The sequence below is a fragment of the Phocaeicola faecalis genome (genome assembly GCF_021730445.1).
Taxonomy (GTDB): Bacteria; Bacteroidota; Bacteroidia; order Bacteroidales; family Bacteroidaceae; genus Phocaeicola; species Phocaeicola faecalis.
This window is the reverse complement of record NZ_JADNRM010000009.1, coordinates 57672-115342: the sequence shown is the minus strand read 5'-3', so window position 1 is coordinate 115342 and position 57671 is coordinate 57672. Positions and strand designations below refer to the sequence as shown.

General features: G+C 42.7%; 47 protein-coding genes and 2 pseudogenes (2 of these 49 cut by a window edge). 22 read left to right on the top strand and 27 right to left on the bottom strand.

Features of this window, described 5'->3' with window-relative positions:
• On the bottom strand, positions 1 to 94 hold the 5' end (the start) of the coding sequence (gene rnr, locus IR173_RS10730; RefSeq protein ID WP_237039596.1) for a ribonuclease R. 2054 nt of this gene lie to the left of the window's left edge; 94 of the gene's 2148 nt are visible here — the first part of the coding sequence; the start codon lies at positions 92 to 94; the stop codon falls past the left edge of the window.
• A gap of 130 nt (positions 95 to 224) precedes the next feature.
• Here rnr and IR173_RS10725 point away from each other — a divergent pair, with 130 nt between their 5' ends.
• The 4 genes from IR173_RS10725 to IR173_RS10710 all read left to right on the top strand — a co-directional run bounded on the left by IR173_RS10725 (position 225) and on the right by IR173_RS10710 (position 4365).
• Positions 225 to 1127, top strand: coding sequence for a cation diffusion facilitator family transporter (locus IR173_RS10725; RefSeq protein ID WP_237039595.1), 903 nt, complete (start codon positions 225 to 227; stop codon positions 1125 to 1127).
• A gap of 16 nt (positions 1128 to 1143) precedes the next feature.
• Complete coding sequence (locus IR173_RS10720) at positions 1144 to 2154, top strand: NAD-dependent epimerase/dehydratase family protein (protein ID WP_237039594.1); 1011 nt, start codon at positions 1144 to 1146, stop codon at positions 2152 to 2154.
• Positions 2145 to 3122: a phosphatase PAP2 family protein gene (locus tag IR173_RS10715; RefSeq protein WP_237039593.1), complete on the top strand. Its 978-nt coding sequence runs from the start codon at positions 2145 to 2147 to the stop codon at positions 3120 to 3122. Before IR173_RS10720 ends, IR173_RS10715 begins: the two co-directional genes overlap by 10 nt.
• A 301-nt stretch (positions 3123 to 3423) precedes the next feature.
• Entirely contained in the window at positions 3424 to 4365 is a 942-nt protein-coding gene (locus IR173_RS10710) for a GIN domain-containing protein (protein ID WP_237039592.1), read from the top strand.
• Here the strand turns inward: IR173_RS10710 and dusB are convergent.
• Positions 4362 to 5345 carry a tRNA dihydrouridine synthase DusB gene (gene dusB, locus IR173_RS10705; RefSeq protein ID WP_237039591.1) on the bottom strand — a complete coding sequence of 328 codons (984 nt, stop codon included), beginning with the start codon at positions 5343 to 5345 and terminating at the stop codon, positions 4362 to 4364. The genes IR173_RS10710 and dusB overlap by 4 nt on opposite strands.
• Before the next feature lie 71 nt (positions 5346 to 5416).
• Here dusB and IR173_RS10700 point away from each other — a divergent pair, with 71 nt between their 5' ends.
• Complete coding sequence (locus IR173_RS10700; RefSeq protein WP_237039590.1) at positions 5417 to 6679, top strand: peptidase U32 family protein; 1263 nt, start codon at positions 5417 to 5419, stop codon at positions 6677 to 6679.
• A 212-nt stretch (positions 6680 to 6891) separates the two neighbouring features.
• On the opposite strand, the gene IR173_RS10695 is transcribed toward IR173_RS10700, so the two are convergent.
• Together IR173_RS10695 and IR173_RS10690 are read right to left on the bottom strand one after the other, a co-directional pair.
• Entirely contained in the window at positions 6892 to 8442 is a 1551-nt protein-coding gene (locus IR173_RS10695; protein ID WP_237039589.1) for a RagB/SusD family nutrient uptake outer membrane protein, read from the bottom strand.
• A gap of 14 nt (positions 8443 to 8456) precedes the next feature.
• Positions 8457 to 11543 (bottom strand): SusC/RagA family TonB-linked outer membrane protein, encoded by a 3087-nt coding sequence (locus tag IR173_RS10690; RefSeq protein ID WP_237039588.1) that lies wholly within the window; start codon positions 11541 to 11543, stop codon positions 8457 to 8459.
• Between the two features lie 625 nt (positions 11544 to 12168).
• Here IR173_RS10690 and argS point away from each other — a divergent pair.
• The 3 genes from argS to IR173_RS10675 are packed head-to-tail and all read left to right on the top strand — an operon-like array spanning position 12169 to position 16502.
• On the top strand, positions 12169 to 13989 hold the full coding sequence (gene argS / locus IR173_RS10685) for an arginine--tRNA ligase (protein ID WP_237039587.1): 1821 nt from the start codon (positions 12169 to 12171) through the stop codon (positions 13987 to 13989).
• Between the two features lie 38 nt (positions 13990 to 14027).
• A complete protein-coding gene (locus IR173_RS10680) occupies positions 14028 to 14654 on the top strand; it encodes a ribonuclease H1 domain-containing protein (protein ID WP_237039586.1) in 627 nt (208 codons plus the stop codon).
• 24 nt (positions 14655 to 14678) lie between these two features.
• Positions 14679 to 16502 (top strand): LTA synthase family protein, encoded by a 1824-nt coding sequence (locus IR173_RS10675; RefSeq protein WP_237039585.1) that lies wholly within the window; start codon positions 14679 to 14681, stop codon positions 16500 to 16502.
• 76 nt (positions 16503 to 16578) lie between these two features.
• On the opposite strand, the gene IR173_RS10670 is transcribed toward IR173_RS10675, so the two are convergent.
• Entirely contained in the window at positions 16579 to 17406 is an 828-nt protein-coding gene (locus tag IR173_RS10670; RefSeq protein ID WP_237039584.1) for a glycosyltransferase family 2 protein, read from the bottom strand.
• Between the two features lie 300 nt (positions 17407 to 17706).
• Here IR173_RS10670 and IR173_RS10665 point away from each other — a divergent pair, with 300 nt between their 5' ends.
• Together IR173_RS10665 and IR173_RS10660 are read left to right on the top strand one after the other, a co-directional pair.
• Complete coding sequence (locus IR173_RS10665; RefSeq protein ID WP_217788731.1) at positions 17707 to 18933, top strand: site-specific integrase; 1227 nt, start codon at positions 17707 to 17709, stop codon at positions 18931 to 18933.
• A gap of 2 nt (positions 18934 to 18935) precedes the next feature.
• Complete coding sequence (locus IR173_RS10660; RefSeq protein WP_237039583.1) at positions 18936 to 19319, top strand: hypothetical protein; 384 nt, start codon at positions 18936 to 18938, stop codon at positions 19317 to 19319.
• Between the two features lie 138 nt (positions 19320 to 19457).
• Here the strand turns inward: IR173_RS10660 and IR173_RS10655 are convergent, their stop codons facing one another.
• From IR173_RS10655 to IR173_RS10610, 10 genes are all read right to left on the bottom strand, one after another.
• Positions 19458 to 21947, bottom strand: coding sequence for a DUF6562 domain-containing protein (locus IR173_RS10655; protein ID WP_237039582.1), 2490 nt, complete (start codon positions 21945 to 21947; stop codon positions 19458 to 19460).
• A gap of 263 nt (positions 21948 to 22210) precedes the next feature.
• Positions 22211 to 23071, bottom strand: a complete 861-nt coding sequence (locus IR173_RS10650; protein WP_237039581.1) for a DUF6562 domain-containing protein — start codon at positions 23069 to 23071, stop codon at positions 22211 to 22213.
• Between the two features lie 12 nt (positions 23072 to 23083).
• Positions 23084 to 24145 (bottom strand): DUF6562 domain-containing protein, encoded by a 1062-nt coding sequence (locus IR173_RS10645; RefSeq protein WP_237039580.1) that lies wholly within the window; start codon positions 24143 to 24145, stop codon positions 23084 to 23086.
• On the bottom strand, positions 24142 to 25410 hold the full coding sequence (locus IR173_RS10640) for a DUF3575 domain-containing protein (RefSeq protein WP_237039579.1): 1269 nt from the start codon (positions 25408 to 25410) through the stop codon (positions 24142 to 24144). The genes IR173_RS10645 and IR173_RS10640 overlap by 4 nt, the downstream gene beginning before the upstream one ends.
• Positions 25411 to 25742: 332 nt before the next feature.
• Positions 25743 to 27296, bottom strand: a complete 1554-nt coding sequence (locus tag IR173_RS10635; RefSeq protein WP_237039578.1) for a hypothetical protein — start codon at positions 27294 to 27296, stop codon at positions 25743 to 25745.
• Positions 27297 to 27621: 325 nt separating this feature from the next.
• Complete coding sequence (locus IR173_RS10630) at positions 27622 to 28830, bottom strand: site-specific integrase (protein ID WP_237039577.1); 1209 nt, start codon at positions 28828 to 28830, stop codon at positions 27622 to 27624.
• Positions 28831 to 28837: 7 nt separating this feature from the next.
• Entirely contained in the window at positions 28838 to 29572 is a 735-nt protein-coding gene (locus IR173_RS10625) for a hypothetical protein (RefSeq protein ID WP_237039576.1), read from the bottom strand.
• Between the two features lie 28 nt (positions 29573 to 29600).
• Positions 29601 to 30533, bottom strand: a complete 933-nt coding sequence (locus IR173_RS10620; RefSeq protein WP_237039575.1) for a relaxase/mobilization nuclease domain-containing protein — start codon at positions 30531 to 30533, stop codon at positions 29601 to 29603.
• Complete coding sequence (locus IR173_RS10615; protein ID WP_394800663.1) at positions 30530 to 30883, bottom strand: plasmid mobilization protein; 354 nt, start codon at positions 30881 to 30883, stop codon at positions 30530 to 30532. Before IR173_RS10615 ends, IR173_RS10620 begins: the two co-directional genes overlap by 4 nt.
• Positions 30884 to 31104: 221 nt before the next feature.
• Positions 31105 to 31527 (bottom strand): DUF3408 domain-containing protein, encoded by a 423-nt coding sequence (locus tag IR173_RS10610; RefSeq protein ID WP_237039574.1) that lies wholly within the window; start codon positions 31525 to 31527, stop codon positions 31105 to 31107.
• 1047 nt (positions 31528 to 32574) lie between these two features.
• Here IR173_RS10610 and IR173_RS10605 point away from each other — a divergent pair.
• The 8 genes from IR173_RS10605 (at position 32575) to IR173_RS10570 (ending at position 40291) form a co-directional block, all read left to right on the top strand.
• Complete coding sequence (locus IR173_RS10605) at positions 32575 to 32889, top strand: helix-turn-helix domain-containing protein (RefSeq protein ID WP_118307836.1); 315 nt, start codon at positions 32575 to 32577, stop codon at positions 32887 to 32889.
• 30 nt (positions 32890 to 32919) lie between these two features.
• On the top strand, positions 32920 to 33231 hold the full coding sequence (locus tag IR173_RS10600; RefSeq protein ID WP_237039573.1) for a helix-turn-helix domain-containing protein: 312 nt from the start codon (positions 32920 to 32922) through the stop codon (positions 33229 to 33231).
• Between the two features lie 696 nt (positions 33232 to 33927).
• Positions 33928 to 35061, top strand: coding sequence for a dTDP-4-amino-4,6-dideoxygalactose transaminase (gene rffA, locus IR173_RS10595; protein ID WP_237039572.1), 1134 nt, complete (start codon positions 33928 to 33930; stop codon positions 35059 to 35061).
• The gene (locus IR173_RS10590; protein ID WP_237039571.1) at positions 35058 to 36167 is read left to right on the top strand and encodes a TDP-N-acetylfucosamine:lipid II N-acetylfucosaminyltransferase; all 1110 of its coding nucleotides are present in this window, start codon (positions 35058 to 35060) and stop codon (positions 36165 to 36167) included. Before rffA ends, IR173_RS10590 begins: the two co-directional genes overlap by 4 nt.
• A gap of 96 nt (positions 36168 to 36263) precedes the next feature.
• The gene (locus IR173_RS10585) at positions 36264 to 37904 is read left to right on the top strand and encodes an ArnT family glycosyltransferase (protein ID WP_237039570.1); all 1641 of its coding nucleotides are present in this window, start codon (positions 36264 to 36266) and stop codon (positions 37902 to 37904) included.
• On the top strand, positions 37901 to 38632 hold the full coding sequence (locus IR173_RS10580) for a glycosyltransferase family 2 protein (protein WP_237039569.1): 732 nt from the start codon (positions 37901 to 37903) through the stop codon (positions 38630 to 38632). The genes IR173_RS10585 and IR173_RS10580 overlap by 4 nt, the downstream gene beginning before the upstream one ends.
• A complete protein-coding gene (locus IR173_RS10575; protein WP_237039568.1) occupies positions 38629 to 39258 on the top strand; it encodes a lipid-A-disaccharide synthase N-terminal domain-containing protein in 630 nt (209 codons plus the stop codon). Before IR173_RS10580 ends, IR173_RS10575 begins: the two co-directional genes overlap by 4 nt.
• A gap of 4 nt (positions 39259 to 39262) precedes the next feature.
• The gene (locus IR173_RS10570; RefSeq protein ID WP_237039567.1) at positions 39263 to 40291 is read left to right on the top strand and encodes an NAD-dependent epimerase/dehydratase family protein; all 1029 of its coding nucleotides are present in this window, start codon (positions 39263 to 39265) and stop codon (positions 40289 to 40291) included.
• Here IR173_RS10570 and IR173_RS10565 read toward each other — a convergent pair.
• The 9 genes and pseudogenes from IR173_RS10565 to IR173_RS10525 all read right to left on the bottom strand — a co-directional run.
• Positions 40282 to 41415 (bottom strand): annotated as a pseudogene (locus IR173_RS10565) (ATP-binding protein); the annotation flags it as partial. The gene IR173_RS10570 and the pseudogene IR173_RS10565 sit on opposite strands and share 10 nt — an antisense overlap.
• Positions 41416 to 41748: 333 nt before the next feature.
• Positions 41749 to 42672 (bottom strand): glycosyltransferase family 8 protein, encoded by a 924-nt coding sequence (locus IR173_RS10560; RefSeq protein WP_237039566.1) that lies wholly within the window; start codon positions 42670 to 42672, stop codon positions 41749 to 41751.
• 8 nt (positions 42673 to 42680) lie between these two features.
• The gene (locus tag IR173_RS10555; RefSeq protein WP_237039565.1) at positions 42681 to 43379 is read right to left on the bottom strand and encodes a glycosyltransferase family 32 protein; all 699 of its coding nucleotides are present in this window, start codon (positions 43377 to 43379) and stop codon (positions 42681 to 42683) included.
• A 41-nt stretch (positions 43380 to 43420) separates the two neighbouring features.
• Positions 43421 to 44443: a galactofuranosyltransferase gene (locus tag IR173_RS10550; RefSeq protein WP_237039564.1), complete on the bottom strand. Its 1023-nt coding sequence runs from the start codon at positions 44441 to 44443 to the stop codon at positions 43421 to 43423.
• Positions 44444 to 44624: 181 nt separating this feature from the next.
• Positions 44625 to 45734 (bottom strand): UDP-galactopyranose mutase, encoded by a 1110-nt coding sequence (gene glf / locus IR173_RS10545; RefSeq protein ID WP_237039626.1) that lies wholly within the window; start codon positions 45732 to 45734, stop codon positions 44625 to 44627.
• A 2-nt stretch (positions 45735 to 45736) separates the two neighbouring features.
• Positions 45737 to 46651 carry a lysophospholipid acyltransferase family protein gene (locus IR173_RS10540; protein ID WP_237039563.1) on the bottom strand — a complete coding sequence of 305 codons (915 nt, stop codon included), beginning with the start codon at positions 46649 to 46651 and terminating at the stop codon, positions 45737 to 45739.
• A gap of 6 nt (positions 46652 to 46657) precedes the next feature.
• Positions 46658 to 47407, bottom strand: a complete 750-nt coding sequence (locus IR173_RS10535) for a lipopolysaccharide kinase InaA family protein (RefSeq protein ID WP_237039562.1) — start codon at positions 47405 to 47407, stop codon at positions 46658 to 46660.
• Between the two features lie 22 nt (positions 47408 to 47429).
• Positions 47430 to 48461 carry a glycosyltransferase family 9 protein gene (locus IR173_RS10530; protein ID WP_237039561.1) on the bottom strand — a complete coding sequence of 344 codons (1032 nt, stop codon included), beginning with the start codon at positions 48459 to 48461 and terminating at the stop codon, positions 47430 to 47432.
• Positions 48462 to 48472: 11 nt separating this feature from the next.
• Positions 48473 to 49078 carry a DUF4254 domain-containing protein gene (locus IR173_RS10525; RefSeq protein ID WP_237039560.1) on the bottom strand — a complete coding sequence of 202 codons (606 nt, stop codon included), beginning with the start codon at positions 49076 to 49078 and terminating at the stop codon, positions 48473 to 48475.
• A gap of 114 nt (positions 49079 to 49192) precedes the next feature.
• Between IR173_RS10525 and pdxB the strand changes: the two genes are divergently transcribed.
• On the top strand, positions 49193 to 50209 hold the full coding sequence (pdxB, locus tag IR173_RS10520) for a 4-phosphoerythronate dehydrogenase PdxB (protein ID WP_237039559.1): 1017 nt from the start codon (positions 49193 to 49195) through the stop codon (positions 50207 to 50209).
• 66 nt (positions 50210 to 50275) lie between these two features.
• Entirely contained in the window at positions 50276 to 51829 is a 1554-nt protein-coding gene (locus tag IR173_RS10515; RefSeq protein WP_237039558.1) for an ATP-binding protein, read from the top strand.
• Positions 51830 to 51948: 119 nt separating this feature from the next.
• On the opposite strand, the gene IR173_RS10510 is transcribed toward IR173_RS10515, so the two are convergent.
• Positions 51949 to 54639 carry a cell surface protein gene (locus tag IR173_RS10510; protein WP_237039557.1) on the bottom strand — a complete coding sequence of 897 codons (2691 nt, stop codon included), beginning with the start codon at positions 54637 to 54639 and terminating at the stop codon, positions 51949 to 51951.
• A 42-nt stretch (positions 54640 to 54681) separates the two neighbouring features.
• Positions 54682 to 55179: a helix-turn-helix domain-containing protein gene (locus IR173_RS10505; RefSeq protein WP_237039556.1), complete on the bottom strand. Its 498-nt coding sequence runs from the start codon at positions 55177 to 55179 to the stop codon at positions 54682 to 54684.
• Between the two features lie 548 nt (positions 55180 to 55727).
• Here IR173_RS10505 and IR173_RS10500 point away from each other — a divergent pair.
• Positions 55728 to 56090, top strand: a complete 363-nt coding sequence (locus IR173_RS10500) for a hypothetical protein (RefSeq protein ID WP_237039555.1) — start codon at positions 55728 to 55730, stop codon at positions 56088 to 56090.
• 876 nt (positions 56091 to 56966) lie between these two features.
• A pseudogene (locus tag IR173_RS10495) lies at positions 56967 to 57329 on the top strand (PD-(D/E)XK nuclease domain-containing protein); the annotation flags it as partial.
• A 37-nt stretch (positions 57330 to 57366) separates the two neighbouring features.
• On the opposite strand, the gene IR173_RS10490 reads toward IR173_RS10495, so the two are convergent.
• A protein-coding gene (locus tag IR173_RS10490) for an RNA polymerase sigma-70 factor (RefSeq protein ID WP_237039554.1) crosses the window boundary here: on the bottom strand, positions 57367 to 57671 show its 3' portion. Its footprint extends 277 nt past the window's final position; only the last 305 of its 582 coding nucleotides appear in the window; the start codon falls outside the window, past its right edge; the stop codon is at positions 57367 to 57369.

The window sequence follows — 57671 nt, the reverse complement described above, 5'->3', positions numbered from 1 at the left end:
CATTCGGCTTGGCATGGAAGTAGCTTATGAGGCGTTCTGCCAGTTCACTCTTTTTCATGCGTTTCCCTGCTTTTTTTTCTTTCTTTTTAGCCATAGATGGGTATTTTAATGTATTATGTGTCACAAAGTAAACAAAATAATTGGAATGGTGGTTCAATAGATGCATTAAATTTGGTTGAATATGGGCGAAACGTGCTATCTTTGTCCGTTCAAAAATAACGATTATGACTGAACTTGAGAAAAGAGCCAGAGAAAAAGGAATCTATAAGGTCACTTTATGGGGCAGTTTTGTTAATTTCTTGCTGGTTATTTTTAAATTTCTGGCCGGGATAGCAGGGCATAGTGCTGCTATGATGGCGGATGCCGTCCATTCTCTTTCCGACTTCATAACGGATGTGGTGGTCATCCTATTTGTGCGTATTTCCAATAAGCCTCAGGATAAGGGGCATGACTACGGACACGGCAAGTATGAGACTTTGGCTACCGCTTTGATTGGAATGGCACTTTTGGGAGTAGGTTGCGGTATCTTGTGGAATGGCGCCGGCGAAATTCTGGCCTTTATGAGCGGAGAACAGTTGCGTGCGCCCGGAATGCTTGCACTGATTGCGGCTCTTGTCTCTATCCTGCTGAAGGAGATATTGTATCAATACACGGTCCGTATGGGCAGAAAGTACAACTCTCAAGCGGTGATAGCCAATGCATGGCATCATCGGAGCGATGCATTGTCTTCTATCGGCACGGCTGCAGGTATTGGCGGAGCTATCCTGCTCGGACCCCATTGGGTGGTGCTCGACCCTATTGCCGCTGTGATAGTTAGTTTCTTTATAATGAAAGTGTCTGTCAAGCTCCTGATACCTTGTATTGATGAACTGCTGGAAAAATCATTGCCCGAAAGTGTGGAGCACGAGATAGAGCAGACAGTCTTGTCTTTCGACGGAGTAACAGAGCCTCATCATTTGCGCACACGGCGTATCGGGAATAATTATGCCATAGAGATTCATGTCCGTATGAATGGTGATATATCATTATACAAAGCACATGAGACGGCCACGGCAATCGAACGGAAATTGAAAGAAAAATATGGGGAAGATACTCATGTGGGTATCCATGTGGAACCGGTGAAATAAAATGTGATAAGGAATAATGGAAAAAAGAATATTGGTAACCGGAGCAAGCGGGTTTATCGGCAGTTTTCTGGTGGAAGGCGGTTTGGAAAGAGGTATGCAGGTATGGGCGGGCATGCGCAAAAGCAGCAGCCGCAAGTACTTGAAAGATTCTCGTATCCGGTTTGCCGAACTGGACTTTGCCCGTCCCGGAAGATTGGTAGAGCAATTGGCGGTTCATAAACAAGCACATGGGGGGTGGGACTACATCATTCATTGTGCCGGTGTGACTAAATGTCGTCACAAAGAAGAGTTTGACAAAGGGAATTATGTTTATACCCGCAATTTCGTAGAGGCGCTGCAAACATTGGATATGGTTCCCGAACAATTTATCTATATCAGTTCGCTTAGTATCTTCGGGCCTATACGTGAAGAGAATTATACCCCCATCAATGAACATGATGCGGCGATGCCCAATACGGCTTATGGAGTCAGTAAACTGAAGTCGGAACATTATCTGCAATCATTGGGTGATTTCCCGGTCGTGATTTTCCGGCCGACCGGTGTCTACGGGCCTCGCGAGAAAGATTATTTCCTGATGGCCAAATCAATCAAGCAGCACGTAGACTTTGCCGCCGGCTTCAAACGTCAGGATCTTACCTTTATCTATGTGAAGGACTTGGTGCAGGCAGTCTATCTGGCTATAGAGCATAAAGTGAAGCACCGTGCCTATTTTGTAAGTGACGGAAATGTATATTCCAGCCGTGCTTTCTCCGATTTAATACAAAAAGAGCTTGGTAATCCGTGGGTTATACACTTTAAATGTCCGCTATTTATTTTAAAAGTTGTATCTTTGCTCGCTGAATTTTCAGCGCGTTGCCTGGGGAAGGTAAGTACGCTGAATCGTGATAAATATAAAATAATGAAACAACGCAACTGGCAATGCGACATCACTCCATTGACGGATGAATTGGGATATCGTCCCGAGTATCCGTTAGAAAGGGGAGTAAAAGAGATTATTGCCTGGTATAAGAAAGAAGGATGGCTTTAAATTTATTCAAACGTGTAGACAGTGTAAAAGGATTGTTTGCCGTAGAGAGTATCAGTTTGATATATAATGCTCTCACTACGATTATGGTTTTGATATTGTGGCCGCGCATGGATCACCCCGGCACAATGCTTCTGGAACGTGCAGGTATTGTGGTTATTACTTTTGCATTGATATATCTATATCACAAATATCCTTGCAAGTTATCCGCATTTACGCGTATGGCTGTGCAAATGGCATTTTTGGCTTATTGGTATCCCGATACCTTTGAGTTCAACCGTTTATTCCCGAATCTGGATAATTTCTTTGCTTCTGCAGAACAATTCCTGTTCCGTTGCCAGCCGTCGGTGGAGTTCAGTGAGCTTTGTCCGTCCATGTGGTTCAGTGAGCCCTTTAATTTGGGCTATTTCGCTTATTACCCGATGATTGCGATAGTGACAATCTATTATTTCCTTTTCCGTTTTGAATGGTTTGAGAAGGCGTCTTTTGTATTGGTTACCTCATTTTTCATTTATTATCTTATTTATATATTGGTTCCTGTGGCCGGTCCGCAGTTTTACTTTCCTGCTATCGGCATGGATAATGTGATGGCGCAACATTTTCCGGCGATTGGAGATTATTTCAATCACAATGATATTTTGTTGCCCGGTCCCGGTTTCGACCATGGTTTCTTTTATAATCTTGTAGAGGCTTCTCAGGAAGTGGGTGAACGTCCTACCGCAGCTTTCCCCAGTTCGCATGTCGGCATTTCCACTATTATCATGATTATGGCCTATCGGGTAAATAAGAAGTTATGCTATTTCCTGGCACCCTTTTATGTGCTTCTTTGCTGTGCCACGGTTTATATTCAGGCGCATTATTTGATAGATGTGATTGCCGGTTGGGTTTCTGCTGTTTGTATTTATATTGCGGCCACGTGGATGTATAAACGATGGTTTGCCTCGGTGGTGTTCCAATTGGTGGCCAGATAGAACCGGATGGATAGAAGAGTAAGCGGTTTCTTGCTGTCGGCTAAGGCTTTTTAAGCGGAAGATTATTACGGACTTCGGCAACGGACTGTACAGTCCACCGTAGCAGACTGTACGGTCCATTGTAGTAGACTGTACAGTCCACTGCCGAAGACTGTAGTAGCCCGACTGATAGAAAGGCTTAACCTAAAGGGCGAAAATGCTTACTCGGACTAATGCCCGGAGCTAATTAATTGAAAAAAAATGGGCAAAGGCTGCAACGTTTGCCCAACTAGATACGTCTTATATATAAAACGATAATATTATGAAAAAATTAGTATCTATTTTTATGCTATTTGCCTTGGCGTTAGTATCTACAACAGTATGGGCAGAATCTTTAGGTGAAAGAATAAGAGCAAGTAAGAACAATGTGACAAAGGAAGTGCGTGTGGGGCGTTTTGATGCGGTCTGTCTGAATGGAAGCAGCGAGATTGTTTATACCCAAACTTCCGGCAAGCAGAAATTGGAACTCTCTGTTCCGGATAACTTGCAGGACATTGTGCAAGTGTATGTAAAAGACCATACGCTGTTTCTTGAGTTAAAGAAGGGATATTCCGTTTCATTTGAGAATGGTACCAGACTGGAACTTCGTGTAGCTGCCCCTATGGTGAAAAATGTTGTGGTCAACGGTTCGGGTGATATTATTTTCAAGAATGGGGTTGACGTGAATGATGCCATTAACTGGACAGTGAATGGCAGTGGTGACATTGACGCCGACAAGGTGAAATGTCGTAAGATGAATGTCGCTGTCAACGGTTCGGGTGATGTTACTTTAGGTTATGTTTCGGGAGAGGAAATGAGCATGGCTGTCAATGGTTCGGGTGATATTGCCGTGAAGGGCATTTCGGTCGATAGAGTGAGTAGTGCTGTCAACGGTTCGGGTGATGTAACTGTAAAAGGCATTTCGGCTGATGAAGTGAATGGTACGGTCAACGGTTCGGGCGATGTTACGTTATCGGGCAAGTGTACGAAAGCTAATTATTCGTTAAGCGGTTCCGGTGACATTACAGGTTCTGCATTGAAAGCGAAACAAGTTACTGCTTATACGTCTCCGCGTAGTACCGGTGACATTTCGTGCTATGCTTCCGAAAAGATAATCATTAATAAGGAAGGCAAGAACAGCGATGTGTCTTACAGCGGAAACCCCCGTACTGTGGAAAAGAACAGCACGAAGGGCAAGCGTCATCGTCGTTCCAATGATGATTAAAGGGTATAGTTGCCTTTTATATAGTCAAGGATACTGAAAAGCTCCTTGACTGTTTCGGCGCGAAGCATGGCGATACGCGTTTCCTTAAAGTTAGGAATTCCTTTAAACATGGGTGATGCAGCCAAATGGCGGCGTACATGCAATATACCGCGGCGTTCGTCCAACAGATTGACGCTGTCCAGCACTTCCTGGCGGAGGACATCCATTTTCCAGTCGAAAGACAGAGGTGGAAGTTCTTCGCCGGTTTCTATATAATGCTTCACTTCTTTGAATATCCAGGGGCGTCCGAAACTGGCACGTCCAATCATGATGGCATCTACTCCATAAAGGTCAAAACACTCTTTGGCACGTTGCGGTGTGGTCACGTCTCCATTGCCGATGATAGGAATATGTATACGCGGGTTCTTCTTTACTTCGCCTATCAACGTCCAATCGGCTTCACCGGTATACATCTGTGCGCGTGTACGTCCGTGGATGGTTAATGCTTCGATGCCGCAATCTTGCAGTTGCTCGGCCAGGCTGACAATGATTTTATGGTCGTTGTCCCATCCCAAGCGTGTCTTTACGGTGACGGGAATCTTTACCGCATCCACAACGGCGCGGGTAATTTCCAGCATCAGAGGGATGTTCTGCAACATTCCGGCGCCTGCTCCTTTGCCTGCGACGCGCTTGACGGGACAGCCAAAGTTAATGTCCAGAATGTCAGGGTGTGCTTCTTCCACTATTTTGGCCGCCTCTACCATTGTCTCGGTATCTTTTCCATAAATCTGAATGGCTACGGGGCGTTCTTCGTCATTGATGTTCAGCTTCTGCATGGTTTTTCCTACCGAGCGTATCAGGGCATCGCTTGATACGAACTCGGTATATACCATGTCGGCACCAAACTTTTTGCACATCAAGCGGAAGGCAGGGTCGGTCACATCCTCCATCGGAGCTAATAAAACAGGGTGTTCCCCCAAGTCTATATGGCGTATTTTCATATTCTAACAGTTATTTGGCTGCAAAAATACGGAAAAAAGCCTACCTTTGCACACACATAATCAAAAGAATAATGAAACCTTCTATAAAAGACTTTGAAATAATGGCTCCTGTCGGCTCGCGTGAGTCGTTGGCTGCCGCTATACAGGCAGGTGCGGACTCCATTTATTTTGGCATTGAAAGCCTGAATATGCGTGCCCGGTCTGCCAATACATTTACTATTAATGACTTGCGCGAGATTGCGCAAATCTGTGATGAGCATGCCATCAAGAGTTATCTGACCATCAATACTATTATTTATGATGAGGATATTGCCTTGATGCGTACAATTGTGGAGGCTGCAAAAGAAGCCGGAATCAGTGCTGTGATTGCTGCCGATGTTGCGGTGATGGCTTATTGTAATGAGATTGGGCAGGAGGTGCATCTCTCCACTCAGTTGAATATCAGCAATGCAGAGGCTCTGAAATTCTATGCCCGCTTTGCCGATGTGGTGGTGCTGGCACGTGAATTGAATCTGAAACAGGTGAAAGTGATTTATGATACTATCCAGAACGAACAGATAAAAGGGCCGAAAGGCGAGCTGGTCCGGATAGAAATGTTCTGCCACGGAGCGTTATGCATGGCTGTGTCGGGCAAGTGCTATCTCAGTCTGCATGAGATGAATGCGTCTGCCAATCGTGGTGCTTGCATGCAGATTTGCCGTCGTGCATACGAAGTGAAGGATAAAGAAAGTGATATAGAGTTGGAAGTGGACAATAAATATATCATGTCTCCCAAAGATTTGAAGACCATTCATTTCATGGATGAAATGATTGAGGCCGGTGTGCGTGTGTTCAAGATTGAAGGGCGTGCCCGCGGGCCTGAGTATGTACGCACGGTAGTGGAATGTTATAAAGATGCTATCCGTTCGTATTTGGAAAGTACGTTTACGGAAGAAAAGAAATTGGGGTGGGATGAACGTTTGAAAACTGTCTTTAACCGCGGATTCTGGAACGGTTATTATCTGGGACAGCGATTGGGCGAGTGGAGCAGGAATTATGGTTCCGAAGCAACTGAACGTAAAGTGTATGTGGGAAAAGGCATTAAATACTTCTCTAATATCGGTGTGGCTGAGTTTCTGGTGGAGGCGGCCGAAATGAAGGTAGGTGACAAGCTGTTGATAACAGGGCCTACCACGGGTGCCGTGTTCTTCACACCGGATGAGGCGCGGGTTGATTTGAAGCCGGTAGATGTGGTGCGGAAAGGCCAGCATGTTTCATTTAAAGTTCCCGAAAAGATACGCCCCAGCGACAAACTTTATAAGTTGGTATCTCCTCAGGAGCTAAAAAACAAATAAGATAAACGATTCTTGGTTTATCGGTGAATGAAAAAAGGGGTTGTGTCAAAACGTGGATAATGCTGTCGTTTCGTTCGTAGGGGCGAGGTTCGCTCGCCCGAAAACAGTTTGTTTTGTGTCTTCGGGCAGGCAAACCCTGCCCCTACAGCTGACGATGGGATAGGTCGGTTTAGTTTTGACACACTCCCTTTACTTTTTGTTAGAGTTCGCTGTTATTCCATATAAATGGAAAGTTTGGGATAAACACTATACAGTTTGGTGTTAGTCAACTCTTCGGAGTCGGTAATACGATACAGATAGTATTTGCTGTTCGGACAGAAGTTGCTCTTGTCAGGGAAGTTAAAGTAACGGTGTCCTTGCGGAGTCTTTTTTACGGTATGTTCTTTACCTTCTGAATCCGTATAGGTATAATCTATTTTATCGTCGGGATATTCTTTGCGAACTACACTTTTCTGGTTACGGATAATGTCTATCAAGCTGAAACCTTCACCCCATAGTTCTTTGCGGCGTTCCAACCAAATAGCTTCCAGTAAATCTTCTCCTGTCAGGCTTGTTGAAATGGCTTGTGCTCCTCTGGCTGCTTTCAGTTCATTCAGTTTGTTGACAGCGTCCGGATCGTTCAGACGAGCCTTTGCTTCTGCATTGATTAGATAAATTTCGGCAACACGCATCAATACGATATCGGCAACAGTGTTCTGAATGTCGCGGAATTTAAATTTCGCATTACGCATCCATACATAAGCAGCCGATTCTACATCTGCTCCCGGGTCGGTTGCCCAATATATCATTTCTTTACGATAGTCTCCATCTTCAAATAAGTCACGGAAATAAGGATCTACATTAAAACTGTAATAATAGGATCCCGGAGTAGTGGTGTCTAGATAATAAAACTGATAACTGGCATTGTTCTGGTCATTGGTTTGAGGATGTCCCCAAATCCATTCCTTGTTTTCGGCATTACTAAAACCTTCTTTATATTCGCTTTCGCTCATTAAATAGTTGTTTTTTGCCAAAAGTTGGTCGGAATAATTCTTGGCTTTCTCCCATTGGCGTGCGTAAAGGCAAGCACGTGAAAGCAGTCCCAATACAACTTGATTGTCAATCTTATGCTTGGAATTACGTATGTATGTCTCGGGGATAAGGTCTAATGCCTTTTCCAAGTCACTGATAGATTGTGCATACACTTCGCTTACGCTGGATGCCGGCATTCCTTCAGCAGCAGAAACCTCATCGGTTGATTTTGTATAGATAGGGGCGCATACAGCATTGGGATCTTTGTCGATGGCAAAAGAATAGCATGATGCAAGATGCAGATAAAGGAATCCGCGTAATGCAAGTGCTTGTCCTTTAATGCGATCTCTGTCGTTTTGTGTTCCTTCGGCATTATCGATATTGTCCAATACTCCGTTGCAATCATTAATGACACGATAGCAAAGTAGCCAACTCAATGTGTTGGTACCGCCTTTTCCGTATATAGCATTAAATTGATTGTGCGATCTAAAGCCGTATTTGTCATTCAATACCACGTCCGATCCCATTGCGTCATTGGCACGCAGCATTGCTCCATATCCTGGGTTAGCGTAGGAATTGAAGGTTTCCATTAAGTAATTCCAACCGCCGTTAAGTACCTTTTCGGCATCTCCTGTTTTACCGAATACCGAACCGGCATCTACAGAAGTTGTAGGGATTGTATCCAAATCGCAGGAAGTCAGTATGCTGGCTCCTAATGCAACTGAAAGTATATATTTAAAAATTGTCTTCATATTCTTTTCCTGTATTAAAGTTTCACATTGATACCGAATGAAATGGTTTTCATTGTCGGATAGCGATAATAGGTCGAGCCACTATATGTCTGTTCGGGGTCTAAACCTTGCTGTTTAGTTAATGTCAGCATATTTTCTGCTTGGAAGAAGATGCTGGCATCTTTCAATGTCAGTGTGTTGAGCAATGACTTTGGCAGATTATAAGAGAATGTGATGTTCTTCAAACGCAGGTATGAGCGGTCTACCAAAAAGCGGTTTGAAGAATTTGTCCATGAACTCTTCGGTGAAGTTGTTAAACGGGGAACATCTGCATTCGGGTTTTCCGGTGTCCAGCGGTCCAGCATATCTACACTCCATCCTGTTCCTGAAGGACCTTGGCTCAGCAAGGATACCTTATCGCTGTTGTAAATCTTGCCTCCTAATGAATAAGAGAAGAGAAGCGATAATGTGAAATCTTTATATGAGAGTTCGGACTGTAAACCACCTGTCCAATCGGGTAATGAATTACCGCATTTTACTCTGTCGTTTGTGGTGGTTGACGAGTAGTCTTCCGTTGTTATTTTGTCACCTTCGGTATTATAACGATACCACATCGGATTACCGTTTTCAGAATTAATGCCGGCCCATTCTATCAGGTAGAAATCATATAAAGAACCGCCTTTCACCCATTTCTTGTTACCACTCCACATTACTTCAGATGGCAGTGAGGTGATTTTGTTTTTATAAGTTGTGGCATTGAAAGAAAGTTTCCATTTCCAGTCTTGTGTCATGATAGGATAGCCTGATAATTGAAATTCCCAACCATAGTTTTTGATGGAGCCAATGTTTTCATCCATACTTGAGAAGCCTGAAGACTGGACAAGGTCTTTGGAGAATAGCAAATCTTTGGAGCGGCGCTCAAAGAACTCGACAGTACCGGTCAAGCGGTTGTCCCATAAGCCGAAGTCCAAACCGATGTTGGTATTCAGGTTGGTTTCCCATGTTAAATTCGGAGTAGCCAAGCGTGAAGCATGTAAACCGGATTCACCGAGATTATTACGGATTGAATAGAGTGCCTGATAAGCATAATAACCGATGTTATCGTTACCTTGCGCACCATAGCTGGCACGTAATGTCAAGTTAGAAAGCCATGAAGATGTTTTCTCCATAAAACTTTCTTGCATCACTTTCCAAGAACCTCCTACAGACCAGAAAGTACCCCAACGGTGGTCGGGATGGAAGCGTGAAGAGCCGTCTGAACGAACCGATGCTGATAAGAAATATTTTTGATCGTATGAGTACTCCGCACTACCGAAAAAGCTCAATAATTTGTATTGGTCGCTGTTACCGCCGAAATCACCTAAAGAAGAGGCTGCATCCGGTTCGTAGAAACCATCCATAATAATTTGACTGCGGTAACCGCCAAAGTTAGAGGTATTATATTCATAATATTCCTGTCCGGCCATTACGCGCACATTATGTACGTCTTTAAAGGTATGCTGGTAGTTAATGACATTATTGAAGGTCATACCGGTTGTGCGGTAGTTGTATTTACTTACTTCACCGCCTGTAATAGAGCTGGGGCCGTAAGTGGGATTAGCATAGTCATGGTTGAATTTGCTATTGTAGTCAATGTTTAGTGACATTTTATAAGAAAGACCTTCAATAGGGGTGATTTGAATGAAACCACGGAGCGAAGCGGCATCACGTTTAATTTCACTTTTATCGTGAGGCATAGAGGCTAATAAGTTGTATTTAGCGTATGAGTTCGGGCGATATTCACCATAGTCAAATTGACGGTCACCGTTTTCATCCAATAAATATGCACCGGTTGCTAAATCACGTTGGTATACCGGATAAAATGGGCGGACTGAACGGGCAAATAATACCACGTTGCTGATCGTTGAATCGTCTTGTTTCGGATAATCCTGAATGGAGTGGGTTCCTGATACATTTAATCCGACCTGTAACCATTTCCGGATGTCAGAAGTTATATTTGCACGAAGAGTATAGCGTTTGAATCCTGAACAGATATATGCACCCTGATCATCCATATAACCTGCTGAAACGAAATATTTGGATGTCTTGCTACCGCCACTGACGCGCACGTTCAAGTCTGTGTAGTGTGCATTTTGTGAAAGGGCGTCGTCCCAGCTGTCGTTCCATAACGGAGTAGCTCCTGATACCAGTTTCCCATTGTGACCGATAGGTTCGGGAATTCCGGTTCCGTAAGGATTGATACCCAAACGGCCAACTACGTTGCTTGATGCCCACGCAGCAGCATCTTCAGCAGAGTAACCGTTATCCATACGATAATTACGTAATGCCTCCCAGTATAATTCGAAATATTGGTTTGTATTTAACTGGTCGTAGTCGGCGCGTGCACGGCTGGAGAAACCATATTTGGCAGACAGTTCGATAACAGGTGCACTGTCTTTAGCCCCTTGTTTGGTTGTAATCATGATTACACCATTAGCAGCACGAGAACCGTAAAGAGCAGCAGATGCAGCGTCTTTCAATACGGTGATTGATGCAATATCCGATGATGCAATAGAAGACAGATTTCCATCATAAGGCACACCATCTACCACATAAAGCGGAGTGTTTGAAGCATTGACAGAGCCTACACCACGAATCAGGATTGTTGCATCCGACCCCGGTTGTCCACTTGATGAAAATGATTGTAGTCCGGCTACTGTTCCTTGTAATGCTTTTGATACATTACTTACTTGTGATTTTTCAATCGTTCCTGCGGCAATATAACTAGCCGAACCCGTAAAAGTGGACTTTTTGGCAGTACCGTAAGGCACAGTAATGACCACTTCATCTACCATTAGACTGCTCTCTTTCAGTTCTACATTGATAACTTTACGGTTATTCACCGGAATAGTGACTGTTTCATAACCGATAAAAGAAAAGATGAGGCTTTCATTACCTCTCACCTGAAGTTGGTAATTACCATTGGCACTGGTAATAGTACCGCGAGGTTGTCCTTTTACAGCTATGGTAACACCCGGCATTTCCTCTCCTCCGGCTGTTACTTTACCAGTTACTGTAATTTCCTGCGCATATGTAGTAATACAAAATAGTAAACTACATAAAAATAAAGAAATTTTGCTCATATAAACTTGGCTTTTAATTTTGGATTTTACTAATAGCCACTTTCTGTGACCTTTATGTTGATGAATTCTTTATCTCATTTTTTATTATATCAGTGCTTGTCTTGTTTCCCCTTTATTATTTTCTTTCATAAATTATGCTCTGCTTGCTTTTGAGTAATAGTTTAAATTATAATATAATGGGCGCAAATATATGTATTTTAATTTGAATAGAATAAAGTTTTTTAATGTATTTTTATTGCTAAGGCAAGCGATGACGAGATTTATTCACTAATGTTAAACGAGCGGGTGCTTGAAGTCTGTTAAGATTTTGCATGTTTGTTACAACGTTGCTTCTGTTTATGGCAACAAGTTCTTCAAAGCAGTATGTGTGTTTTTCTTTCTATAAGAAGAATCGGATGGCAACTATTGATTATCAAGCATTTTTCTAGAAAAAAAGTTTGTGTATATACTTTATAATCATCAGGAGCAAGTGTTTATTTAAGAGTAGCATAGACTGGAGTAAAATGAAAAACGGAAAATTATAGAGGAATTGGATATGTACTAGAGTAAATTGGAGCAAGATAGAAAAGATTTCATCTAAAATGTTTATCTTTGCAACTCAATAACAAATAAGTACTTACACGCTATGAATATAGAAGAAAAACTTACCGCGTCCATTATCAGCGCTATCAAAATGCTGTACGGACAGGAAGTACCAGTAAAAATGGTACAGCTCCAGAAGACAAAGAAAGAGTTTGAAGGACACCTCACATTGGTTGTTTTCCCTTTCTTGAAAATGTCTAAGAAAGGCCCTGAACAGACTGCACAGGAAATCGGCGGATATTTGCACCAGAATGCTCCTGAGCTGATATCTGCTTATAATGCGGTAAAAGGATTCTTGAACTTGACTATTGCTTCGGATTGTTGGATTGAACTGTTGAATTCTATTCAGGCTCAACCGGAATATGGTATAGAGAAAGCTACTGAAAACTCTCCGTTGGTGATGATTGAGTATTCTTCGCCGAATACGAACAAGCCTTTACACTTGGGACACGTCCGTAATAACCTGCTGGGTAATGCATTGGCAAATGTGATGGCGGCAAATGGCAATAAGGTGGTGAAAACCAATATTGTAAACGACCGCGGAATCCATATCTGCAAGTCTATGCTGGCTTGGTTGAAATATGGTAATGGTGAGACTCCCGAATCGTCAGGCAAGAAGGGTGACCACCTGATTGGCGATTATTATGTAGCTTTTGATAAGCACTACAAGGCGGAAGTAAAAGAGCTGATGGCCCAATATCAGGCAGAAGGAATGAATGAGGAAGAAGCTAAAGCAAAGGCTGAGGCTAACTCGCCTTTGATGCAGGAAGCTCGCGAAATGCTGCGTAAGTGGGAGGCTAACGACCCCGAAATCCGTGCGCTTTGGAAAAAGATGAACGATTGGGTGTATGCCGGTTTTGATGAAACCTATAAGATGATGGGAGTTGGTTTTGATAAGATTTACTATGAATCGAATACCTATCTGGAAGGGAAGGATAAAGTGATGGAAGGGCTTGAAAAGGGATTCTTCTATCGTAAGGAGGATAATTCGGTATGGGCCGACCTTACCGCGGAAGGATTGGACCATAAACTGTTGCTTCGTGGAGACGGTACTTCGGTTTATATGACTCAGGATATAGGTACTGCCAAACTCCGTTTTCAGGACTATCCCATCGATAAGATGATATATGTAGTAGGAAATGAGCAGAATTATCATTTTCAGGTATTGTCCATCTTGCTTGATAGGTTGGGTTTTGAATGGGGTAAAGGATTGGTTCACTTCTCATACGGTATGGTAGAGTTGCCGGAAGGTAAGATGAAGAGTCGTGAAGGAACTGTGGTGGATGCCGACGACTTGATGGAAGGCATGATTGAGACAGCAAAAGAAACTTCAGCCGAATTGGGTAAATTGGACGGATTGTCTAAAGAAGAAGCCGATGATATTGCCCGCATTGTAGGTTTGGGTGCTTTGAAGTATTTTATCCTGAAAGTGGATGCACGTAAGAACATGACGTTTAATCCGAAGGAATCCATTGATTTCAATGGTAATACAGGACCTTTCATCCAATATACTTATGCCCGTATCCAGTCGGTGTTGCGTAAAGCAGCCGAATCAGGCATCGCTGTTCCCGAAGTGATTCCGGCAGGATTGCAGTTGAGTGCAAAAGAAGAAGGCTTGATTCAGATGTTGGCTGACTTCAAGACGGTTGTAAAGCAAGCAGGTACGGATTATAATCCATCTATTATTGCCAACTATACATACGATTTGGTGAAGGAATATAATCAGTTCTACCATGATTTCAGCATCTTGCGTGAAGAAGACGAAGCGCTTAAGATTTTCCGTCTGGCATTGAGTGCCAATGTGGGCAAGATTGTGAAGACTGCAATGGGACTGTTGGGTATTGAAGTGCCGGAGCGCATGTAATGTAAGCAATCCGTACGCAGGGTGTAATCTCAATGCAGATGGCAAAAAAACAGAAATATTATGTAGTATGGAAAGGAGTCAGTCCGGGAGTATATCACTCTTGGACTGATTGCCAATTACAGATTAAGGGTTATGAAGGTGCACTCTACAAATCCTTTGACACCCGGGATGAAGCAGAACAGGCGTTTGCTTCCTCTGCTTTCCATTATGTGGGAAAGAATGCGGTGAAGAAAGAAGAAGTCCCCCGGCAACTTCCCGAGAATTTTGATATGAACTGCCTGGCAGTCGATGCCGCTTGTAGCGGAAACCCCGGCCCTATGGAGTATCGGGGTGTTTATCTTCTTACCGGGCAGGAAATTTTTCATTTCGGCCCTGTATATGGAACTAATAATATCGGTGAGTTTCTCGCCATAGTGCATGCATTGGCATTGATGAAACAAAAAAAAATCAATATGCCTGTTTACTCAGATAGCCGGAATGCCCTGAGCTGGGTAAAGCAGAAGAAATGCAAGACCAAGCTCGAACGTACTCCAAGGACAGAAGAACTCTTTCGGATGATAGAGCGAGCTGAAAACTGGTTGAGAGATAATGCTTATACCACTCCCTTATTGAAATGGGAGACCGACCGTTGGGGAGAGGTCCCCGCAGACTTCGGACGGAAATAAAGATATCTATAATAAATGAAAGATATGAAGAAACGGATTGCCTATATCAGCCTGTACTTCTTTACAGTCTTACTGATATTTATTTTGCAGAAGCCATTGTTTATGCTTTATAATGGTGCTATTGAGAAAGGATTTGGCTTTACTGATTTTCTGCACGTGATGATTCACGGAGCCGGTCTTGATGCAGCCATGACCGGTTATCTGACGGCATTTCCTTTTCTTCTTATATTGATTAGCATTTGGTTTCAACGGTTCCCATTGAAGAAAATCCTCTGGGGATATTATGTGCTCATTGCCACCCTTGTTTCTGTCATATTTGTGGTAGACATGGGGCTTTATCCTTTTTGGGGATTTAAGTTGGATGCCTCTATTTTCCTTTATATTGATTCTCCCAAAGAAGCTTTGGCAAGTGTGTCGCCGGGATTCATTCTCCTGCGGGTATTGGCGATATTAGTGCTTATCATATTGAATACGTGGATATTGCTGAAAATAACTCCTTCGGTTTTGACACTTGTCCGAACAAGGCTGGCAGGGACAGGAATTATGCTGCTGATAGGCGGAGTACTGTTTATCATTATCCGGGGTGGAGTTACCGAGTCGACTTCCAACGTCGGTCAGGTGTATTTCAGTAGTGAGCAGTTTTTGAATCATTCGGCAGTCAATCCTGATTTCAGTTTGCTCTCCTCCATGGGGAAATCGCAAGACTTTGCATCTGAATTTAATTTCTTCGAAGAAGGAAAACGCGCCGAACTGTTTGACGGACTTTATCCCTCGACAGACGGTGACAGCATCATGGAGGTATTGAATACGAAGCGTCCCAATATTCTTGTCATTTTGATGGAGAGTTACGGAGGTACTTTTATCGAACCTCTGGGCGGTCTTCCTGATGTAGCTCCTCATTTCAATCGCTTGACAGAAGAAGGTGTTTTCTTCACAAACTGTTATGCCAACAGTTTCCGGACCGACCGTGGTACCGTCTGTACCTTCAGTGGATATTTGGGACTCCCGACGGCCTCGGTCATGAAAATCCCGGCAAAGAGCCGCACTTTGCCTTCCATTGCAGAGGAATTGGTGAAAGCAGGGTATAAGACCGATTTTCTTTATGGAGGAGATATCAACTTTACCAATATGAAGAGCTATTTGTTGAGTAAGGGTTATCAGCGTCTTACTGCCGACAAAGATTTCTCTTTAGCCGAACAGACCAGCAATGCATGGGGAGTAAATGATGATATTACATTTGAGCATCTGTACAATCAATTGAAAGATAGAAAAGAAACTCCGTGGCACACGGCTTTCCTTACCCTGAGCAGTCACGAACCATTTGAAGTTCCTTATCATCGCTTGGACGAACAGATTCCCAATGCCTTTGCCTTTACAGATGATTGCTTGGGCAAATTTATAGAGAAACTGAAACAGACTCCGGTATGGAAGGATTTGCTGGTTATCTGTTTGCCCGATCATGGCTTTTATTATCCCCGCGAAGGGTTGAATACTTCCCCCCGATTCTATCACATACCTATGCTATGGCTGGGCGGGGCGGTGAAGCAGCCGATGAAAATAGACAAGATTATGAATCAGGCTGATTTAGCTGCTACTTTATTGGGGCAACTGGAGTTGGATCATTCTTCTTTCAACTTCAGCCGCAATGTGTTGGGCAGTGATTATACCTATCCTTTTGCTTTTTATAGTTTCAACAACGGCTTTGCTTTCCGTGACAGTACGGGAGTGACGGTTGTTGATAATAATTCGGGAAACATATTGCTGGATGAACCAGCCGGAACAAATGACCGTATAGACAAAGGTAAAGCAATTCTTCAAAGTGTATACGACGATTTGGGAAGACGATAAACGGTTTATTATCCTTTCTCCTCCTTCTCCAGAGTGCCGGTACCCATGTGTAGGACATGAGGCCCCGGCAGCTTTTTTAATGTAATTGTTTGATTCCGAATGGTGTCTCCGTGATACCTGTTTTACGTGTATTACGACGGATATTGATATTCTTCTCTATCGACTCTTTTGTCTTGTAAGGACGTTTATGATCCAAATGAAGCACAATGGCAGAATAGCGTATCTGCTTGGATTTGATTCCCAAGTTGAACATCCGTTCTCCGAACTCCCTGTCCTGTCCGCCATAATGCATCTCTTCATTAAATCCGTTGACAGTGAGTATATCCTCACGCCATCCGGAAGCATTGCAACCGTTCCATGTGGCTTTGGTCGGGGTGATAGCGTTCATAAAACGTGTAAAAGCTTTGTTCTTAATTAGCTTGGTACATTTGAAACTGCATTTCATGCGCTGTTCTTTCAGCCAGGAAAGAGAAAAGGCATTCTCACTTTCTATATCGTTATAAGTAAGCTGCCTGCTGATATCCATCGGCAGCTTGAAGTAGCCTCCCGACAGGAAATATCCCTTTTCGGCGTATGCATTATGAGTAGCTATAAAGTCTTTACGCGGTATGCAGTCCTGATCTGTAAATATCAGATAATCAGATTCAGAAGCCAGAATAGCACTGTTTAGGATTCGTGATTTCTGGAATCCGTTATCTTCATGCCACACATGCTTGATGGGCAGTTTGTCCTTAAAGCTTTCTATCAGTTGGCGGGTGTCTTCTTTAGAACCATCATCGGCAATGACTATTTCATCCGCTGGATGTGTTTGAAAAAGATAACCCCAGAGGACTTTTTCAAGCCATGCCGGGTTATTGTAAGTAGAGATAATTACTCCGATACTGTAGGCAGAAGTTTGCTTCATAATTCATAGTTATGATATAATGTGGACAAAGATACTAATTATCTTTGGAAAAATCTAACGAATGAGGTGAAATAATGATGGCAGCACTGGTATTCAATGACTTATGAGGACTTTCGATGAAAGCCTCGCTGATGCAAAAGTGCAAGGAAATGAAAGGTAATGAAGGCAGACGGTTTTCAAATCATTACCCGATAATGAGGTAAGTTTATAGGTCGTTGGAGTTTATTTCTACTCTCTGCTACATTCTGCATAACAGTGTACAACTCGCTGATAACTAATTTTGTAACCAAAAAGAATTGGATTATGCGAAGTACATTTAAGGTGCTGTTCTACGTGAACGGAAGCAAGGAGAAAAACGGTATTGTCCCCATTATGGGGCGAGTTACAATCAACGGTTCTGTGGCTCAATTCAGTTGCAAACTGACTATTGCAAAAACAATGTGGGATGCAAAAGGCAATCGGGCAAAAGGCAAGAGCAAAGAATCAAGAGACATCAATTTGGCTTTGGATAACATCAAGGCCCAAATCATCAAGCATTATCAACGCATTTCGGATAGAGAAGCCTATGTTACTGCCGAAATGGTACGCAATGCCTATCAAGGTATCGGAACGGAATACGAAACATTGCTTGGCGCTTTTGATAAAGACAACGAGAGTTTCAAGAAACGTATAGGCATAGACCGTGCAGCAAGTTCCTATAAGGTGCGTGTAAGGTCACGAAATCATTTGGCTGCATTCATCAAGAAGTGCTTCAAGCGTAGTGATATTTCTATGCTTGAACTTACTCCCGACTTCATAAAGGAGTATGAAATTTATCTCTCTACCGATGCAGGACTGCACAATGGCAGTGTGTGGTCGCATTGTATGTGGCTGAAAACAATCGTGACCAAGGCTCATTATAACGGACTGACACCACGAAATCCGTTTGCTCAGTATCGGGTAAATCAGAACATCAAGGAGCGACAATATCTTACAGAAGATGAAATCAAGGCTGTAATGACACACGAATTTGCGGATAAGAAATTGGCTTACATCCGAGACCTGTTCGTGTTTGCAAGTTTTACAGCCTTGTCATTCGTGGATATTAAGGAACTGACTACCGATGATATTGTAGAGATTAACGGAGAGAAGTGGATTCTATCCAAGCGACACAAGACAAAGGTAAATTTCCAAGTGAAGTTGCTGGATATTCCATTGCAGATAATCAAACGTTACGAGAGGTTTCAAGAGGACAAATTGGTGTTCCCAAATCTCAACTATTGGAACATCTGTAAACCACTGAAAAAGATGATAAAAGAGTGCGGTATTACGAAGGATATTTCATTCCATTCAAGTCGCCATGGATTTGCTACGCTTGCTCTCAGCAAGGGTGTTCCCATTGAGAGTGTAAGCCGAGTATTGGGGCATACGAACATTACCACGACACAGAAATATGCCAAGATTACCACAGAGAAAATAGACAAGGATTTGACGATGTTCGGCAACAGACTTAATCAATCTTTTAGTGAAATCTCAATAGCAATGTAACTATGGAACGAGCAATTATAACAATCAGTGAAAGTGGTAGAGTAAATATCCCAAGCAAAAGTGTTTGGATGTCGGAAATGGAATTGGTAGAGTTGTTCGGGGTGATAGCCCCGACACTCCGAGCCGCCATAAAAGCTATTTATAGGAGTGGGACTCTTTCCCCTGCAACTACCCTACGATGCGATTTGGCTACGCCTAAAAGTTGGGCTACATTCTACAATCTTGAAGTGGTCATTGCACTGGCGTTTCGATTGAGCACCTATGAAGCGAGTAGAATAAGACAAAAGGTGTTGGAGAGTTTGTGTCAGCGAAAAGAGAGTGGAATTAGCATACTTCTATCATTAGGAAGCATCGAGCATCATATCACACCTAAAAGGCTATGCTAATATAAGAATGAGACCTGCTATTCTCACGAACGGCAGGTCTCAACTAACGTCTTATATGTAAATATCTATCAAAGGGATGATAGAGTTTCTTTTTAGATATACACCCGAATAGAGGGTATAGTAATCAATAGTATGCTTTTAATAAACTTTTACACCGTCAATAGTAACAGAGAGTTTATCTGTTCCCATTGAGTTTTTATTAGCCCAAAGAGTAGTGCCAGTATTGATACCCTTGTCATTGATTTCATAACCATTGACAACTGTATTGTTTACAACAAGTGTATAAGACTTACCATAGTCGTTGCCTATCTCGATAGCAGCTTTAAGGTCTGTCAAACCTCCCTTATCATTAAATACGCTATTTTCAATTTTCAACTTCGTATTTTCTCTACCATAGAGAAGCATAGCCTTACCATCTGAATTGAATGTACATTTATCAAATGTGGCATTTGGAGCACCCCAAGTCCAAATATTGTAAACATCACCAGACACATTAAAAGTACAGTTCTCAAACTTGCTGTCACCATAAAGTGTGTATGTGCCATTGATTACACAATTCTTGTAAGTGCCGTTACAACGAGCATAGCCAATATAAGTTGAGCTGTTTGTTGTAATAGTAATACTTTCGAAAGTGACTGTAGAACCATCGAAAGCATAGTCGCAGTTTTCACCACCTGTACCAACTTTAGTTACAGCGACTTTTACATCTTCAGGAGTACCAGTACCTATAATTGTCAAAGTCTTTCCTTTTGCTGATGATGGTATTACATAGTTACCTTGTGTCAAATTTATTGTAGTCGCTCCGTCAGAAATTGCATTTGTAATACCTTCGTTGCTTGAAGCAATATAATTGCCATTGGCATCTTTGACAACTCCCTCTGCTATTACTGAAACATTACCGTTTACATTTACGGTTTGATTCTCGTTGTTAGCAATAATATGAGTATTTACACCGTTTCCGAGAGTATTGTTGTTAATGTTTGCAGTATAGTTGGTACCAGGATAAGCACTTGAACCCAACTCAACAAAGTTCTCAGAATTATTCACAATATTATTTGAGAACGTGGCTATATTACCATTTTGAGCAACATACTTCAGAGTATAATCCTTCTTGGTATTGAAACTACAATTGTTAACTTCCATATTAACATAGCCATAAATTTGCATAGCACGTGCATTTGCGTGGTCATCTTTTCCTTCAAAAGTACAATTATTGAACGACAGGGACATAACATTATTTTCAGTTGTCCACCAAGTCATCACACCTGTTTCCTTACCTGAGGTTCCTGCAACAATAAATGCACAATCTTCGAAAGTAAGATTACCTCCCCAAGCACCAACACAAGGTGCTATATTTGGTGCTGTTCCCGTGAACCAACCTGCCGTAGTGACAGAATTGTCAAAAGTAATACCTTTCACCTTAACTGTTGAAGGAGTAGCGTTTGATTGGTGATCAAGAGCAGCGATAACAACATTAGGACCTGCTGCTTCAAGGGTAAAGTTCTTGCCACCCGTAACTTTAACAACTTCGGTGTATGTGCCGGTTGCCACCTTGATTACTTCACCATCTTTAACATTATTGACAGCATCTTGGATGGTTGCATAATATACACCATTGATATTTACAGGCTGTGCTTCACCATTATTGTATTCACCATCATAAATCGGGTCGATTGTGATATTGAATGTAACATCACCTGTCAAAATTTTACCAATGATATTAGTGCGCCAGTTACGCTGAACTGGAACAGCGTTAAGACCTTCGCTAAAGTTGATATTATTACCACTTTTAGGAGCAAAAGTAAAGTCCAAATCTTCTAATGTAGCCTTTGCGTAACCTGTAGTAGCATCATTGGCCAAGATGTAACTCATTGAAAGGTACACATATTTTTCTTTTGTTCCATCCTTATCCAAATCAACATCCAATGTTTCAGGAGTAGTGAACTGAGTAGGGATGGTAGCAAAACCATACTCTACAGTTTCTTCACCCTCAACTTCACCTGTAAGCAAATTGATAGATGTTGCGGCTTTTTCAATAGTTACCTTTGATTTTTCTATCTCAATTTCTGAAGCAACAGCTGCATCCCAATCAGTCTGGTAAACACCTACGTTAATCTGAGCAAAAGGACGTTTCAATACAACATCGATTTCAGTATTACCTGTAACAGTAAATGTTTCGGCTTTGAAGAATGCATCACGAGTTTCATCGTTATTAAGACCTGCATAATCAATAGTTACATTTTTCAAGTCTGTTGTTGTGTAAGCTGTACAGTTTGGATTCTGAGCCCAAAAAGCTACTGTATATTGCTGACCTTTAGCCAATGTAATGGTTACATTTTCAGTAAGACCATTGTCGAAAGCACTATTATCAACAATCTGTCCATTTACATCTGTATTTGCAATTGTTTTAATGAGCTCACCATTAGCATTATAAACTGCATATACCAACTTCTTTGCACCTGTACCATCACTGATAGCACGGGTAGCTATACCACCTTCGGCAGCAAGTGAGAACGTCACCTGCGCCTCATTTCCTGACTGAACTACATCCAGTTCGTCATTCGAACACGATGTTGCGAGCAACATACCTGCTGCTGCGAACATACCTAAGAATAATTTCTTGTTCATCTTTGAAAAATTTAATTGTTATACAAATAGTTATTTTGATTTTCTTGTTTCTTAATGTTTGCCACATCCCTTGTAAATGTCGCACCCATTGTCGAGGGCTGCTCTGCATAGGCAGAACCGAGTATTATCATCAATCTGTCGTTGCCTGCTGATGCAGGGTAAAGGTCTCGGAACTATTCCTCACCTTTGCGGTGTTAGTTTGTTTATTCTTTTTTGTTCGGCTTTTAACTCGTTATTAGGGTTATACTTATATTGAAAATCTCTTATTCTGTTGGTGTGAAATTTCCTGCGATGTTGCTTCTTTGGTTTGCCTCTATCTCCACCTGTGGAAATTCTACCATTTTGCTGTTATTGCCATCAGTCAAAGTCAATTTGGCAGAAATATTTGTGGCTGTGGTCGGAGCAAACACATATCCCATAGCGAGGTAGTTATATTCTGTGCCGTCAGCCGAGAATGTCTCGGTTGTGGTATCATTGAAATTCCAAGTAAATTCGGCATTTCCGCTTACTGTGTTCGTGAATGGATAGAATGTGTTTGGGACTGCCTTTGCAGTAAATGTGGCTTGCATCGGTGTCCCTGTAGTACCTACATTGATTTGAGCCAACGGGCGGACAAGTTCAACAGGGTAACTGCAATCTCCTGTAATGGTAATATCTTCCATCGTGGCAAAAAAAACGTCTGCGGCTTCTGCCTCAGAGAATGTAATCGGATTGGGCAGAGTATTCATTTCAATGGCGGTCAGATCATCTATATTGTAGATGTTCTGATTGTTATCATACGCCCAAAAGACAAAACTATATGTCTGTTCCTGAGCCAATGTTAGCTGCACATTAACCGAAGTGCCGTTTATCGGGAACGATTGGCGGTCTATTTCATAATAGTTCCAACTGCCACCGCTGTTGGTATGCACATCGGCAACACCCTTTTTGAATATGCCGACCACAAGGGTATTCACTTGCTCCGCCTTACCGAATGAACGGGTACGGGTGTCAGTTGGAAGTGTGGCTGTGAAACTCACCTGAACATCGCCCACATCGTGCAATTCATCCGAACAGGATTGTATGCCTATCATAGTCAAGGCAAGCATTGCCAATATTGATATGTTATGTAGTAGATTCTTCATTATGTCTATCTGTTAGGGAAAAATAAGGTTATGGTCTCCGTCAAAGTCGGGATTGATGGTAACACCTCCCGAAGCCTCCGACATCAGGAACATACCTGTCATTATGGTATGATGGCTACGCTTCAACGGAACTTCTATCGGCTCGGTCAAGGAGAGTTGTGTACCCTCATTGTCATAGATACCGATCTGCACGGTTACAGCCGATTTCTTGCCGTTCACAAACACATAGTCAAATCCCATTGTAGCCTCCGATTCAGAGAGCTTTCTCAATGTGGATTCAAACATCACTCCCGTAGAGGAGTCCACAGGCTTGTCGGTATTCATACTGTAAGCATCGGGCATAAATCCTACATAGTAGAACACCACCTTGTAATCCTCGATGTTTACGGCTCTTGTCGGGGTATCATCTGTTGATGCAGCCTTGTTTCCGTTGGCTTTCGAAGCGACACGTACAGATTCCTTGTCTATAAACTCCACCACATCGTTTGTTACGAACTCAAATTTGGCAAGAGGACGCTGCATCGCAATATCCAATGTATCGGGCAAATGCTCCATAATATCCGCTACAAGGGAAATGTTGTTTGAGCCTCGGAAGGCATCCCGATAGTCATTATTACCCTTGTGGTCGCCTTGCAGTCTGATTTCCGCAAAGTTGTCGGTATTGTGGAAATGGCTGTCACCGCTTGTCTGCACCAAGTCCGACCATACCATCACATTGTAGTTGCCGGGCAAGAGGTCGAGCGTCACTTCGTGGTCATAACCCTCTGATATATCTTTCGTGAATACGAACTCCTGTGTATAGTCCGATGTGGTACGCATTTTCTCCGACACGGGATAGGTGCGGACAATGTAACGTATCTTGCCATAATCACGATGATTGTCGTATGTCTCGCCATATCCCTGCTCAATGACCGATGCCCCATCATACAGATGTTCCCATTCGGTCATATCCGTTTCATAATTGAGGCGAAGATGCATTTTTACAAACTCCGGCGTTTCAGGCCATTCGTGAACATCACAAGCCGAAAGAAGCAATATCGGCAGGCACATAATAAAGTATAGAATCTTTCTCATCGCTTGCCTCCTTTCTTCTTTAAGTCAAACGAATAGGAGAACGATACCGCTGCTTGGTCGATACCCCAGTAGGTCTTCTTGATGCTCTCTATCATCAGACCGTCTTTTGTGCGTGGGGTATTGTGAAACTTGTCGTAGTGATTTGAATATACTCCTGCTCCGAGAGAGAACTCCACCCTCCAACGGTTGTTTTTGCTGATGGGCAGACGATAACCGATGCTCACACCGCAACCGATGGTAGGTGTCTCACGGTTATGGTCTTGGTAGCGGTAATCGCCATCAAAAGCAAAATTGTAGTATGCCAGTCCGAAGTGTGCTCCTGCGAAGAATCCGTCATTCTCTTCCGACAGCCAATAGCGGAACTCAGGTTGTACGGCGAAGGTGCGGAACTTGATGGTTGATTTGAAGTAGTCCCAAGCCGAGTAATAGACAGGAAGCGTAAACGACCAATGCTTTGCCAAATCTACTTCTGCGGCAACATTGGCGATAGCCATCCCCAAGCCTATGGCATTGGTCTTCAAATGGAGTTTGCGGCTCCATTCCTCCACTTCGGGAATAACCGTTTCTATAATAGCCGTTGTGTCGGGCACAATTTCAACGGCTTCAACTATTGGCTCTACCTTAATGGTATCAGGCACGATTACAGGCACTTGTATGGGTGGCAACTCTTTCTTGTAGGTTACGAATACCGCACACGCATTTCTCATCTGCTCGAAGAGGAGATTGTTCATCTGCTGCCATACCTTACCACCGTCCAATGCTCTCAATTTTACGACACGGTTGTCGATATGCGTATTCGGGTGATGATAGTCCACCAATCGGGCTTCTTCCTCCAAGATGGCAATTACTTCATCCTTACGGATAAGTCCCGAATCCTCAATCTGCGATTTGAGATAATCCCACGGGATATAGCTGTCATTATAGGTAATAAGGCTGTCGGGAATATCCACCTCACTGCGGATGAACTTTTCAAGTGCCGAGAGACGGCCTTGTGCCAACTTACGGTTGAGTTGATAACTGCCTTCGGGAGAAGCTGCTCCGCAGAAGGATACTTCAATGATATTGATTGTACTGTCTTGGCGTATAGTTCGTAGGAATTCCAACATCTCCTGCATACGGGCGGCATTGTCCGAATAGGCGGAGTCTATGACAGTACTGTTCACACGGAAGTCAATACAGATTTCCGTGTGTCTCTCTTGCGAATGCGCAATACCTACACCAAACAGCAAGAGAATCAGTGTTATACAATATTTCTTAATGCGCATAAATCAGAATAATAGGTCACTTCTCTTTGGAAGAGAGAACTTATCTCTTTGGAAGAGTGATTTATGCGACATACTGCTATTGATTACGAGTAGGTTATTTGAACAGTCACGACATAATTTGCTCAACAATCCACATTGCCACTAAACAAAATCTGAATCGAGCATAACATTTTTTAGTGTAAATTGGTGCTATTTGCCGAAAAATGTGTAATTTTGCATCGGTAATCATTTCTCTTCCAAAGAGATAAGTTCTCTCTTCCAAAGAGACCTTTCATTCGCTCAACAATCTATTCTGCTCTGCACCTTCAACATCAGCCCTATTCTTTTGGCTCTTACGGCTTATTGTGTCTTGACTTTATAATTTCAGGAGTATATTTATAGAGATATTTACGGAAAGAATGGATGTTAAGTCCAAATCGTTCAGCAATATCCTTCATCGTATCTGTGCCGTTTTTCAGACATTCGATAGCAGCCGCATATTTATCTGCCGTCTTTTGTTTCCTAAGTATCTGCTTGCGTTCCGTCTTACGATGAAGCAGTTCGGGATACTTGCTCTTTATGTAAGTTCTGAAATATTCATTGTAGCCACACTCGTCCATCACGGCATGGATAGTGGCGTTCCCTGATTTCAACATTTCTACCCCTTCAGCAAACATCTGTTCACTGGATACAAGCAACGAATTATGCTTTTCGATGGCTTCGGGATAGTTACGGCGTATAAAACCGCCTACACTATTATAGGTAAGTCCCAACCGTTTGGCAATGGATTTCAAGGACTCGGAAGTGGTTGCATAGATGCGTAGCGCCTCCGCATACTTTTCTGCACTACGATTGGAAACGACCTTACCGTCAGATGTCCTTATCATTCCACGGGCTGTAACCAATTCGGGATGATGCTCCCTGAGATACATCCTGAATGTTTCGGGATTCAGTCCAAATTCCGCTGCGACCTTTGCCGTTGGCAAATCGGTATTCTGTAATCTTTCGATTGCATTGGCATATTTCTCAGCAGAAGATTTCTTATAACGTTTGGTTTGCTCCAATGCCATACCTTCGTCAAAGCCACGTCTAAGAACCATCAGTTCGGGATACCAAGTTCTCAAGTGGTAGCGGAAGCCACCGAGAGTTACCCCAACAATACGTACTATATCCTTTACATCCCTCGATGTTGTACGATACAGGTCTATAGCCTTCTCATATTTTTCAAGAGTTTCACGGTCTGGCTCACATACAGTCCAATTTCCGTTACGCATACCTCTGACCTTTTGACCTGTTGCACGGATACGTTTCTCCTCCCTATTACGGGTAATTTGTGGGTAATAGGCTAAGATGTGTTCTCGCAAACCCGTGTAGGATACATTACAAGCCTCTGCAACCTCTTCAATGGTTTTATCGGATGATTGCAACATCTCAATGGCAGTAGCATACTCTTCCTTGCTCCACTTGCGTGCTCCATATTGCAGATTGACGGTTATTCCTATCCGTCTGCGTTCCTGTTCTCTGCGTGGTACGATATCGGGGTAATGTCTGCGAAGTTGGCTTGCCAAAGAGGAACAATCTACGTTGAAGATACGTGCTATCTGGGATATATTGTATTCAATATACTCCATACTGTCGCAAGCGTCAATGGCATCCTTGTATTTGTAATGGGCGGCAGTAGTTTGACCTTTCTTTCCTCTAAGTTTGACATTCTTAAATTCTGTAAGATTATGTCGTTTGAGGATTAGGTCACGGTGATGAGTGGAGAGGTAAGAACTGAACGCGGAAAAGCCGACCCCGGTCTGCTCGCATATTTGTTTTATGGAAAGACCGGTCTCTACATAGAGGGTAATTGCATCGCTATACTTTTCTCTGGTTTCGTGTCTAATTCCTCGTTGCTCTTTCAATTTTTGGTTGCCAATTTTTATGCGTTACTTAATTGGGGTAGGCAATCGTCAGGTTTACAAGTTCTTAATTCCATATAAAGAAGCTAAAGAGTAAACCTCTCTTGATAAGAGCAATTAATATTGTAGGTCTATTCTATGAATGAGTCTATTAGCAGGTTGACACATTGGAATTTGCTCAACAATATACCTGTGGAGCAAAACAAAATGAAAATCAACCTGCTTTTTTAATTCCTTTTTTGGTTACGATTATATAATTCTTCGTAAATTTGCAATGGTAATCATTTCTCTTATCAAGAGATTTTCTCATTCGCTCAACAATACCTCCTTATAGAGATTTCAATATCATACTGTTCGCCTTGTCGATGGCTACGGTATCTAACGATGCAAGGTAGATGCGTGTGGTAGCCTCCGAGTCGTGTCCCATACCCTCACTGATTACCGATAGCGGAACATTCTTGCTCTTGGCGATGCTTGCCCAAGCGTGACGGGCAACATACAGAGTGAGCGATACGGATAACCCCAACTCCTTCCCGATGATTTTCAGGCAACGGTTGATATTATGGGCTGCATAGATATATTGCGTGCGTTCATCTATATCACCGAAAGGCTTGATGATGGGTAAGAGGTAATTGGATTGCGAAGTATCGTACTTATCCACAATCTCCTGCATACACTTCTCCCATTTGATGAAGAGTTGCTGCCCCGTTTTGCGTCTGCGATAGGAAAGCACACCATTCTGCAAATCCTTTTTTCGCAGGTATGCCATATCCACGAATGACATACCTCGGGTATAGAAGCTCATAAGGAACATATCTCTGGCGAAATCAAAGGACGGATTCATCGAGAAGTCCATCTCCTTGATTCGCTTGATGACTTTCAGAGGTACGGCTCGCTTGACGGTCTTATCCACTCCCGTATAAACGTGCTTGAATGGGAAGCGTTGTGGGGTAAGTTCCTTTTCTACGGCACGATTATATACTGCTCTGAGATTACGCATATAGAATGATGAAGAGTTTGGACTCACTCCGTTATTCTTTAAATATGCTTCGTATGCCATCATCATATCAGAATCCATATCATCCAATGTCACATCTTTGTCCTCTCGGAAGCGTCTGAAACTGCAAAGGGTCGCAGCATATGTTTCCGATGTGCGTATCTTACCCAATGTTTTCAGATTGGCAATAACGCCCTCCATAAATGGGAAGAGAAAATTTTCGGGGTTATTCGATGAAAATTCTGCTATCACATCATCTGCGGTATAATCACAACCGCTATGCTCAAAATCTGTGATGACCTTCTGGAAATGCTTGACATCCATTCGGATTTTGTCGCCAATCTCCGATAGATAGCGTTTTCTGTTCTCGTTGAACTTGGGTAACACTACCTCTGAAGAGTAGCTGTTCCACTCATAGCCGTAGAGACGGTAGCCCGTCTTTTGCTGACGGGCTACACGATTATGGATTACTTGATAGAAAATTGAGCCTTGTCCGCCATCAACCGTTGATGGTCGGAACTTAATCTTTACTGTTGCCATATTACAATCAGGGTTTTGATTTATTTTGTTTAACCTTACTATTATCCTGCTTGTTCTTAATGGATTTGGCTTTGCTCTCCTGTTCCTTTGCCGCTAGCTCTTTCAATCGTGCTTGCTCAGCGAGGGCGGCTTGTTTGCGTACAGCCTCTTCGTAGGTCTCTACATCCTCGCGCATTTGCTCAATCTTTTGGTCGTCTCTATTGAGTTCAAAGATTTCCTCCAATGTGGCTATCTGCTCTGCCGATGCATCGCCTTTCATCTTGATGTAGCGGTATTTGAGGGCATCATCATCCCTCTGAACATTCGGTCTTGACAGGTGATATACTGCTGATACTCCTGCTGCCATAAGGAAGATAATTATTGATAGGAGAATCCAAGATTCCTTTGTATAAAGGGCAAACGAGTGTCGTTTCTCGTCAATGTTGTGCTTTACCTTTATTTCATCCATCTTGTCGATAGCATCTGTTAGCTGTTGTTTTACACCCTCAAAGTCGGGTTTCTCCTGCTCACTGATACCATCCATTCGCTTGTTTATCTTACCAAACTCATTGACTACGAATCCTGCAAGCTTGTTGGTTTTAGCATCATAGTACTCCTTGTTTTCTCGATTGCCATTCTCAATTAGCTCCTTAATCGGAGTCAAATCTACATTGGCATTTACTGTTTGTTCCGGTCGTTGGCTCTTGCTGATGGTCAGCAACTCTTCCAACATTGCGATAATGATTGAATTATTTTCCTGCATACTATTCTGTTTTTAAGTAGTTAATTGATTAGAGTTTGAATCCTCTGGTTCTCTTTTTCTTAGGTTTCTGTTGCATCAAGCGGCGGAACTCTGCCTCTTCCTGGCTATCTGCATCGGGAGAAGATGTGAAATCCAACAAGCCTAATGAACCGCTGATAAGCTCCGTTTCCTTGTTATCGAAATGGCTTATCTGCATATGATGCGGTTCATATTGTCGCTGATATTCCGATTGATTGTTACTATTCAGAGCCTTGTCAATCTTTGAATAGCTGAAACGGCGGTCTATCTTTGAGCCGTTGAAGTGGTAACCATTCTTGGTAAAGATGATACCTTGCATCTCATTGGTGTTGCCCTTATATTTGAAGCGAACATCAATGCCTTCGGCTTTCAACCGTTTCAGCAATGTCGTCCAATCCGAACATCGTGTAACCTCCCGTTTGAGAACTTGGTATATCTCGTAACGAGTTTTGTCAGGCTCTTTCAATCGGTGCGTTTTTACCTGTTCTTTACCATTTGCGAAGTATAGTCCGTATTTGCGTGTCAGTTCCTTGCAGATGCGTTCACTGCGGTAACGGTCGTTCCTATCGCTGATGGTTCTGCCGTTATTATCCACACGATTAAAGGCAATATGTACGTGAGGATGCTCCTTGTCATAGTGTCGTCCGATGATATATTGCGTATCACGAATACCCATTTTCTCCATATATTCTCGGCTTATCTGTATCATAAATTCATCCGTTAAGCGTGGTAAATCCTGCTTTGAGAAGCTGAGTGAGATATGCCCGATGAACTTATCCACTCGTGGATTAAGCCTTGATTGAGCAATAAAACTTTTGGCTATCGTGCTATTGTCATTGAACAGTACCCCTTGACAATCTATGAGCGTGGCTTGTTTCTTCTTGTCGAGGATATAATCAACAATTCCTCTGGCTCCTGAGCCTTTCACAATCTTTGCCATCATAGGCTGATATGGTCTATAATGTTTTCCAATGAAAGCAGCAGGTGTTGGCATTGCCCGTAGTGCAGCCTTACGCCTTCGCGATGAGCCTTGCGAGTGAGCTGATTGAGATTGTTTGCCATACCGCATAACTTGCGGATATAGTCCGCTTGTTCGGTGGTAAGGCGTGCCTTGATATGGCAATCACGGATAGCCATTCGCACAATCTCACTTGCCGAGACTCCTGCATTCTTGGCTTTGAGTTTCATTGCATAGTACTCTTCGGTTGCCATCTTTACCGTTATGCGGTACTTGCGTTTTTCGGACAACTTCTTCGTGGGTCGTCCTCCCTTGTTGGGTGTCTTGTTATTGATACTTCGTTTCATACGATTACTCTTTTTTGAAATGATACATACATTGTTTACTTGATAGACCAACGGGATGTCCTCTTCTGCGACCTTTGGGAGTGGAAGCAAGTGGTTTTGGTCTGCCCAAAACATAAACTTGCTTCCCCACTAACTGAAGGTCAATCAATTTTGAGTGCCTCAAAATGAAATACCGTTGGAATAGTTCTTAAATAGAATGGATTAAGAGGTTACATTCCTTTCCAATGCTCGAAATCTTCTGAATAGAGTTCGATGTGATGGCTAACGATGTTCTCCAATAGTCCCGACATACTCATTCTATCCTCACCGATTTTGCAGGCGAACTTATCGAGCATCTTTCGCAACTTGCCACTGATGAATACCGGCTTACGGTCTTCAATCTTGTAGGGTCGCATAAAGGTTTTGCGGTACTCCTCCAACGAGAGCTTGCGTTGCTTACTGCTCACTCTGCGTTGGATGGGTGATGTCGCTGGCTGTTCCTCGGCATTAACAATAGGTGAAATCTCTGTAGCCACCTCTGCAACGGAAGACGCTGCTTCCGTTTGGGCTTGTTTTGCTACTGACGGTAGAGGCTCTGGCAGAATGTCGTCAATGGATGATCCTACGGATTCCATTGTTTGCAAATTCTCCATATCTGAGCTATTACCCTTATCACTCCTGTAAAAAGACCTTGTAGTCATTTGGTCGATAATTTCTTGACACTGTTCTTGTGTCAACTCAACTTGTTTTTTCTTCATACTTATCACTTTTTGAATGTTCAACAATATGGTCTTTGTGCACAATTATGACCGATTATCTGCTGCAAAGAAAATGTGCATACAATTCTGCCACAACTAATTAGGTCTATGTGGGCAATTATGAATTGTATTGCATTTAGGGGTGATTCTTAAGCAGTGCCAACTGCATAATTCTTCCCAGATTGAATGGGTAATGAAAGATTGGGGCGAAATGCTTAATTGAAGAAATTAAGGTCTTAAATACGATAGCGGATAGACGGACTGCCGAAGTGTCGGGAGTTGGTCTATCCGCTATACTTCTATTATAGAATCAGCGACTATCTGTTTCGGCTGTTCGGAGCAGAAGTTTGGCAGACGGATAGGCATCGGTCTGACAAACGACAATGCCACGGACAAGATCCGAGACGGGTAGTCGCTTGGGGATATTCTTATATAATTCAACTTTCGCAAGTAAATAATGGAGACAAAAGGAGATAATAGGGAGATAAATGGAGATAAAGGCCAAATGTTTTGTTTGGTGTAAACATCAGTCGAAGCTCTCGGCATTTATCTCCCCAAGGAGCGAAGCGACTATCTCCCTTTAACTCCTTTATCTACAAATAATTCCACTTGCGAAACTTATATTATATAATATTGGTTACAATGTGATGTATGCTTAAAAATGTATCATCATATACATCTAAAAGTGCCACGAACTGTGCCACATACTGCAACAGGCTCACCGTATGATTGAGGTGTGATAACTTATCTATTTCTTTGCCATCAGAAAACGGAACTGCGTATGAGAACAGAGCCTATTTCAATGGCTGAATATCGTGTCTGTGATGAAACGATATGACAAGGAATGACACCTATTGTTAGTGCCATTGAAGTATAAAAATCTCTTCCTTATTTAGCAGTGCGAAACAAGAAAACAAGTGAAATAATATAAAACAAAAGCGTATGGATTTAATCATTTTTGAGAGAAAGGCATTCGAGGAATTTGCCACGAAGATTGAGCAGTTCATTCTGCGAGTATCAAATTCACCCGTTGTCAAGAACGGGAAGAAAAAGACAAACAATTGGCTCGACCATCAGGATGTTTGTCAGCGATTGAAGATAAGCAAGCGTACATTGCAGACCTTGCGTGATAATGGTACACTTGCCTATACCAAAATCGGCAACCGGACTTACTATCTACCCGAAGATGTGGATAGCATTATTACGAAGGTAGAGGACAGACGAAAAGAAGCCAAATGGAAAGGGCGAGAAATCTAATCAATGTATAACAATAAAACCATTTGAACTATGTATCAAGAGATGAGAACCAAAGATGATGCGTGGATGCAGTCCATTCACGAGAGTATCGACCAGCTATCGGAGATTATTGATAGTATGCCCAAAGATGGGACAGCCTTACAAAACGATGATGAGTATCTATGCGACAAAGAGGTGGCTTATATGCTTAAAGTCAGCCGAAGGACATTGAGCGAATACCGAAGCAATGGCACATTGCCTTACTATGTTCTAGGTGGCAAAGTTCTGTACAAGCGAAGTGAGATTGAGCAGGCATTAAAACGAGAGTATAACGGCAAGCACCTGATGAGTAGCAGCGGATAAACCTCGCTATATTTTTGGAGGGAGTGAAATTTACCGCTTGCCCTATATTCATCTGTGCAAAATAATAGTGCCCCCATGGATAGAAACAAGAACAGCATACAAATGGGTTATCAATGTAAGAACCCATTTGTATGCTGTCTGTTTATCTTTATCTACATTTTCGTCAGTCGCTCATTTCCGTTGCCGTCTGCATTCTGAGTACAGACATTGAAAGGGGAAAGGTTTTCGGGGTGAATACTCTCCGTAGGAGGAAGATTCAGACCGAAACGGCTTGCCGTCCGACCTTTCAACTTTCAAGGGCTGATGTACTACCTTCGCAGACGAGCAAAGGAGAGGGGCGAATGACGGAATCGGGAAACTCATAATATCGCAGATTGATGATAGACCAAATCAAATTTTATCCTGCAACAATGAAAAACACACCGTCCTTTTGCTCGTTCATAAAAAAGTTGTACCTTTGTTCCAAGATGAGTTGTACATCAATGCAAATCACTCAAGTATGTAGAAATCAGAACAGTTGCCAACTCATTACCTCGTTCTTGAACTTTCCGCATAAACTTTTTATTCTTAGCGGATTATGAGATTATTCCAAAAATAGATTATTTCTTTGAAAAGAATAAAGGGTTCTACTTATTTTTACTACTTTTGTTGCCTGTAAGCAAATATGAGAAAACTAACAAACTGGAAAAAGATATAATGAAAACTATTCTTTTTAATAAGGTATGGCTGACCGGTAACGAGAAAAGTTATATAATTCAGGCATTATCAGAAGGAAAAACATGTGGTAATGGTAACTTTACCCATAAATGTCAGTCCTTCTTTGAGGAAAAGCTTGGAAGTTGTAAATGTTTGCTGACAACCTCCTGTACGGACGCACTTGAAATGTGTGCTATGTTGGCCGGCATCCAGCCCGGCGATGAAGTTATCGTACCCTCTTATACTTTCGTTTCTACAGCCCTTGCTTTCGTAAGGCAGGGAGCCAAGATTGTTTTTGCCGACAGCCGTACGGACAACCCCTGTATCGACGAGCAAAAGCTGGAATCCCTGATTACTCCCCGTACCCGTGCCATTGTTCCTGTGCACTATGCCGGAATAGCTTGCGATATGGATGTGATTTTGCAAGTGGCCGAACGCCATAATCTGCTGGTGATAGAAGATGCGGCACAGGCAATAGACAGTTTTTATAAAGGGCGTCCTTTGGGCAGTATAGGCCATCTGGCTGCTTTCTCATTTCATGAAACAAAAAATATCCAGTGCGGCGAAGGCGGCCTATTGGCCATTAATGACCCCCGCTTTGTGAAACGTTCCGAAATTCTTTGGGAGAAAGGAACGAACCGTGCCGAGTTTTTCAGGGGAGAAATCAATAAATACGGTTGGGTGGATACTGGTTCTTCTTTTCTTCCGGCCGAGTATGTAGCGGCTTTTTTGTGGGCACAATTGGAAGCATTGGACTCCATTCAGCAGAAGCGGAAAGAGATTTGGAACCTGTATTATCAGAATCTGCAAGGCATTTCGCACCTATCGTTGCCTGTGTTGCCGGATTATGCGACCAATAACGCCCATGCCTTTTATGCCGTATGTGCCACTCCCGAAGAAAGGACGGCATTAATCGGTTATCTGAAGGCTCATGGTATCTATTCTGTATTTCATTATTTGAGTCTGCATAAAAGTGATTTTGTGAAGAACCGGAAGTGGGAGGTGGAGGAATTGCCGCAGGCAGATAAATATACAGACTGTCTGGTGCGTTTCCCATTGTTTCACGCCTTGGAGCCCGATGAGGTGAAATATATCTGTGAACAGATTCGGTCTTTTTATACATCAGAGAGATGAAGCTTCATTTGGTGAATGATGAGAAGATTATCAATCGTACGATTGATGCCTTCGAAGAAGTGTTTCCGGGAGAGAATCTGTTTGTGGTCACCAACCGCACTTCTTCCTTCCGATGGGTGAGAAAGGAACCGAATGTACTTTCGAGGACAGAATTCTTTGCTCGCAAAGGTGAGTTTTCGTTCTCTGAGGTCTATATTCATTTGCTCAATAAGCGTAAGATGGATGTTCTTGATAAGCTGGATTTGCAGGGAACTGTCGTCTATTGGATTATATGGGGGATGGACTTGTATAATAAGCTATTGGGTCCCAAAGGCTTTCGTATGATTGACCCCACCACTTCCTATTATAAGAGAAAATACCGGCAGAGTTTGTTATGGCGTCCGTTTGACAGATGGAAACAGCAATGGAATGCCCGAAGGACTATACGTTTTATCAAGCAGAAAGTAGATTACATCGTCACTGATACGACCGAAAACGATTATCAGTATTTGATGCGTTATTACCCTGAGTTGAAAGCAAAGCCTTGGAAGGACTTCTTTTACTATCCTTTGGACATTATTCTGGGCAAAGAGTTGATGAATAGCGAAGTCTGTGGTAACAGCATCATGATTGGGAACTCTGCTTCCGGCAGTAACAACCACGAATATGTAATGCGTATCCTGTCTAAGCTGGACATCGGTTCGAGGCGTGTCATTGTTCCATTGAGCTATTCGGGCAAGAAAGGATATGTGGATCATGTCCTTCAATCAGGCAAGTTGCTTTTGGGCGGGAATTTTTCGCCATTACTGGATTTTATGCCGTTGGATGAATACAATCGTCTCCAGTCGGATGTCAGTGTTGCCTTGTTCGGAAATTGGAGGCAGGAAGCTATCGGAAATATTATTGTAGCACTTTATCTGGGAGCCAAAGTATTCCTTTCTCATGTAAACCCAGTTTATGAATGGGCCCGGTCTCACGGGCTGACGGTTTATGAACTGGAAAAACTGTCACAAAAGGAGCTGGATACACCCTTGGACAGTGAAATGAAGTTGAAAAACAGACAGATACTTTTGTCGCTTTATACCAAGGAGAGAATGTATCGGCTGATTAAAGAGTTGTCCGTCTGATTGTTATTCTATCTTATTTTCTGTGCAGACTATTGAGAAGTCTCTGTATTTTTACTTAATTTTGTACCCATCTCAACTTGGAACTTGATTTAGAGCATGAAAGATAAATTGCTAAGCAAGCAAGGATGGGTGATACTGGTGATATGTATCATCTCCTTTTTCATTAACAACCGGGTCGTTGTGCCGGATATCATGGAAGCGCGGAACATGGTGACTGCCCGTGAAATGGTACATGATGGCAATTGGCTGGTGCCGACTATGAACGGAGACTTGCGTTTGGAAAAGCCCCCTTTACCGACATGGTTGACAGCAGTGGCGGAGATGATTTCTCCCGATAATCTGGCTCTTCAGCGTGCGATGGCAGGTCTTGCAGCCATTTTGTTGGTTGCCTTCTTCTATCTTACGGCTGTGCAAGTGATGCGCAACAAGCGTTATGCCTTTATTTCCACCATTCTGCTCTGCACATGTTACAACATTATTTTGATGGGGCGTACGGCTTCGTGGGACATTTATTGCCATGCATTTATGATGGGGGCGATTTATTTCCTCATCAGGGCATTTGCGGCCAAGTTCTGTTCTTGGAAAGACTTTACTTGGGCAGGCATATTTATGGGACTGTCGTTTATGAGTAAAGGCCCTGTTTCCTTTTATGCCTTGCTGTTGCCGTTCCTCATTTCTTATTGTTATATCTACCGGCCGTCGATGAAAGGGAAGTGGAAAGCCCTTGCGGTGATGATTGCCGTTTGTCTGGTCGTTGGTTGCTGGTGGTATATTTTTATTTATCTGTTTCATGGCGACGCCATGTCATACGTGGCAGATAAAGAGTCGGCAGCCTGGGTGAACCGGAATGTCCGTCCGTGGTATTATTATTGGAGCTTTTTTCTCGAGACCGGAGTATGGGCGATATTATTGCTTTCCTCCCTGTTCCTTCCGTTATGGTCTAAGGAAGACAGAAAACGAAAAGAATATCTTTTCCCTTTGATATGGATGCTCTCTACTGTTGTTTTACTGTCGTTGTTGCCGGAAAAGAAAAACAGGTATTTATTGCCGGTGTTGATGTCGGCTGCTTACACGATGGGCTATCTGGTCATGGTTTGGGCAGACCGGTTGCGCTCCCCGCAAGCATCGAGAGCCGATAAAACGGTGTATCGTATCAATGCGTGGCTGGTGGCAGTGGTGGTGGCAGTTTTGCCGATGGCCGGATATTGGTTTGTCTATCGTCCCGGTTATGTTTCTTTGTTGACACTGGCCTTACTCTCTGTCCTGATTTGGGGGATAGCTGCCTGCCTTGTCCGGTCGGCAGTAAGATTGCAGCCGCTTAAACTGGTGGGTGGAGTCCTGATACTGTTTTTGTCGGCAGAATGTTTCATGCTTCCCTTGCTGGAAGATGTCATCAACAATCCGGAGATGAAGAGTGTTTCTCAGACGCGGGAGTTGGAGGAACTGAAGGATGTTCCCTTCTACTATAATCAAAAGGACGAGTTGAGAATAGAGCTCGTTTATGCTGCCGGACGGAAGATTCGTCCGTTGGATATGTCACATGCAGATTCGATTAAATCAGTTTTACCTTGTGCCATCCTGACTCACGGCAGAGCAGGAGAAGAGTTGCCGGCAAAACTTCTGAGAAGTATAGATACAACATATATTGGACAATATGATGATAATCGCTGGGCAAAAAGCAGTAGCCGCTACAACGATAAGTTTGTTTATCATATAACTTTATTGAAGAAAAAATGAACAAGACAGCAAATTACTCATTGACTATTGTTATTCCCGTTTATAATGAGGAAGACAATATAAAACGTTTGCAGGAAGTGGTTGGTGCTTATCTGCCGGTATGTTCCGTGCCCGCATGCGCACTTTTTGTGAATGACGGCTCAAAGGACAGAAGCTTGGCACTCATTCAGGAAGCGTGCAAGGACACTCCGCATTTTTATTATATCAGTCTGAAACAGAACAGAGGCCTGTCTGCCGCCATGAAAGCAGGTATTGATACGGCCGAATCAAAGTATGTCGGTTATATGGATGCCGATATGCAGACAGATGTGCGTGATTTTGACTTGTTATTGAAGTATGCCCCTGAGTATCCTTTGGTGATGGGGATTCGTGCCCGGCGCAAGGACTCTGCGTTCAAGCGGATGCAGTCCAAGATAGCCAATTCCTTCCGTCGCATGATGACGCATGATGGAGCGACCGATACGGGCTGTCCGCTGAAAATCCTTCATACCGACTATGCAAAGCGTGTTCCGTTCTTTACCGGCATGCACCGTTTTCTTCCGGCATTGATACAGTTGCAGGACGGAGGCAAGTTTTACGAGATACCGGTGAGGCATTATCCGCGTCAGGCAGGTGTGTCGAAGTATCATCTGTGGAACCGACTGGTGTCACCGTTTAAGGATTGTTTTGCTTTCCGCTGGATGGCACATCGATATATCAACTACCAAGTGGGAGAGAACAACCTATGAATATGCTGATTCTCTGCGTCGGTTTGTTGGCTCAAGTTTGCTTTTCCGCCCGTATTCTGATACAATGGTTTCTTTCGGAAAAGAAACATGAAGTCATTTCGCCGACACTGTTTTGGGTGTTCAGCTTGGTAGGTTCCTATTTGATGTTTTATTATGGCTGGCTGCGCAATGATTTTTCCATCATCGTGGGGCAGTTCATCTCGTTCTATATCTATATAGGCAATTTGCGTTTGAAAGGTGTGTGGCGGCGCATCCCGCTCCTGTTCAGAATACTGCTGGCAGTCACTCCTTTATTGGCTGCTGTCGGTACATTGCAGGACAGTACCCATTTTGTCGAGAACTTTTTGAAGAATGAAGATATACCTGTGTGGCTGATTGTGTTTGGCACTGCGGGACAGTTTATTTTTACTTTCCGTTTCATCTATCAGTGGATTTACTCCAGCCGCAAACAGGTATCGGCATTGCCGCCTACTTTCTGGGTAATCAGTCTCGTAGGGTCTTGTATTATAGTGATTTATGGCGTGCTGCGCCATGACCCCATCCTGATTTTGGGACAATCCTTTGGCTTTTTGTCCTATATCCGCAACTTGATGATTGGTCATAAAAGTCAGAAAATAAAAGAATAAGGTGATGAAAAAAATATTAGTGACAGGAGCAGCCGGCTTCATCGGCTCTTTTCTGGTGAAGGCATTGGCAGAGCAAGGCAATGAAGTGGTTGGCATTGATAACCTGAATGATTATTATGATGTCAATCTGAAGTATGGCCGTCTGAAAGAGTTATGTGGCATCCAGCGGGAGAATGTAGAAGAAGGCCGACTTACTGTCAGCACGTTATATTCCAACTATCGTTTTGTGAAAGGCGATATCACAGACCGTGATTTGCTGTCAATGCTGTTTGATACGGAACAGTTCGATATTGTATGCAACTTGGCGGCACAGGCGGGGGTGCGCTATTCCCTTGTCAATCCGTATGCCTATGCAGAAAGTAATCTGATGGGGTTTCTGAATATTCTGGAAGCCTGCCGCCATCACCGTATAGAGCATTTGGTGTATGCCAGCTCCAGCAGTGTGTATGGCATGAACGAGAAAGTGCCTTTCAGCGAAACCGATATGACCGATACTCCGGTCAGTCTGTATGCTGCCACCAAGAAGTCGAATGAACTGATGGCACATGCTTACAGCAGCCTTTATCATATTCCGGCTACCGGCCTCCGCTTCTTCACCGTCTATGGGCCGTGGGGCCGACCGGACATGGCGCCCTATCTCTTTATGAAATCCATCACGGAGGGAGAGCCCATCCGTGTGTTCAATCATGGAAAGATGCGCCGCGATTTCACTTATATCGATGACATTATTCAGGCAGTGGTACGCATCATCGGAAGTAAGCCTTACGAGGCGGAAGTTCCCTTCAGGGTTTATAATATCGGACATTCCCGTCCGGTAGAGCTGATGGACTTTATACACTGCATAGAGCATGCCACCGGCAAAGAGGCTGTTTGCCGGTACGAAGAGATGCAACCGGGTGATGTGACTTGTACGTATGCAGACACCACCCGTCTGGAAGAAGATTTCCAATATGCTCCCAGCACGGAGATACAGGACGGCATACAACGTATGTATGAGTGGTTTAAGCACTTCCACTATCTCTTGTCCGTATAGAAAGGCATCAGGTAGTTTAAGAAACCCTCAGCCACTTCTCGGTTGGGGTAATCAAGTGTGTACAACCTAAATTCGGGATCATAATCCTTCACGGTGAGGTACCCGCTTTGGTAAATCACCGGGATGGGGTGGGAACCTTCCGAATCAATGCTGTCCAGTACGCTTTCTGTCACCTCCACACCTTCAATTTCTTCCAGGCGGTAGTTGTGCTTCTTGAGCAGGTACACCAGATAGGAGGGGGTGCCGGTGGCAAACCAGTAGTTGCCGAATGCCATGGAGTCGAACGTATTCAGGAGGCTGAAAGGGTTGTAGATGCCGGGCGTGTTGTAATTGAAATGATACCCATCATAACGTTTTTTCACTTCCAGACAGATATCCGCATAGTCCACACCCTCCGACTCGGCAAGGCGGTGCAAGTCTTCGTCAAAGTAACGGTGCAGCTCCTCTTCCGTGATACCGCAGATTTCTGCGTAGTCACGCCGCATAGAGATATCTTTCAGGTTGTTCAGGTCACTGAAAACGCTCACTTTCCCAAACTTGGTCACTCCCGTAAGGAAGCCCAACTTGATGTAGCCGTCCATCGTCTTCAGCACCCCATAGAAGGGTTTCAGCGTGTTACGGAACTCTTTTTGCAGTTCCGCATTGCCGATGGCCTGCAGCATGGGTTTGTCGTATTCGTCCACTAGAATGGCCACGCGGTGGCCTGTTTGCTCGACAGCACGCTGAATGACACCCTTGAAGCGAAGTGCGGGCGTGCTTTCACTGGCACGTGTCCCATACACCTGTTCCCAGCCGGACAGGGCCTCATTCAGTATTTTGTCCAGACTTTCGGGAGTATCGTATTTGCCAATGTTCAGGTCGAGATGGAATACGGGCCGCACAGTCCAATCCTTTTCCAGCTGTTCGAGGGCCAAACCCTTGAAAAGCTCTTTCTTTCCGAGGAAATAAGCTTCCAATGTGGAAATCAACAGGCTCTTACCGAAACGCCGGGGGCGGCTCAGGAAGTAGTAACTGCCGGTGGTCACCAGTTTGTGGACAAATGCCGTTTTGTCCACATACACATAACCGTCTTTGCGCAATTTTTCAAAGTTCTGAATGCCGATAGGATATATTCTATTGCCCATATTCTCCTGTTTTACTGTTTATAACAAAACAAAGATACTTATTTCCTTCTTATTTTCCATACTTTTACAGAAATGATTGTTTGGTTTCGTCTGTCACACTAAGAACTGCGTTCATTTGGGAACTTCTTCTATATATTACTGGTAAAGGGAGCCATCTATCAATGGAGAACGTCAGTACGCACGCTTTTACACGTACGTCCGCGTGGGGCTACACGTACGTCCGTGTAAGGCTACGCATACGTCCGCACAGGCCTATGCGTACGTACGTGAAAACATGTATCTCCCAAAAGACTTTCTTCGGGTATAAATGAAAAAGTCTGATTTTAGAGGGCGTTAATTATTATTTCTATAACCATTAGCCCAATGTAACCATCCTGATATTGTCCGGTTCCATTTCCATCTTTGATCCTTAAAAGACATTTCAGGTCGTTCTCCTTTCCATATAGTCATTTCTAAATAAAAAAAGTATAGATGGTCGAGAGGATGTAGGCATCTGCTTCCCCAAGGCTTTCTTTTAGAAGAAAAATGAATAATGGTTCGGTTCTTCGGCTGTAGACTTTCTTCTACTAGAGAAACTTGATCTTCATCGATGTAGCGTTTTCTATGATATAGACTATCGTGCAGGTTATATTTGTATGGAAGTGTGAGGAATTGTCCATAAAGTAGTCCATTAAAAACATCTTGGTCGTGATATTTTAATAGATTGCTATTATGCTTTACATAATCTATGGACTTTTGTGAAAAATCATGTTCTCTAAGGTAATCAAGGTTAAATAGCATTACTCCTGCATTGTAATAACCATATTTATGATAGTCATATCCTAATCGTACACAGTCTTGTTCTAGATTCCTATGAGCATCTTTTATGGCACCTACAGCTTTACCTGTGAGGTCATAATCCCAAAGTTCGTGTAGAGAATTTACAATAATAACGTCGCAATCTACGTAGAGAACTTTATGAATAGATAAAGGTAAAATAGAGGGAATGAATAGTTTGCAATAAGTTGTTAATGATACATAGGAATCTGTAGTTGGAAATTGCTCCAATAGACTTTCGTTTAATGTATAGAAGAATAATTTCTGCTTATATCTTTGTTCTACAACATTTCGTATCTGTTCCTTATGTTCATTTTTGATTCCATTATCAAGAATATGAATAGCAACCTTATTTCCTTTATTATTCTCTAATAAGGAAGTTAACATTACACAACAATACTTTGTGTAATTGCTATCTGTACAGCAAACTATGTCTATCATTCTGTTTCTTATTTTTTGAATATTGCATATCTGACTGTAGCTATCGCGTGCTTGATAAAAAGTTCAATCTTTCTACCCGCTTTACGTTTCCTCCAGCTTCCAAAAATACGGTGCTCGGCAAATGTATCAGGGGTAGTGGGGTACTTGTGACGCGGGGTAACATAATGTGACGGATAAATAATCACATCCTCGGTCAGATGCTGCTCCTTGTCTTCGGGCAGATAGCCTCTCTTCCGGGCGGCATCATACATTGTGACAGGGGATATAATGGTATTATAAGTGCCGTCGGGATTTAAGAAAGGTCTTGAATTGTAATACTCAAAGACTTCCTTACAGAATGTGTTCCCTTTTTCTCCCATGAAGAAGGCTGCTTGTAACTGTGTCCTTTCATTTTCCTGAAAGGTGACAAAGCCATGCTCCGGTATAAGATGGTCAAAGCGTTTCAAGATGAAAATATCGCTATCCATATAGATACCTCCTTCACTGTATACAGCATAAAAACGGACTGCATCGGCAGCAAAAGCCCATTTCTTGGCTTCTAATGCTTCATTTATAAATTGGCAGCCTATGGCTTTGGCATCTTGATAAGTCCAATGTTTCACCTGAAAGTCCGGTAATATACGTTTCCATGTATCCAAGCAAACCTTTATTTCTACCGGAAAGGGATCATTGCTGAACCAGCATAAATGGATGATTTTAGGTATCATGAGGTATCTGTTTAATTAGTTATTCTTTTCTTTGAAAAATGTTAAAGACGCTCAATAGCTTCCTGCAAGGCTTTTCGTACAAAATGGCCTTGACTTAACTGTTCTCCTATCTTTGCCGTCCTTTTCTTCATTTCTGCATATTCTTCTTCACTTAATGTATTTAAAATCTTCTCCAGTTCTTCCAGAGAATCCACACATATTCCGATGCCGTTCTCGCGTACAAAATCTGCTAATGCAGCTTTATTCCAAATGATGACAGGCAACTGGCATCGGATATACAAGGATGTTTTATGAGGATTGTTGTATTGCAGATATTCTCCAAAGTCTCCGGTGCAAGTAGAGACAGAAGTGCCGTCCCATACCAAGCCAAAATCTCCTTGGGCTGTGGCTATCAAATCATCAGATTTCACAAACCCCATGTAGTTGAAGTGCTCTTTACCTTTTGCCTGATTTATTTCGAAGCCGTTGCCATACAGATTAAGATTGAAAGAATGTACAAAAGTACCTACTTCGTAAAGAAATGCATTTTTACGGGGGCTCAACGCTCCGGCATATAATACGCTGTATGGTTTTTCTGTGTCCTGTTTGGGGGTAGCCGATGTCGCCGACAGATAATCGAAGATTCCCAAGATGCCAAGTTTAGCCTTGCATCCGTTGTCTTCCAGCCATTTTTTCATCTTTTCGTTATGTGCTATGATGTAGTCGGCATGGTTCAATCGGCTTATCTCTTGTTCTATCGTCAATGCTTTACGGCGGAAACTACCTAAGTCATGAATAATCACAATTACTTTAGCTCCTTTTTGATGAGCCATGTTGCAGACAAAGGAAAAATATTTCTTTAACGGGTATTGAAGTACCAGATAGTCACCTTTGTGCAGACAGAACGGAGCCTTCAATACTCCGGCTAAAGTGAAGAGAAATGAAAGCACTTTGTTTCTGTAAGTTGTCTGCTTGAGTCCTACATTTTTGAAAGACAGGTCTTTCATAATCTGTTCAATATCTGTCTTTGCCTTATTTCCGGCACTAGACAGTCCTTTGTAATTGCGTGACAGGTAGCAGTTCATCTATATTTATTCTTTCGTTTAATTCTCTGAAAGTTTATTAGAACAAAATTACAGAGATTTTTTGTATTTACGATGATTTCTTTAGAGAATATCATGCAAACACACTGAATTATTCTGATGACAGTAATTCATGGTATAAATCGATGTATGCCTTTATATGCTTTTCTGTCTTTTTCATAAGTTAAAGTTTCAGTTGTTTTCTCCACAAGGTAAGTGCTGCATTCACCGTATCGTCCATATCGGCATAAGCGTATTGAGCCAATCGTCCGCCGAATAAAACGTTGGGATGTTGTTGGGACAGCTTTTTATATTTTTGATATATTTCTGTATTTCGTCTGTCATTTACGGGATAATAAGGCTCTTTGCCCGGTTGGAAATCGTCCGGGTATTCATAAGTGATAACGGTGGTGGGTTGTGTGCCGTATTCAAAATGCTTATGTTCAATAATGCGTGTGTAAGGAACCTCACGTTCGGTATAATTTACCACTGCATTTCCTTGAAAATCTTCTGTATCCAATCGTTGATGGTCGAAGCGTAGACTTCTATATTCCAAATGACCACAGCAGAAATCAAAATACTCGTCGATACATCCGGTGAAAAGTACTTTGTCTGCCAATGCATCCAGCTCTTTCCGGTGCTCGAAGTAGTTTGTGTTCAATCGCACGTCAATACCTTCCAGCAGCGCATCAATCAATACATTGTATCCTCCTTTGGGGATGCCTTGATAGGCATCATTGAAATAATTATTGTCATATACAAAGCGGAAGGGGATACGCCTGATGATGAATGCGGGTAATTCAGTGGCCGCCCTGCCCCATTGTTTCTCTGTGTAACCTTTTATCAGACAGCGATAAATGTCTTTGCCACACAGTTTTAATGCCTGTTCTTCCAGATTGGCCGGTTCGGTGATGTGAGCAAACTCACGGCGTTGTTCTTCTATTTTCTCCTTTGCTTCTGCCGGAGTCTTTACGCCCCATAACTGATAGAAGGTATTCATGTTGAAGGGAAGATTGTATAATTTACCTTCAAAATGAGCTAACGGAGAATTGGTGTATCGGTTGAACTCCACAAAGCTGTTCACATAATCCCACACTTCTTTATTGTCTGTATGGAAAATATGTGCGCCATATTTGTGTACATGTATTCCCTCTACGTCTTCACAGTATAAGTTACCACCGCGTTGGTCTCGTTTGTCTATGACAAGACAACGCTTGCCGGCACATCGGGCTTCGTGTGCGAATACTGCTCCGAATAATCCGGCACCTACTATTAAATAATCATACTCCTTCATTGTCATTTCTTCTCTTCTTGTTGTCTTCTTATCCACTCTTCTTTGGTGCGTTTCCAGCGTTTGTGGCTCCATAGCCAATATTGAGGTACTGCACTTATCATACGTTCCAGATTATGGATATACATATCTGTCAGTTGAAAATCGGGAACATCCTTGGCATTGTCGGCCAGTTGCTTGAACTCGCAATGGTAATATCCTCTTTTTATCCGTTTCACATCGGCATAATAAATTAAGGCGTCTACCTGTTTGCCTATCTTTTCCGTTCCGATGAATACCGGAGTTTCACGATGGAAGAACTCTGCCCAATGATGGATGCTGTTCCACTTCGGAGCCTGGTCGGAGATAAAACCGATAATTGTTTTCTGTTTGGCGCGTTTCAGTTCTATGATTCGGCGGAGCGTCTCTTTCATGGAGATACATTCGCCGCCAAACTGGTTGCGCAGGCGGAGAAAGAGCCGGTCGAAAGCTTTGTTGTATAGCGGGTGGTAGATTTGCCCGCACAGTATATCTTCCGGCACCCAATAGGGCAGGGAGGCAATCCATTCCCAGTTACAATAATGCCCCAGATAGACAAAGCAGAAGTTTTTGTTCTCTTCTTCCAGCTTCTTCATAATCTCGTCAATACCTCCGAAGGTCATTCTTCGTTTTAATTGTTTTTTCGAGATAGAGAAAAGCTTGATTGTCTCTATCATATAATCGCAAAAGAAGTGGTAATATTGTTTCTCTATATGGATGAGCTCTTTTTCATCTTTATCGGGAAAGGAGCCGGTAAGATTTTGTCTGACCACTTTGCGCCGATAGCGAATGCAGTAATAGAGCGGATAGTAGAGGATATCGGAAAAAACATATAAGAGGCGTAATGGTAAAAGCGAAAGCATATACCAAAAGAAAAATACAATATAATATACTATCTTCATTGTCTGTTACTTTTTTATTCCGATTAATGCCTGGAGTCTGCGTTTTCTTCGTCGTTTGTGTTCGAACTGAAGAAGGAACTGAAATACTTCCAAAGCACATTCTCTTGGAGGCCATCCTCTCAAATTAGCATATTGCATCACCACATACCGCAGGAGGGCTTTGCTGTGTGTGAGACGTTTCAGATTCTCCAGACACTCCTTTCGGGTGAGGGAGGATTTAAACTTGGAACGGTTGGTATCAATTAAGGTGAAATGGTAATGGCTGTCTTTGTCTGTACAATAAAGTATATTGGTCAGATTCAAATCACCGTGTAACACTCCTTTTTCGTGCAACCGTACCATAAATGCAGCAAGCTCGTCGGCGGCATGCTTGTCGAACTGGCGTTGCCACAGCACTTTGGACAGGGGAGGGTAGTCGCATTGGGTAGAGATAAAATATCCGTCGAGAAACAATCCTCCTCTTTTCTTTTCAATATAAGCCACTTCGTGCGGGGTGTCAAAACCTCTCTGGCGCAATATGCCGGCAAAAAGGTAAGCCCGTTCCGTTTTACTTTTCTTGAAAAAGGTGTAGACAATCCGTTGAATGATATTGGGCTGCTTATATCTTTTCACTACCAACCATTCGTTCTTCACCCGATACCGTCTGACTTCATTTCTACCTTCATACAACAGCTCCCCTTCTTGTGCAAAGTGTTGGGGTAGCTGCCTGATAAAATCGGCAGTCTGCATAAAATCGGGATGAATTACTATTTTCATAGAGCGTTGGTTTATTCTTTCTTTAATCGATAACCTGTTCAATACGGTGCACCACCATTTCGGGAGTGACTCCCTGCAGACAGGCATAGTCCTTGCGCCAACAGGGTTTGTTTCCGAAAATGGAACAGGGACGGCACGGTAAATCCACCTGTACGGCATTGTCGGGCAATTGTTTCCATCCCATAAATCCGGCGTATGGATGTGTGGCTCCCCAAATGGAGACCACCGGAATGTTTACCAATGATGCCAGATGCATATTGGCAGAGTCCATAGACAGCATAACGTCCAGATGGCTCATAAGTGCCAATTCCGAGTTCAGTGTCAGTTTGCCTGCCGTGGATATGACGTTGGGGTATTGACGTTCCCATTTAGCCAGTACTTCAATCTCTTTAGCTCCTCCTCCGAACAGCAGGATTTTCGTATTCTTGCGTTCAGACAGTAAACTGATGACCTGTTCTTGTTTGGATAAAGGATATATCTTGCCTACATGGGCTGCAAACGGGGCAATTCCAATCCATTTGTCTGTACCTTTGTCGCCCGTCAGCAGTTGCATGCACGAAATGCTTCCCTTGCCGTTGCCAAAAAGTGACCGGAAACTTAATTCTACCGGATAACCAATGTTTCGGAAGACTTCGGCATATCGTTGGAATGACGACTTCTGCCATTCCATCACTTTGTTCTTGACGCGTACCAGTTTCCTTTTTCCACTGCGTCCCTTGTCCAGATGCGCCACCTTCACGCCGGCCAGTCTGAATCTCAACCGCAGATATTTGCTGCGCAATACATCATGGAAATCCGCTACGGCATCGAAATGCTCTTTCTTCAAATCCTTGTACATCCATTCCAGTCCCATGATTCCTGCATGTTCTCCCTTTAAATCCACTCCGTGAAAAGTGATATTGGGAGGTAATCCGTTGAACAGGGGCGCAAGCGTATTGCGGCTCAGCACTGTAATTTGGTGCTGAGGATACTGGACGGCGAATGAGTAAATCACCGGAATGGTCATTGCCACATCGCCGATTGCTGAAAAACGAATTACCAGAATCTTAGCCATGAGGGAACCATTTATTTCTTTCCGTACAAAACAGGGTTCAATGCCGGATCGTTATACATCTTCATCTGCTTATATACTTTCATATACTTGCGGCCCGCTTCGATATCGGCTATCAATTGGTCGATGGCGGATGAGAGGTCTTTCTGCTGTTCAAGCAGGATATTCAGTTTCTTTTCACATTGTGCGTGATGCTCGGGAGACACATCAGTGCGCTCCACTTCCTGACGCATGTGATAGATTTTCAGTGCAAGAATAGAAAGGCGGTCGATGGCCCATGCAGGACTTTCGGTATTAATCGTTGCATCGGGCAGTATTGTTACATCTTTATATTTGTCAAGGAAATAGCTGTCAATCAGTTCCACCAAATCAGTACGGTCTTGATTGGACTTGTCGATACGGCGTTTCAGTGTCAATGCTTCCACCGGGTCAATCTGCGGGTCGCGGATAATGTCTTCAAAGTGCCATTGTACTGTGTCAATCCAGTTTTTCAGATAAAGATAATACTCGATGCTTTTCACTTCATAAGGATTGTTGATGGGGGTATCAACATTATCTGTCTTGTGATAGTCATTGATAGACTGTACAAAAATGGGCTTGCATAGTTCTGTAAAACTCATATCTTGTTCGTTTTAAAATTATTGGAAAGACAAATCTATGCAAACTTTTCTAATCAACCAATTATTATTCGGTAAAAGTGTCTACCTTTGTCCTAATCCTAGTTTTTTTAGAAGATGAAAGTAATTGTAGACAATAAAATCCCTTATATTAAAGAAGCTGTCGGGCAGATAGCCGATGAGGTGGTATATTTGCCGGGTGCTGCTTTTACGCCTCGGGATGTAAAAGATGCCGATGTTCTGATTGTCCGTACACGCACCCATTGTAACCGTGAATTGCTGGAGGGCAGTTCCGTGAAATTTATTGCAACGGCGACGATTGGTTTTGACCATATCGATGTGGATTATTGCCGTGAGGCAGGTATCGCATGGAGCAACTGTCCCGGCTGCAATGCCGGAGGAGTGGAGCAATATGTACATGCTTCGCTTCTGCTGCTCAAACGGTTGCGCGGAATGAAGCTGGAAAATATGTGTATGGGTATTGTGGGGGTAGGCCATGTGGGTAGCCGCATCCGGCGGATGGCTGAGACTTTGGGGATGAATGTGTTGCTGAACGACCCTCCCCGTGAGGACAGCGGTGAACAGGGTTTTGTCGATTTGCAGACTTTGATGCGCGCATGCGATATTATCACTTTCCATACTCCTTTATACCGCACCGGGGTGTATAAGACCTTTCATTTGGCGGATGCTTCTTTTTTTGCATCATTGCAGCGTCGTCCTGTGATTATAAATACATGTCGCGGAGAAGTCATCGACACTCCGGCACTGCTCAATGCTCTGAAAACGGGACAGGTCAGTGAGGCAATTATCGATACATGGGAGCACGAGCCTGATATAAATCTTGAACTGTTGCAAACCGTGTTTTTGGGAACACCTCACATAGCCGGTTATTCTGCCGACGGAAAGGCGAATGCCACTCGTATGGCACTGGAGGCCGTTTGTCGTTTTTTTCATATAGAGGCTTCATTTGAGATTGTTCCTCCTGCCATGCCGCCTATGACTTTGTCGTCTGATAAAGAGGAAGCTTTCTTACAGGTTTATAATCCGCAGCGGGATAGTGATTGGCTGAAGCAACGGCCGGAAGAGTTTGAACAGTTCAGAGGAAATTATCCGGTGAGAAGAGAGCTTTTATAGTTGTAAAAGGTTGAACATGAGAAGGAATTCTTTATCTTTGTGTGTTATCTGTTAAAACAATGAGTTATGGGCAACAAGTTATATCCTATCGGAATACAGAGTTTTGAGAAGCTGCGTAATGACGGCTATCTTTATATTGATAAAACAGCTTTGATTTATAAGTTGGTAAAAACAGGAAGTTATTATTTTCTCAGCCGTCCGCGCCGTTTCGGAAAGAGTCTTTTGATATCTACGTTGGAAGCTTATTTCCAGGGAAAGAAAGAACTGTTTGACGGCCTGGCCATAGCCGGTTTGGAGAAAGACTGGGTGCAATATCCTATTCTGCATATTGACCTTAATATCTCAAAATATGATTCGGCACAGGATTTGGATGATATTCTAAATGACTATCTCACTAATTGGGAAGCCCTTTACGGAGCGGCTTCGTCTGAAACTTCTTTGGCTCTGCGGTTTAAAGGAGTTGTGAAACGTGCTTGTGAAAAGATGGGACAGCGAGTGGTGATTCTTGTGGATGAATATGATAAACCGATGTTGCAAGCAATTGGAAATAAGGAACTTCAAGAAAAGTATCGGAATACGCTGAAGCCGTTTTATGGAGTACTGAAAACGATGGACAGTTGTATCAAGTTTGCTTTGTTGACAGGGGTAACGAAATTTGGAAAGGTCAGTGTCTTTAGTGATTTGAATAATTTGGATGATATATCCATGTGGAATGAGTTTATTGAGATATGCGGTGTCAGCGACAACGAAATACATGAATATCTGGAGGAAGAGCTTCATGTGTTTGCTGCTGCGAGGGGCATCTCTTACGATGAACTTTGTGATGAATTGAAACGGAATTATGACGGCTATCATTTTACACATAATTCTGTAGGCATGTATAATCCCTTCAGTCTGCTTAGTGCCTTCAAGAGGAGGGAATTTGGCAGTTATTGGTTTGAGACGGGAACACCTACCTATTTGGTGACTTTACTGAAAAAACATCATTATGACCTGGAACGGATGGCGCATGAAGAAACGGATGCGCAGGTGTTGAATAGCATTGATTCAGAATCGACCAATCCTATTCCGGTGATTTATCAAAGCGGATATTTGACTATTAAAGAATATGATTCAGAATTTGGCATTTACCGTTTAGGTTTTCCAAACCGTGAGGTGGAAGAAGGGTTTATTCGTTTTTTATTGCCTTTCTATGCCAATGTGAATAAAGTGGATTCTCCCTTTGAAATACAGAAGTTTGTTCGTGAGGTGCGTTCCGGTGATTATGATTCTTTTTTCCGCCGTTTGCAGAGTTTCTTTGCAGATACTCCTTATGAGATGGTGCGTGAATTGGAACTTCATTATCAAAACGTTCTTTTTATTGTCTTCAAGCTGGTAGGCTTTTATGTGAAAGTGGAATATCACACTGCTAGGGGTCGTGTGGATTTAGTGTTACAGACAGATTGTTTTATTTATGTAATGGAGTTTAAACTGGATGGAACGGCAGAAGAAGCATTGCGACAAATCAATGAAAAGCGTTATGCACAACCTTTTGAAGTTGACGGCCGTAAACTGTTTAAAATAGGAGTAAACTTCAGTGCGGAAACAAGAAATATAGAAAAGTGGATAGTGGAAGAGTAATTAAAAAATCCCCGACTTATCACAAGCCGAGGATTTCGTTTTAAAGTTTTTCTATTATATAAGCTCCCTCATGCATGAGGGAGAACTTACTCTAGAGTTTGAATTAACTGTTGTTTTAATTACTTACGAGGAGCAACAGTCATCTTCAATGAGATGACAACTTCGTGTCCGTAAGAATCAACACAAGTTACAGTCAATGTAGAAGGTACATTTTCCTTCGGATTAGAACCAAGATCTGTCTTGATTGCTGTGAACTTCAAGTCAGTGCTTACTGAGAAGTAGTCTTCTTTTTGAGTTGCATCAGAAACTAATTTAGCACTCTTAACAATCAAACTTTCTTCGTAAGGAGCGCTCAACAGTTTAGAGAATGTTCCATCAATAGTATTCTGACCAAAAATAAAGTTGTTGTATGCTATTTCAGAATTGCTGCCGTAAGTCAGAGTGGTAGAAGGCAATGCGTTTACGTATTTACCATCTTTTTTCTCTGCATAATTAATTTCCGTTCCATCAATTGAAATTTTGCCTACTTGGTCGTTAGTTGCCCAATTCCAAGTGTGAATTTCTTTCTTGTAGAAGCAGCAATAAACTGTTTTGATTTCAGCAGCTTTAATGACTACAGGAATATAATTACCTTTTTCATCTTTCTTAGAAGATATTTCTCCATAGTTATAAGAAACTACTGTAGCATGCTCTGTTTTGTTGTCAATGAATTCGGTTTGTACATCAATCGATTCATTGCCTTTCTTAGTCTGCGATTCGAGTGCATCATTAGCATTTCTCTGAGATTCTGCCAATACTACTTGATATTGAGACTTAACACCGTCACCGAAGTTGATGAAGTTTTCGATAGGCATAGTACCATTGACTGCTTGTTCAGCCTTCCAGTTATTAGCAATCAGATAGCAATTGTAAACACCATCAATCACTTGTTTGTCTTTGAATGAGAATCCTGCAGGCAATTCTGTTGGTAACTCTTTAGTCATTGTTACATTCAATGTAGCTAATACGAAGCCATCTTCGTTCTTAATAGTCAATGTACCGGAATAAGTCTTTTCATCTTCGTACATAGACCATTTTGTACCGTTAGGTCTTGTATATACTTTAACTACTTTAGTGAAATCAATTCTTTCAAGAGTAGCTTGCATTAAGTTTTTAGTGTCATAGATTACATGACCGGCAGCATCTTCAAAGTATGCAGTAAATACAGGTGAGTTACCTAATGCTTCAATCTTATCTGTAGTCCATGTTGCAGAGAACGGTTTGGCTAATGCGCTCAACTTGATAGTTTCTTTTGCTGATTGAGTCATATCTACAAGAATAGAGGCATCAGAAGAAGGAACGACAGTTGTGTTGACTGCATCCCAAGCTGTAGCTTTATCTCCTATCTTCACATAGAATGCTTTACCGTCCGGGTCAACCAAAGTACCATCATAGTTAACAGCGAATACACGGAAACCGATGATATCGTTGATAGCTGATTTGCTGTCAATCGTAATTTCTGTAGAAGTTCCTTCAACTACGGTGTTCAAACCTGTATAAGTATAGCTGTTCCATGCGTTCAATTCTGACGGAGCTGATTCAACAGCATTCTGCTTATCCAATACAACGTAGATAGCTCTGATATTTGTAGGAGCAACTACTTTATCGTCAGAAGAAGACAGAGCAATTTTTAAAGCTTGTCCTTGTACAGCGGGATATACATTCTGTGAAGAACGGTTATCACCTAGAGTTGTGTTTTTATCATTACCTGCAACAGCAGCAGCATCAGACCAAACTAATTCTTTATATGTAATTTTAGCAGTTGTTTCTTTCAAAGACTTACTGCTTGCATTGTAACGGTTGTTTACGTTCTTGATGTTTTCAGCGTCAACGAAATAGTTTAGTTTGTTGGCAGCTTTGAATGCTTCCCAACCTAAAGTCAAGTCGTAAGAAGAAGTTACATATCTTACGTCAGAAGTAGATAGTGTATTGTTTACCTGGGCAGCAAACAAGATTTGTTTTGTGCCTTTCTCTGTTGTAGTGGCAGCAGCGAATGCTTTTCCGTCACCATAGTTCTTTAGTTGGACAGTTACGTTCCACAAGCCACTTTCGTTAGCAGCGCGGCTCAACAGCACGTCAGACTTTTCAACTTTTACCACTTCCAGAATTTCATCCAAGTTTTCGCCTTGGCTGTTTACCAGCGAAATCATATCAGCAGTCAGAACAGCGTTGGTCGGAGATACGCGAACCAGGAATTGACCCGGAGTCTGTACTTCATTCCCCTTTGTAAAGGTAATCTTTCCTGCAATGTCTTTGCTGAATTCGTTGTCTTTTTCGATAGCAGTACTTAATGAAATAGGATTGAATCCTGTTTCAGAATCAATAGCAAATGATTTTACTAGTTCTACACTAGTAACCATGTCTGCGATTTTACCTACAAGACCTTCTACTTCCTTGATTAAATCTTGCATTTCTGTGCGGAAAGCAGTAATATCTTCGTTTACAGCATCTTTCAGTTCTTTCTTCAATGCTTCTACATCGATAGTAGCTTTTTCCAACTTAGAGATACGTTCTTCCAATGCAGCAATTTCATCAGCATTGCCGGCAGCTTCGGCCTTTTTCAAAGCATCTGCGGCAGTTGATTTTGCAGCATCAATAGCTGTCTGCATCTGAGACAATTTAGCTTCCATATCTTCTTTGGTCGCTAGTTTGTCAATTTGTTCCTGTAAGTTATCGATGTCATCATCGTAGTCTTTACAAGACACAAATGTTCCTGTCGAGGTAACCATTAAGGCTCCGAACAGGATTGCACTTAAAAACTTTTTGTTCATAATAAAAACTTTAAATTTATAAATTTAAAAAACTAAAATTGGTTATACATATTCTATCGGTTCCGAGGGCACAGCCCTCTGTTCTTGTTTCATATATCTTTTTGGAGAGACACCCGCCACCTTCTTAAAGGAAGTGTAAAACGTACTTCGTGACAGGAATCCGCATCGTTGAGGCAGCTCCTCCAACGGACATCCTCCCGACCGGAGCAGTTCCTTGGCATATTCCACACGGTATGTGTTCACCAAATCTTTCAGGTGGCAACCGAAGTAGCGGTTCACCACGTTCGACAAATAAGTCTGGTTCGTTTCAATCATATCGCTTAGCTTATTCAATGAAAGCTTCGGGTCGAGAAACACTTGGCGCACTTCCAAATAGTACAATACATATTTATATAGCTCACAATCGACTTTCCTTGCTTTCTCCATTTCGTGAGTTGCGAACTTCTGCTCCCAATAGATATGGGCCGCCCGGAAGAGCAGATTCTTCTGCCTTTCGGAAGTAAAGGTGCGCTTGTCGCGATGTAGGAACAGGTAGTCCATTGTACTCTCTTTTTATCGTCTCTGTTTCAGATAATTACACATTTTTCAAACTCTTAAAAAAGGGTTGTGTTCAGTGCATCTCTTAGTAAGAGATATACAATCGCGCATAAATAACTTATTATTAATTATTTAAGTGAACGCAATAGTGTCCTAAAACTTAAGACTAAAGATATTTTTGCACTTGCCTTGTGATTTTTCTTCTCAAAAAGTTTTAATTATCAAAACTTTGTGTAAATTTGCAGCGAAAAGTGTATCTCTTACTAAGAGATGCACTTTTTTTCTTCTTTCTCCTAAAATCTTATTCATCACGTTTTCAAGAGTTTAAGCAGTGTCAAGTCCCTGCTTTACTTCCAACTTGAAAATCCTAACAAATGTCAACGTATCCTAATGGAAAGACTCTGATGTTTTTAAAAAAGACCAAGGAGTTTCCGAAAAAGACTTAAGCGTTTTTCAAAAAGCTCAAGGTCTTTTTCCAAAGCATTTCTATCAATTGATAAAAAGAGGGGAAAGACAGAAAAATCACTCGTTTTAGTCGAATAAAATAGAATATGAGACTTCAAAACTCTCGTGAGAACTTCTTCAAACAATGGGAACAGTTTCTTGAAACAATGGTAACAGTTTGTCCAGACAATGCCCATTGTTTAGGGGTGATGATACTGCTTTACTTTTCCGCCGCAAGCAAACGGAAATTAAGCGGTAGAAAACTTATTGCATACCTCCTTTCACACATAACAGCTGCCGGAACCGCCTGTTTATGGGGAATTAGTGTGAAAGAACCGTCACTTCCGCCCGTCGAATGTGAAACGCACCCCATGCATGTGAGTCTTAAGAATATTTTCTTTTTCCTGCTCAATATCCGGTTGAAAAACGACCTTTGTCTATCGGTTGTTTTAAACTCAAAAGGAGAATAGATTATGGAAGCGATAAAAGGATGTTGAAGCCTGTGGTTACTGACACAATGACATATATATGTCTAGGCTTATGCGTACGTACGTGTGACCCGATGCGTATATACGTGCAGGCTGATGTCACCGTATGTGTTGACCGATGCGTGCATACGTGCACATTTAAAAATATACAGCTTGAAGCTCACGCTGAATGCTGCAAAAAGACCTTGAACTTTTCAAAAAAGACTTTGAGTTTTTCGAAAAAGACCGGGAAGTTTTTTAAAAACATCACCATCTTTTTAAAAAAGCCCGGCATCTTTTTCATGGAGGGGCAAATGGGAGTATCCCCTCATTAAGCCGGTTATTCCCTCTTCTCCGTTCATCCTTTCATTTTGATTCATACACACTGGCTATCAACTGGTTAAAGATGACAGCACATCCCCTCATCCTCCCTTCAGCCGCGCTTTCCAGGTCCCTTCACAACCTGCCTTCAGCAATTGTGTGTGTACTCCTCTTTTTAGCCCACCGTTTTCTGTAGGGGCAGACCCGTGTGTCTGCCCGAGAACAGTTCACTTTAAGCCATTGGCGCTATTGGGCGGACACATGGGTCCGCCCCTACCGTAAAGCGTTATCGAAAAAGTTCAAAAACCGAAAGAAGAAAGTTTACGAATGAAAGGAGGCTGAAAGGGCGGTGACGGGATGTCCCTTCACTACCGGAACTCCCACCGGCAGGGCGTTTCAACGACTAATGAAAGGAGGAAGGAAGAGACCGATTTTCCGTTTGTAGGGCGAGAAAATACAGTTGGTTTTGGTGGATTCAGTCATTGTATGACAAACCCTTTATGACAAAAGCCGAGAGCCGGCATTACATCCGATACTTGTCACTGACTACGCATTTTATCGGTACGCAGTAGCATAGAGGGCGAAAGGAACATTCAAGGTTTCTTCACCGCCTACCTGAGTATCAATGCCTATTACCTGACCATGCCCGAAGTGGAGCTGAACCACGGTTTCTGCGACATGTTCCTCATGCCGGACCTGCAGCGATATCCTGAGGTGGAGCACAGCTACATTCTGGAACTGAAATATCTCCCGAAAGACAAGTTCGAGGCACAGTCGGCGGAACAGTGGGATGCAGCCGTGCAGCAAATCCACCGTTATGCCGAAGGGGAGAAGGTGCGGCAGCTTTGCAGGGGAACCCGCCTGCATTGCATTGTGATGCAGTTCTGCGGATGGGAGCTGGCAAGGATGGAAGAGGTATAGAAAGTAAGAATTAACCGGTAAAAAATAGATTTGCATATCAGCCGATATGCAATGCCAGCAATACTGTCAGTGGCAAATAATCCTTTAGGTCTTCTCTCAGTAATTTCAAGGCTTGCTGAATGCGGTAGTCTATTGTTTTGGGGGACACATTATAAATGGTGGCGATATCTTTATAGCTCATGCCTTTAAAACGATGCATAACAAATGCCGTCTGATAAGATTCGGGTAATGCAGCTATTGCCTTTTCGATTCTTTTGCTCAGTTCTTCTATCTGATAATAATTCACATCCTCCGTCGCTTCCTGATTCTTGGTATAGAAAAAGGTTTCTGCCCGGCTAGTGA

What these genes read in the sequence shown, in the direction of transcription:
- IR173_RS10725 (WP_237039595.1), top strand. Translation starts at nt 225, where the DNA reads ATGACTGAACTTGAGAAAAGAGCCAGAGAAAAAGGAATCTATAAGGTC.
- IR173_RS10720 (WP_237039594.1), top strand. Translation starts at nt 1,144, where the DNA reads ATGGAAAAAAGAATATTGGTAACCGGAGCAAGCGGGTTTATCGGCAGT.
- IR173_RS10715 (WP_237039593.1), top strand. Translation starts at nt 2,145, where the DNA reads ATGGCTTTAAATTTATTCAAACGTGTAGACAGTGTAAAAGGATTGTTT.
- IR173_RS10710 (WP_237039592.1), top strand. Translation starts at nt 3,424, where the DNA reads ATGAAAAAATTAGTATCTATTTTTATGCTATTTGCCTTGGCGTTAGTA.
- dusB (WP_237039591.1), bottom strand. Translation starts at nt 5,345, where the DNA reads ATGAAAATACGCCATATAGACTTGGGGGAACACCCTGTTTTATTAGCT.
- IR173_RS10700 (WP_237039590.1), top strand. Translation starts at nt 5,417, where the DNA reads ATGAAACCTTCTATAAAAGACTTTGAAATAATGGCTCCTGTCGGCTCG.
- IR173_RS10695 (WP_237039589.1), bottom strand. Translation starts at nt 8,442, where the DNA reads ATGAAGACAATTTTTAAATATATACTTTCAGTTGCATTAGGAGCCAGC.
- IR173_RS10690 (WP_237039588.1), bottom strand. Translation starts at nt 11,543, where the DNA reads ATGAGCAAAATTTCTTTATTTTTATGTAGTTTACTATTTTGTATTACT.
- argS (WP_237039587.1), top strand. Translation starts at nt 12,169, where the DNA reads ATGAATATAGAAGAAAAACTTACCGCGTCCATTATCAGCGCTATCAAA.
- IR173_RS10680 (WP_237039586.1), top strand. Translation starts at nt 14,028, where the DNA reads ATGGCAAAAAAACAGAAATATTATGTAGTATGGAAAGGAGTCAGTCCG.
- IR173_RS10675 (WP_237039585.1), top strand. Translation starts at nt 14,679, where the DNA reads ATGAAGAAACGGATTGCCTATATCAGCCTGTACTTCTTTACAGTCTTA.
- IR173_RS10670 (WP_237039584.1), bottom strand. Translation starts at nt 17,406, where the DNA reads ATGAAGCAAACTTCTGCCTACAGTATCGGAGTAATTATCTCTACTTAC.
- IR173_RS10660 (WP_237039583.1), top strand. Translation starts at nt 18,936, where the DNA reads ATGGAACGAGCAATTATAACAATCAGTGAAAGTGGTAGAGTAAATATC.
- IR173_RS10655 (WP_237039582.1), bottom strand. Translation starts at nt 21,947, where the DNA reads ATGAACAAGAAATTATTCTTAGGTATGTTCGCAGCAGCAGGTATGTTG.
- IR173_RS10650 (WP_237039581.1), bottom strand. Translation starts at nt 23,071, where the DNA reads ATGAAGAATCTACTACATAACATATCAATATTGGCAATGCTTGCCTTG.
- IR173_RS10645 (WP_237039580.1), bottom strand. Translation starts at nt 24,145, where the DNA reads ATGAGAAAGATTCTATACTTTATTATGTGCCTGCCGATATTGCTTCTT.
- IR173_RS10640 (WP_237039579.1), bottom strand. Translation starts at nt 25,410, where the DNA reads ATGCGCATTAAGAAATATTGTATAACACTGATTCTCTTGCTGTTTGGT.
- IR173_RS10630 (WP_237039577.1), bottom strand. Translation starts at nt 28,830, where the DNA reads ATGGCAACAGTAAAGATTAAGTTCCGACCATCAACGGTTGATGGCGGA.
- IR173_RS10625 (WP_237039576.1), bottom strand. Translation starts at nt 29,572, where the DNA reads ATGCAGGAAAATAATTCAATCATTATCGCAATGTTGGAAGAGTTGCTG.
- IR173_RS10620 (WP_237039575.1), bottom strand. Translation starts at nt 30,533, where the DNA reads ATGATGGCAAAGATTGTGAAAGGCTCAGGAGCCAGAGGAATTGTTGAT.
- IR173_RS10610 (WP_237039574.1), bottom strand. Translation starts at nt 31,527, where the DNA reads ATGGAGAATTTGCAAACAATGGAATCCGTAGGATCATCCATTGACGAC.
- IR173_RS10605 (WP_118307836.1), top strand. Translation starts at nt 32,575, where the DNA reads ATGGATTTAATCATTTTTGAGAGAAAGGCATTCGAGGAATTTGCCACG.
- IR173_RS10600 (WP_237039573.1), top strand. Translation starts at nt 32,920, where the DNA reads ATGTATCAAGAGATGAGAACCAAAGATGATGCGTGGATGCAGTCCATT.
- rffA (WP_237039572.1), top strand. Translation starts at nt 33,928, where the DNA reads ATGAAAACTATTCTTTTTAATAAGGTATGGCTGACCGGTAACGAGAAA.
- IR173_RS10590 (WP_237039571.1), top strand. Translation starts at nt 35,058, where the DNA reads ATGAAGCTTCATTTGGTGAATGATGAGAAGATTATCAATCGTACGATT.
- IR173_RS10585 (WP_237039570.1), top strand. Translation starts at nt 36,264, where the DNA reads ATGAAAGATAAATTGCTAAGCAAGCAAGGATGGGTGATACTGGTGATA.
- IR173_RS10580 (WP_237039569.1), top strand. Translation starts at nt 37,901, where the DNA reads ATGAACAAGACAGCAAATTACTCATTGACTATTGTTATTCCCGTTTAT.
- IR173_RS10575 (WP_237039568.1), top strand. Translation starts at nt 38,629, where the DNA reads ATGAATATGCTGATTCTCTGCGTCGGTTTGTTGGCTCAAGTTTGCTTT.
- IR173_RS10570 (WP_237039567.1), top strand. Translation starts at nt 39,263, where the DNA reads ATGAAAAAAATATTAGTGACAGGAGCAGCCGGCTTCATCGGCTCTTTT.
- IR173_RS10560 (WP_237039566.1), bottom strand. Translation starts at nt 42,672, where the DNA reads ATGATAGACATAGTTTGCTGTACAGATAGCAATTACACAAAGTATTGT.
- IR173_RS10555 (WP_237039565.1), bottom strand. Translation starts at nt 43,379, where the DNA reads ATGATACCTAAAATCATCCATTTATGCTGGTTCAGCAATGATCCCTTT.
- IR173_RS10550 (WP_237039564.1), bottom strand. Translation starts at nt 44,443, where the DNA reads ATGAACTGCTACCTGTCACGCAATTACAAAGGACTGTCTAGTGCCGGA.
- glf (WP_237039626.1), bottom strand. Translation starts at nt 45,734, where the DNA reads ATGAAGGAGTATGATTATTTAATAGTAGGTGCCGGATTATTCGGAGCA.
- IR173_RS10540 (WP_237039563.1), bottom strand. Translation starts at nt 46,651, where the DNA reads ATGAAGATAGTATATTATATTGTATTTTTCTTTTGGTATATGCTTTCG.
- IR173_RS10535 (WP_237039562.1), bottom strand. Translation starts at nt 47,407, where the DNA reads ATGAAAATAGTAATTCATCCCGATTTTATGCAGACTGCCGATTTTATC.
- IR173_RS10530 (WP_237039561.1), bottom strand. Translation starts at nt 48,461, where the DNA reads ATGGCTAAGATTCTGGTAATTCGTTTTTCAGCAATCGGCGATGTGGCA.
- IR173_RS10525 (WP_237039560.1), bottom strand. Translation starts at nt 49,078, where the DNA reads ATGAGTTTTACAGAACTATGCAAGCCCATTTTTGTACAGTCTATCAAT.
- pdxB (WP_237039559.1), top strand. Translation starts at nt 49,193, where the DNA reads ATGAAAGTAATTGTAGACAATAAAATCCCTTATATTAAAGAAGCTGTC.
- IR173_RS10515 (WP_237039558.1), top strand. Translation starts at nt 50,276, where the DNA reads ATGGGCAACAAGTTATATCCTATCGGAATACAGAGTTTTGAGAAGCTG.
- IR173_RS10510 (WP_237039557.1), bottom strand. Translation starts at nt 54,639, where the DNA reads ATGAACAAAAAGTTTTTAAGTGCAATCCTGTTCGGAGCCTTAATGGTT.
- IR173_RS10505 (WP_237039556.1), bottom strand. Translation starts at nt 55,179, where the DNA reads ATGGACTACCTGTTCCTACATCGCGACAAGCGCACCTTTACTTCCGAA.
- IR173_RS10500 (WP_237039555.1), top strand. Translation starts at nt 55,728, where the DNA reads ATGAGACTTCAAAACTCTCGTGAGAACTTCTTCAAACAATGGGAACAG.